We start from the raw sequence: 57671 nt of genomic DNA on the forward strand, positions 1-57671 counted from the left end.
CCTGCCGGTGCCGATCGAAGTCAGCGTTCAGAGCCGTTCTGGCACGGTCGGCTTTCAGGCCGGCCTCGATCTGACGTCGCGGGGACTGATCGCCGCCAACGACGGTCTGATCACCGGCGTGCTGGTCGGCTATATCTCGAACCATTTGACTCTCAACACCGTTGGAACGTCGTCCAATCCAACCATCGTCGGCAACAGCACGAGCCGTCTCACGGCGAGCCTGTCGGGGCCCTCGCTCGGCGTGTACGGCACTTACTTTTCGGGCGCCTTCTCGGCCGACGTCATGGCCAAGTTCGATATCCTCGGCCTCGATCAGGCCTCCACCCAAAACATGGCTTTCGCCGGTCCCTTCGGTCCGTTCTCTTTCGGCTATTCCGGCTCCGGTTCAACCAGCGTCCTCGACTCGACCGTCGCCGCAAATCTGAACTACCGCTTTGATCTTTATCCGAATTTCTGGATTGAGCCGACCGTCGGAGCGCAATTCACGGCTCTGGGCTACGGCGGCGGCGCCGCGGATCTCGGCCTCCAAAACGGCACGCAGGTGATGGTCCAGGGCGGCGCCCGCGTCGGAACGAGCTCCGTTTTCAGCAACAACATTCTGATGACGACGACCTTGACCGGGCTCGCCTATGACGACGTGGTCGTCAACGGGGGGTTCATTCCGGGCGCAGCCTACCAGGGTAATAATATTCTCGCGAACGCCGACCGCGGTCAGGTGCGCGGTCGCGGCATTCTCGCCTTCAATTTCGAGTTCGGCCAGGGCCTCTCCTCCTTCGTGCTGGGCGACGTGCATGGTGGTCAGGGCCTTTTCGGCGCCGGCGGCAAGGCGGGGATTCGCTACCAGTGGTGAGCCGCGGATGGCCGGCCGTCGGCGGGAGCAGGGCTGCCGTTTCGGCCTCGCGTTTCGCCGCCGCGCAGTCCTGATCGCCGCGCTCCTCTTCGCCTCGACGCCAAGCCAAGGCAGCGCTCCATGCAAGGGGCGCGATCTCTTTCCGATGATCGAAGCGGAGGAGCCGGCGGCCTTCGCCGCGATCGAAGCGGAAAGGGCCGCGACGCCCTTTCCGCATGGAACCTTGTTCCGGCTTTCGCGCGACGGCCAAACCTCCTACGTCTTCGGCACGCTTCATCTCGACGATCCACGCGTCGCCTCGTTCCGACCAAGCGTCATCGCGGCGCTGAGCAGCTCGAAAACGCTCGCGCTGGAATCGGTGGAGACGGGCGCGCGGCTGCTCCGGTCGATCCGAAAAGACCCCGCCGCGATGCGCGCGGCCCTTCTGGCGCCGCAGGATCAGCGTCCCGACGTTTTGCTGGACGCGGCCGACTTCGCCGCGTTGCAAACCCTCGTCGCGGAGGCTGGCCTTGCCGCCTCATCCGCTGGCGCCCTGAAGCCGGCCGTGCTCGCGCTGCTGCTTGATCTGCCGGCCTGCGCGCGGAAAAACGGCGTGAAGCCCTACGCCGACGAAGCGATTGCGGAATTGGCCAAGGCGCAGGGGGCGCGTGTTGTCGGCCTCGAGACGATGATCGAGCAGATCGACATTCTCGACGGCTTCTCGCCAGAGGTCGGGCGCGCGCTGCTGGTCGCAACTCTGCGCCAGGCCGGTCACGCCGAGGATGTCGTCGAGACGACGATCGCGCGTTATGCCTTGCAAGATCTCGGCGGTCTGCTCGCCTGGATGAAATCGCCGGAACTGATCCCCGGCGTCGCCGGCGCGCAAACGCCGCCGGACTTTCTCGACCGGCTGATCACGCGCCGCAACCAGCGTATGCGCGACCGCGCCGTTCCGCTTCTTGAGAAGGGGGGCGTCTTCATCGCTGTCGGCGCCGCGCATTTGCCCGGCGAGCGGGGCCTTCTCAATTTGCTGGAGCTGGAGGGCTTCAGGGTCGAGGCCGTCGAATAGCGGCTAATCCGCGAGAGCGCGAAAGCGGCGCGGTTCGTAGCCGCGTTCGAGAAGCGCCGCCAGCGGATAGACGTTGCGGCAGACACGGCCGTTGCACGCGCCGGGCGAGGCTTCGAGAACCTCGGCCTTGCGGTCCGGCGTAAAGCCCATGAACAGCATGACATGTGATCCCGGCTTGTTCAGCGCATCGCCCGGTTTAAGGTCCCACGGATTTTGAACCAGCGACGCGATCGAAGGGATGGCGGCCGTGGTGAAATGCGTCGAGAGCCCCCAGGCCGCGCTGACGAAGGAAGAGCAATCGACCCCGATGACGTCATAGCGGGGCGTATTGCGCGTGCAGACATTGCCGGCGAGTGCGCCGCGCGAAACCTTGCCGGCGAACTGATACAATGAACCCTGGCAACCCCAGCAATAAGGCACGCCGCGCACATTCTGCCCCGCGTGCCCGATGAGATAGCCAGGGCGCCGGATGCGGTTGAAGCCGTTGCATTGATTATCGGGATCGGCGCCATAGGAGCTTGGCGTCAGGCGCCATGTAAAGCTCTCGAAAGCGCGGCCCGTCTGCACGATGCTTTCGCGCGTCAGCGGCCGCACTGCGGCGATCGCGCCCTTGCCGCCTTTGGCGAGAGCGGCATAGTCCGGCTGGGGTCCGCGAACATCGATCACCTGCCCGTTCTTCATCGGCCGGAAACCGACGCCGATGACGTCGACGACGCCTTTGCGCGTGCGCAGGAAATATACGTCGCCATCCGCCGACACGGTGACGAAGCGCCGCGACAGGGCGACATTCGGCGTCAGCGGCAACTCGTAGACGCCCTCGAATGCGCCGCCCGGACCAAAGCGCGCGATGAAAGTGGAAGCGCCGCCTGCGACATAAGCGGGGATGTTTTCAGCCAGAACGTACATGCGGCCGGAATGATCGATTTCGAGAAATTCGATCGAGCCGAGCTTGTCGCGCACTTTCAGCTGCAACTTTGCAAACGCCGTCGAAGCGCCCTGCTGGCTGACGTCGATCCGAGCCGAAGTTCCGCCTTTATCAGGCGTTACCTCGACCGCGACGGGCCCTTTTCCGCGAGAGGCGACAAGCTGGCGCGTGCGCCCTGTCGAAGGAGAAACGGAGCGCGTTCCGGCGCCGCCTTCCGGCGTCTCCTCCGATCCCATCTGCGCGAACATGGATTGTGTTGTCTCATCGATCGCGGCCCCGTCCGGCGCGAGGCTCCGCGTCAGTCCGCCCTCGCGCGATTCGAGCGCGATCGGCTTGCCGTCCCAAACATAGATGTTGCCTTTGGCGACGATGAGGTCCGTCGGATCGACGCCCTCCGGCAGCGCCAGCGAGCGCGTGCGCTCGGCCGGCTCCCTGGCGTCGAAGCCGATGACGCGGCTGTTGACCTGATCGAGCAGGAAGATCTCGCCATTGTCGCCCGCATAGATGGCCTGCGGGCCAGCGATCTCCGTGTCCTCGCTCGCGTCAACGACGCCGACCGAATTTGGCCCGAAGCCCGCGCTGAATTCTTTCACGACGCCGTCCTGCGCAAGCAGCGGGGATGGCGCGGCGAACGCCAATCCGATCATGATGCGAAAGATGACGCTCCTGAATTTCATTGCGGCCACACACGAGATTTCAAACGGACTTACGGCCCTCGCCGACATTTCAATCGCCAAGCAGGTTGACGCCTTACAAGACCGCGCCGTCTATCTTGACCTTCGCATCTTTTCCCTGCGGGCCCAGCGGGAACTTCTTTTCTTCGAACGACGCCTTCTCCAGAAAGAACACCCGTCCGTCTATTTCGGTGTCGGTCGGGGAAGGCTTCCAATCCTGCTGCATGCCGAAGGGAAAAGTGACAGTCTCTCCGGCCTTGGTCTTCAGCCTGGCGATGCGGCAGCCCATCAGACGCGATGTTTTGGTCGCCTCTATGCTGAGGGTGGCGAAGGTTCCCTTGGGGCTGGCCAATTCGTCGATTGCGATTTTTTTCTTGAAGGTATGCGGAATGAGCCGCCCAATGTCGTCGCGGTGAGCAAATTGGTCGGTGATGAGAACGTCCGTCGTCTCACATTCCTTCTGCCCTTTCGCGTCGGCCTTCGACGCGAAGAGATACCATCCGATCGACGTCTTATCCTCGTCGATCATTGCGAACACGACTCGAAGCTTCTTGTGAGCGCCACAATCCATTTCGTAGCCGGCCTGGCCGGTAAACCAATATTTCACTTCGCCGCTCATGACGCGTCTCCTTTCTGGCGACGAGCAGACCCCGGGCTTCAACAGCGCGGAGTCTTCGGCCGCATAGAGCCTCAGTCTGAACCAGGCGGCCGCGCGGGGCGGTGCGCGCCGGCACGCGTCAATATTTTCCGATCAGCAATATCTTCAGATCTTGCGTCGGCGTGAAATTCTCGAGCCTCGCCTCGAATGCGGTTGGCGAAATCTTTTTCACATTATCGAAACAAAAGCTGACAAGCCGATCGGGCTTGCCCTTATCGACGACGAGACGAAAATTCTTGATGGGACCGGCCCAGTTTGCGCCGGTCTTCAACACATAGGAGATGCGGCGCTCTTGCACCTTGGCCGTATTGGCTGGATCGGAGCCAGCCAGTTTGTCGAGGCCCTTGAAGAAATCATCAGGCAGGCAGTAATCCTTGCGATAGCGCTCCACTGTCGCGCCCATGCCGTCGCTGTTGCGCAACCCTTTGCGAAGCACTGTGTCGAGGCTGGCGCCAAGACTCGTCTTGTAGCGATGCTCGACGCTGACGGCTTGTCCTGGCGGAAACACCTGTTTGCGCGTGAAGGTCGTCGTCACACGCCACGCTGGCCCGTAAAGCTGATCGCCTTTTTCGTCTGAACCGACCGGAATGAGGAGGCCGCCCTCGATCAGGCTCGCGCGGGCCTCCGGCGTCAAGGCGGTGATATGCTGCTGTGTGTCGGCGCCGATCAGAGCAATCGGAAGCCCGGCGGCGCGAATGGCGGCGGTGACGTCCTTGCCGCCGAGCCGGGCGCGCTGAACGACGTCGAATTTGATGGGCTTGGCATCTATCTTCGTTTTGAAATCAACGAAATTGACGGGATCGCTGCCGGGAATGGCGTAGAGCACATCCTGATCGGCGAGGTCGATGTCGGGCAGCGGAAAGCCGACGGTCAAGGTCACCGGAAGCGTTGCCTGGTTGAGGAAACGGTAAAGGACGGTCACCGTATCGGGCGTGATCGTGAGGACTTCCTCCTCCATGGAGACGTCCGGCGATTGCGTGAAGGTGACGCCTCCGACGGCCATTTCGACGGAGCTGTCATTCGCCGACGCGGGAACGGCGCACGCCAGCGCGAGGCTGGCGGCGGCGAGGAAAATGCCCGTCGTGCGAATTCTTGTTTCGCCTGTGTCGCCTGTGCCGGTCATTTTCAATCCTTCGGCCCTTCGACGCCCCTGCCATTTAATCCTTGCCGCGCGCGCCACGGCGCCGTCAGCCGCCGATGATCACGGTTGGCAACCCGGTCACGATGACGCCGCCATGGGCTGTCAGGTCGCCGATGCGCGCCGCCATCAGGCCGCCGATGAACACTGATGTCGAGCCCATCACGATCATATCGGGGGGGCCGGCGCAGGTCGCGATATCGGTGACGCGCGCGGCCGGCAGGCCACCGATCAGAACCAGCGGACAGCCCGGCGAAACAATCGGGCCGCCGACGTGAGGCACGACTCCGGTCACTGCCGGACACGTATGCATATCTGTCAGGCGGGCGGCTGGCGGCATGCGGCTTCATCTCCGGTCGCGGCGTGAAATCCTGTGGCAATTCGCTTCGCTTCGCAAGCGTCTGCTCAACGCCTGCGATCTATCGCCGGTTCGCGCTGGCGCCGCTGTGTGGGCGCGCACGGCGCTGGCGGCGAAATTGGCGTTGGGTTAAGATAGTAAGGCCCGTTCAATGCGTCGCGGTCTTATTACAGACCGGATTTTACGGATTGATCGTCATGACCAAGCTTTGGATGCATCGTGGTCGGCGGATATGCGCGAAAGTGCTGTGGCGAGGCGCCGCCGCTTGCGCCGTTTTTATTGCAGTGATCCCGTCAGCAACCGTGCCCTCCTTCGCCGACGCCTGTTCGTCGCGCATAGACGCCTTCAATCGCGCCGTCGACACCGCGCCGGATCAGGCGGCGCAAGCGCAGGTCGAGGCCATCGTCAGCGATCCGAATTGCAGCGGTTATGTCATTCCGGCGCAGCGCCGGCTGGCCGCCTCCCGCCTTGCCGCGGCGCAAAAACTGATGGCGCAGAACGCGCCCCTCGACGATTATCTGACGCTGATCATAGAAGCTGATCGCCCGGCTGTTCTCTGGCAGGCGGCGGCGACGCTGGCGGAAATCCGCTTCGGTCAGCGCCAATTCGTCGAGGCGGCGCATGGATTCGACCGCGCCATAGACGTGGTGGACAATGATACATTGACGCCGCATGATCCCGGGCGCGCCGCCATCGAAGGCTTGCTGCAGCGCGCCGCCGCGGCTCGGCTGCTCGCCGCCAACGCCGGGACAGGCAAGGAAGGCTTTGTGGTGACCGCGACCCGTGGCGGCCGGCTTGGCGGCATATTCGCGCCGCGCGTGCGAGGGGTCGTTCCGCGCGCCGTGCCAGTGCCGATCACCTTCGAATATCGCTCCGCGGCCTTGACTGAACAGGGGCGCCAGGCCGCGATGGAGCTGGCCCGCGCCATAAAGGAGCAGCAGCCTGGGAACGTTCGCCTCGTCGGCCACACCGATGTGCGTGGCGGTCCCCAATACAACAAAAAATTATCCGTCGCGCGCGCCGAGGCGGTAGCCGCATTCCTGAAGGACAACGAAGTCGAGGTTCCGGTTGAGCCGGAGGGCGTCGGCGCTGATGAGCCGCTGCAATTGGCCGACACGCACGCGCTCACCCAGGAAGACATTTACGCCCTCAACCGACGCGTCGAATGGCGGCGCGAATAGGCGCATTCAAACTCAAGGGCAAACATGTCGCTCCTTTCACGCTTTTCCATGCTGTTGCGGCATTGCCTCGTTGCAAGCCTCATCGGCGTCCCCGCGGCCTTCGCAGCGTCGCCTGCCGTCGTGGTCGAGAACCCCAAAGAGGTCCATGCGATCGTCGTTGGCGTCGATCAGTATCAGCATCTCGCGCGCCTTAAAGGGGCCGCAGCCGATGCTCGCGACATTGAAACTTCGCTGCGCGCCATGGGCGTGCAGGATGTCACCGCGCTCTATGACGACAAGGCGGACCGCGACTCAATTCTGAAAAACGTCGATGATCTCAGCGCCCGCATTCGTCCGGGCGATCTCGTGATCCTGTCGATCGCGGGGCATGGCGCACAGGAGCCGGAGCGAGTCAAAGGATCGGAAGCCGATGGTAAGGATGCAGTGTTTCTGCTCGCGGGTTTCGACACGGCGGGCGCCGGCACGCGCCAGCGCATCCTCGACAAGGAATTCAACCACCTCATCAAAGCGTTTGAATCGCGCGGCGCGCGTGTGCTGTTCGTCGCCGACACCTGCTCCGGCGGCGGCCTCGCGCGCGAGGTCGATCCGCGCGGATCTGAAATGATCTATCGCTCCGTGCCCACCTATGCGATTTCGGACGATGAATTGAAGCCTGTTTCGACGCCGTCGGACGCTTTCGCCACTGAGCTTGATTTCACCCGGACCATCTTTCTCGCGGCTGTCGACAAGAACAGCAAGGCCCCGGAAATCAAGGTTCCCGGCGTCGACGGCTATCGCGGCGCCCTCAGCTATGCTCTTGCGCGCGCCCTTGAGGGCGCGGCGGACGCCAACGGCGATGGCAAAATCACGATCGAGGAACTTTTCGCCTATGTGCGCCAGGTGACTTATCAGCTCTCCGATCAGCGCCAGACGATCGTGTCTGCGAGCGCGCCTAGGCTCGACGTCAATACTGAACCGGTCGTCGAATTATCCCGCTCCGTCACTTTCGTCACGCCGCCGGGCTCAGCGCCGTCAGCCGTCGCAGCCAATATCGCTCTCGGCGGCGCTGCGCGCGCTACGCCGGCAGGCAGCCTGCCGCCATTTCCTCCGCAACGTCCCCTGCGCGTCGCCGTTCTCGATGGCTCCAGCGCGCAACTTGCTGACGTGACCCCGCTCGAATCGAGGTTCGAGGCCGTTGCGCCAAACCAGAACCCTGAACTGATCTGGGACCCGAAATCCGGCGACGTGATTTCGGGCGGCGATGTGATCGCGCGGGAAGTCGGCAAGGATGAGCTGCCGGGCGTCATAGATCGAGCCGCCGCCGTGCGCGCCCTGAAGCAGATGGCGGCGCGATCCGTCCAGCCGATTCTGCTGCTGCCGGACAATAAGGTGCATCATCTTGGCAGCCAGGTCGAGGTCGCGATCGACCAATTGAGCAATCGCTCGCTGCTCCTCTTCAATCTCGCCGGCGACGGCACGGTTCAACTGCTTTATCCGCAAAATGAGTCGGAAGCTGAGCTGATGAACAAGCCGGAATACAGGCTGCCGATCAAGGTTCGCGGACCGTTCGGCGCTGATCAGATCGTCGCCATAACTGCGCCCGAGCGCATGCCCCAACTCGAACAGGCTTTGGGCAAGTTGAACGCGCGCCGCACCGCGGGCCAGCTCGTCAGGATCTTGTCGCAATACGCCGACGCCGGAATGAGGCTCGGATCGGTTGGCGTCTTCACGGCGCCGTAAAAGGCGATTCATGGCCAGCAGTCCTTCTAACAGAGACAGGAACGGGCAATGGGTTCGGGATCAATGAAGAAGGCAGTGGCGTTCGCAGCCGTTCTGGGCCTTTGCAGCGCGGGGGCGTTCGCTCAGGGCGTGACGCGCAACGTCACGGTGGTCAATCCGTCGAGCCTCAGTGAAGTCAACGCCGACAATGCCGCCGGCGTTGCGATCGACATTTTGCCCTCCGATCAATTCGCCATCGGCGCCAAGGTGGTGTTTCGCGTGACGACGAAAAAGCCCGGCTATCTGATCCTCGTCGACGTCGACGCATCCGGCAAAGTCACACAGCGCTACCCCAACCTCTACTCTATGGCGCTGCCGGCGGGCGCGAGCGAGAACGCCAATCTCGTTCAACCGGGAAAGCCCGTCGCCATTCCCGATCTTTCAAATCCCTTCGCGCATTTCGAATACATCGCCGAGGCGCCGGCGGGGCAAGGGTTGATCCTCGCGCTGCTCAGCCCGAAGCCGGTGCATGTGGTCGATCTCCCCGATGTGCCGCAGGAGATGATCGGCACAAACGCGGCGGCGAATTTTCTCTATGACGCCGCGCGGCGTCTGCGCATAGCGGGCCGGGACGCCGGCGCGCCGCTGGCCGATCCGCAATGGTCCTTCGCCGTCAAATCATATTCGATCACCCCTTAGGTTAGCGGGCGCGGACCGAAGCCTGCGGAGGCGCGCGAGTGATGAATCCCTACGATCTCGTCCGCTACCCGAACTGGCCCGTTTCCGAGACGCACCCGACCAGTCTCGGCGCGTTCGCGACGCTTTTTGGGCGCGCCGCCGCGCCTTTCTCCGCCTGCCGCGTGTTGGAAGTCGGCTGCGGCGAGGGCGTCAATCTGATGAGCATGGCGCTTGGCGCCCCAAACTCGGAGTTCGTCGGCCTTGATCTGGCTGAAGCGCCGATCGCGGCTGGCCGCGACATGGCCCGCTCCGCGGGGATTGCCAATGTCAGCCTTGTTCAGCGCGATATCACGCAGGCGCATCTGGGGCTCGGAGAATTCGACTATGTCATCGCGCATGGAGTCTATGCCTGGGTTCCGCCCGCCGTGCGGGAGGCGTTGATGCGGCTCGCAGCGAGCTGTCTGCGGCCAAGCGGTCTTTTCTATGTCAGCTATAATGTTCGTCCCGGCTGCCGCTTGCGGCAGGCGCTGCGCGATTTGCTGCGCGATGCGACGCGGCATATCGAAGACCCCGTTCTCCAGCTCGACGCAGCGCGAAGGGCTCTTGCGCGCTATATCGATTTGTGGTCGCAGGATGATCCGTTTCAAAATGCATTGATTGAGGAAGCGCGTGACGCGCTGAAACGTCCTCCGGCGGTATTATATCATGACGAACTCGGCGATATTTACGCGCCGCAGCTCCTCGTTGACGTCGCGGCGGCGGCGCGCGCCGAAGGTCTCGAATATCTTTGCGACGCAAAGCCAAGCCTCAGCGCCGAAGCTCTGTTTCCATCCAAGAAATTTCTGAGCGAGTCCAAAGAGGATTGGGCGCGCTTCGAGCAACTGCTGGACTTTGCCGACATGCGGCGCTTCCGTCGGTCGATCTTTTGCCGGGCGGGGAAAATCGATCGGCAACCGCGGCATGAACATCTGCGCGGCCTTTGGGCGAGCGCTGATCTAACCCCGCTCGGCGCAAGCGCCGATGAGACGGGAAGCTTTGCGTTCCGCGCTCATAATGGCGCTGAAATCGTCACTCAAGATCGGCGCTTCGCTACCGTCCTTGCGAACCTCGGCGAAACTTTTCCCCAATGTGTTCCGCTTGACGCGATTGCGTCGGAGCCGACGCTCACCGAGCCATTGCTCCGGCTTTTCGTCAGCCGGATCGTCGCGCTTCAAACGGAGCCGATGCGCTTCACGGCGGCGCCCGGCGAGCGCCCGATCGCCAGTCCGCTCGCCCGCGCGCAGGCCGCGCAAGGCGAGAGCTTCCTCGCCTCGTTGCGCCACAAGCCCGTTCAGATGGAGGACGCGGCTGTGCGCGCCTTCGTGACGTTGATGGACGGGACGCGAACGCGCGATGATCTTGCCCATGAAATGGAAAGGCGCACCGGCATGACGCCCGCCGCCGCGACCGCGCGCACGGCGGCGGCGGTCGATGGGTTGGCGCGGCTCGGGCTGATGATGGCGTGATCCGAAGGCTACCCCCACGCATAGGCAAAGGCGCCGTTCTCCATCGTTACGCGCGCTTCCTTTAGTTCTTCCTTTGCCAGAGAGCGCTTCAGGAACTCGCGCGAGAGCGCCGGCAACAGCGTATTGGTGATGATGTTGTCGATGATGCGGCCGCCCGAATCCGGATCGTTGCAGAGCGACACGATATGATCGACCACCGCGTCGTCGTAGGTAAAGCTTGCGTTATGGTTGTCGCGAATGCGTTTGCCGATGCGGCCCAACTGAAGACGAACGATGCCGGAGAGCATCGCCGGAGACAGGGGATAATAGGGGATCGTCACGAGCCGGCCGAGAAGGGCGGCCGGAAACACCTGCAGGAGATCGGGGCGCAGCGCGGCCCCAAGCGCCTCCGCGTCATCGGCGTAGGCCGGATCTTTTGACAATTCCATGATGACGTCGGTTCCGACATTCGACGTCAAAATGATGAGCGTATTCTTGAAGTCGATCCGCCGGCCGGTTCCATCCTCCATGACGCCTTTGTCGAAGACCTGGAAGAACAGCTCATGCACGTCGCGATGGGCTTTCTCGATTTCATCGAGCAGCACGACGCTGTAGGGTTTACGCCGCACGGCTTCCGTCAGCCGCCCGCCTTCGCCATAGCCGACATAGCCCGGCGGCGCGCCCTTCAGGGAGGACACGGTGTGCGCCTCCTGAAACTCTGACATGTTGATCGTAATCATGTTCTGTTCGCCGCCATAAAGCGCTTCGGCGAGCGCCAGCGCCGTTTCCGTTTTGCCGACGCCCGACGGTCCGCAGAGCATGAAGACGCCAATCGGTTTTGAAGGGTTGTCGAGCCTTGCGCGATTGGTTTCGATGCGCTTGGCGATCATGCCAAGCCCATGTGATTGGCCGACCACGCGCTTGTTCAAGATCTCAGGCAGGCGCAGCACATTTTCGATCTCGTCCTTGACCATCCGCCCGACGGGAATGCCGGTCCAGTCGGATACGACGGCCGCGACGGACTGCTCATCGACATGCGCGTAGATCTTGCGCTTTTCAGGGTTGACGCCTTCAAGCGCCGCGATTTTCTGCTTCAGTTCTTCCCGTCTGTCGCGGTCGTCCTCCTGCGCGTCGCTCGCGCCTTGGCGCAGCTTGACGATTTCGTCGATAAGCTTTTGCTCCTCGCTCCACTCGGCCTCAAGGGTCGAGATTGTCTCCTTGAGTTCGGCGAGTTCGGCGTCAATCTCACTCACGCGCTCCTCATCCATGGCGCCGAGATCGGCGTCGGCGATCAGGGCGGCCTTTTCGGCTTCGAGCGCGGCCAAAGCGACGCGCGCGTCCTCGACCGCGGCTGGCGTCGCATTCTGGCTGATCGCAACTCTGGCGCATGTGGTGTCGAGAAGGCTCACCGCCTTGTCGGGCAATTGCCGGGCCGGGATGTAGCGGTGCGAGAGATTGACGGCGGCGACGATCGCCGCGTCGGATATACGCACCTTGTGGTGTTTTTCCATGGGGCCCAGAATGCCGCGCAACATCGTGCAGCACTTCGCAACGTCGGGTTCGTCGATCTGCACGGGCTGGAATCTGCGCGTCAGCGCGGGATCTTTTTCGAAATACTGCCGGTATTCGGCCCATGTCGTCGCCGCGATCGTGCGCAGCGTTCCGCGCGCGAGAGCGGGCTTTAAGATGTTGGCGGCGTCGCCCGTGCCAGCCGCGCCGCCCGCGCCGATCAGCGTATGCGCCTCGTCGATAAAGAGGATGACCGGCGTTGGCGAGGCTTGCACTTCATCGATTACCGAGCGCAGCCGCTGCTCGAATTCGCCCTTCATCGAGGCGCCCGCCTGCATAAGCGTAATGTCGAGCGCGAGAAGCTTGACGCCGCGCAAAGCAGGAGGCACATCGCCCGCCGCGATTCTTTGTGCGAGCCCTTCGACGACGGCGGTCTTGCCGACGCCGGCCTCTCCCGTCAAAATCGGATTGTTCTGGCGCCGACGCATCAACACATCGATGATCTGGCGGATTTCATCATCGCGCCCGAGGATCGGGTCCATCTCGCCGGTCGCGGCCTTTGCGGTGAGGTCTTGCGAGAAGCGGTCGAGCGCGGTCGTTCCCTTGGCGCCTTGCGCTTCGGCGGCGCCGGGCGTGCCGGCCGCGCTGAGGCCGGAGCCGTCCATTGGCTGAAGATTTTCCTCGTCCGATCCGGCCCAGAGCGCGCGATGCTCATTGGTCGGCGCGTCGGCCGGGATCTTTGCAAATTCTTGCGAGATCGAGGTGAAGGCGCGCCGGAGCTCCAGCGACTTCATGGCGCCGGCGAGAATATGGCCGGTGCGAATCTGTGTTTCGCCAAAGAACAGCGTCGCATAATGCCAGCCGCGATCGAGGAGATCGATCACGGTGTTGGAGACGCCCGGCATTTCGGTTTCGTTGCGGCGAAACCCGTCGATAGCGCTCGCGATGTCGCTTGCGAGCCTGGCGCGATCGAGCTTGAAATGGTCGGCGGTGAGGGCGAGATCGGAGCGCTCCTTCTGCAGGATATGGGCGAGCCAATGCGCCAGTTCGACATTGCGGTTGCCGCTGCTTTTCGCATGGCGAAGCGCCTGAATGAAGGTCTCGTATCCGACCCTGTTCAGCTTGCCGGTCACCGCCTCGAGACTGATGTCAGCCATGATTTGCCCCCGCCTTGCCTTGCGATGCCTTGGCGCGCTTTTCGCGCATTCTTTCGGCCGGATGGAAGCGCGCATCGCGCCGATAGGCCTCCGCCGCGCTCCAATCTGGCGCCAGCCAGCTCGTCCAGCCAAGATCGCCGGAACGCCCGAGCCTGACGGGCTGAACCGATTTCGCCGGGATCGCAAGCTCGAGATCCCAATCGAGCTCCTCGCCGACATAGAAGAAAACCATATCGGCAAGCGGCTCGCAGAATTCGCCTTCCGGCAGGAAGCGGCGATAGGCCTCCATGTCAGGCACATAGATGCGGATGCGTATCTTGTCCTGCACGCTGTAAAAGCTCGCGCCGATAAGTGTGTCGACGCCGAGCGAGGCCGAGCCGAGCCTTGAGCGGTCCGCTTCGTCGAGCGTGAGGCGCGAGCCCACGAACTCGACGATCTCCGCCTCGACATGAAAATGGCCCCGGATAAAGCCGCGTAGACGCGATGCGGATTTCGCCTGCGCTCCAAGCAGTCCTGCAAAGCTCAGCTTGGCGCGGTCCTCGACGCTATCGAGGTTGCGGAACACCGGTGAGCCAAGGCCAGCCGCGGCGCCGACATAGGTCTCGAAACGGTCCTGGTCCGGCCGGTCATGCTGTGCGATCGGCCGCGCGTCCGCCCAGGCGCGAAAGAACAATTGCAGGAAGCGATGGTTGATGATGTCGAGGAAACGCGGAAAAGCGTCGTCCTGCGCCAGCAGCCAGCCATAGGCTTCCTCGGTCGCCGCCAGCGGCAACGCGCCCTGTGGGCCGAGAAAGCCGAGGAATTTCGTCAATATGCGCGCGCTTTGATCGTCGAGCCGCTCGAATTTGCTCAGCGTCGAGGCGGGAAAATCCATGTAAGGATCTTGGCCCAGCCGGGCGTAATCCTCGCGCAGCGCGCCGGCGTCGCCAATGCGCGGCAAGTCCGGATGGCGGCGTTCGAGCGCGCGCAGCACGGCGAAGAAATCGAAGCGCCAGGGTTCCTCCTCGATGCCGGAAAAGCTCATAGCGGCCTCCGCAATCCGGCGCGCACCGGCCAGCGCATCACCTCGCCGCGATCGACGCTCAAGATCACGGTCTGGGTGAAATGATTGAAGCCGGCATATTCGCAATAGAAACGATCGAGGATCGCGCCGATGAGGAAAATGCCATTGCCCTCGAAGGCTTTCTCGTCGATCGTCACGCTGACTTCGACGCCGCGTGCGACGCCGACGCCGCCCGCCTGGCGGATGCGGCGCACGATGGGCCGGCTGTCGACGCTGCGCAGCCCGCGAATGCGCCTCTCCGTGGCGCTGTCAGACAGATCGGCGAACATTGAGACGGTTTCGCGCAGCGCCTGCGCATTGCGGCCTGCCCCGCGTTCGGCGAGGCCGAGATGATTGAGGCTCAAGAGATTGATGAGACGCCAGGTAACTTTGCCGGCATAAGCCGATTCGCCGCGGCTGCGCAATTGCGCGACGATCGGCTCACGCGGACGCGTTGGTCCGGCGACGCAATGAAGATCGATCGCGGTATTGTCAATGAGACGGAAATCCGCGCCGCCTTGCCCGACGGGCAATTGCTCGGTGAGGTGCCGATTGGAGCAAAGCGCGGTGACGCTGAGTTCGGCGACCGGCCGCTCTTCGCCGGGGGGCGCGACCAGCGCGATGAACATGTCGGTGCCAATATAATCCGAAGACAGTCCATATTTGTTTTCGCGCGCCGTGCGCCGCCGGGGCATGCGGCGGATCGCATAAGAGAGCCTGTCGTGGCCGCCCGCTTCGGCCTCCGCCGAATAGAGCGGGCGAACGGGAGCCGCGTCCGCGCCGCCGCGGTAATGGGCGACGACGCTGAGCAGCCGATGCGGCTCGTAGTCGAGATAGCGGCTGCGATCTGGAACGATATGATATTCGTGCTGGTTGGATTTGACCTGAACGCGGTCGGTGGTTTTTTCAAAGAGATTGATCGCCGGCGCGGCGTAAAGGGCGAAGATTCTGGGCGTTACCGCGATCTGCAGGCGCGGGTTGATTTCCTTGAAGCTGATGATGATGTCGATGTTGCGCGCGGCCAGCCGCGCGAAGATCTGGCGTAGCCCAGTCAGGCGAAAGCCGAGGAATTTGCGTGGAAAAATGAAATATTCACGAAGCCATTCAAAGCCCGCGAAGATGCGATCATTTTTTGGAAAAAGCGCTTCGTCGTCGCGAAAGCCGAGCTGCTCGATCAGCTCTGGACCGGCCGGGATGACGATCGGATCGCCAAACGAATCAAGGCAGCGGAAATAGACGCCCTTGGCGCTGGCGAAAATCTGTTCGTAAAGCGCGATCGCATCCTGCTCGGGTCCCAGAAAATGAAACGGAAGCTCATTGACGCGGCAGCCGTCGAACCAGAGATCCGGGCGTTCGGCCGCCTCGGCGTCGCCTGGCTCATCTTCGATACGGTTCGCGCTGCGGTGGGTCAGCGAGATCTTGAGGCCGGCGAGCACGTCGGCGCCTACCGGAACGCCGAGCGCCTGCAATGGCGCGGGGGAGCCGAAATATTCGGCGCTGGTGATTTCAAAGGGCAGCAATGTAATTTTCGAGGTCAGGCGGAAGCGGCAGGCGACCTGTCGGTCCTGTTCGCGATAGACGGCCTCGAGATAGGAGCCGCGCGCAATTGGCTGTCCATCGCGCAGCGCCGCATCCTCGAAGGGGGGCTGCGCGCGCACGAGGATAACGGACGGCGTCGGGGCGAGATAATCGGGAACGAGCTGCTCGAGAAGATTGTTGGTGAATTCCGGAAACTCATGTTTGAGCTTCAGCTGCACGCGGGCGGCGAGAAAGGCCGCGCCTTCGAGAAGGCCGCCGATCATCGGGTCCATACGTTCATCGAGAAGGCCGCCGAGCCTTTCGGCGACGCCCGGATAATCCTCGGCGAATTCACGCGCCTGTTCGTGCAGCAGCTTCAGTTCGCGATCATAGTGATCGAGGAATTCACGGTTCATGCGCTCAGGCTTTCTTGACGACGACGCCGCCGCCGTCGAGTTCGACGTCGGCGATGAATTCCACCGGGACGTTGACGGGATTGCACAACAGATCGGCGCGCACCAGAAAGCGCACTTTGAGCTCGTCCTTGTCGACAGAGGCGTCGCGCGACACTTCAATGGTGCCAGCCACAAGGCGGGGCTCATAGCTTTGCAAAGCGGCGGTGATCTCGCCCTCAATATGATCGACGCCGGCTTCGTCGATGCTGCGATGAATGAGGTCCGGCAAACCATAGTTCAGGATGGATTTGCGGACCTCTTCGAACTCGGCGAGATCTTGCGTTGACTGAAGGGCCACTGTGTTGACGAGAGCTTCGAGGTCTCTTGCGACTTCACGGCGCAAATTTGGTTCGCTGATGGTCGTCCGGACGGCGGCGCGGCGCGCGGCGATGACGCGATCTCCGGCCTCGTCGCGAAGATCCAGCTTTTCGCGCGCATCCTTCTTGTCGAAGGCGCTGCGAAAGGCGTGCATGAACGGCGGACTGAGCCGGTTTTTTCGCGGTGTCATGGACATCCGACGACAATCCTGTGCGGTGGAGCGAGCCGGACGCCGGCGGTTGAAAAAGCTCCGGCGCTCCGGTTGTGATGCCGGAGCGCCGGCCATACCCATTTAGACTTTCTTGTTTTCCTTGATGTTCCAGCCGGTGGTGACCGCGCCGCCAAGGGTTCCGTCGGGCTTTTGCGGCTTATATTCCGTCTCGATCTTGGCGTAAGCGAGCGAGATGCTTTCATGCGCCAGATCGCCGCCCGCGGCGTGGTCCTGAAACGAGATCGACGACACCATGACGTCGGTGAGCGTGATCTTCAGATATTCCTGCTGTTCCTTGCCGGACTTGCGGAAGGTCAGGATCGCCGATTTGATGTGCTCGCCGTTGGCGCAGGCGAGAAACAGTTTCGGGCTGCCCTTGTCGACTTTCTTGGTCAGATGGATGTCCTGCAGATGGGCCTTGCCGACGCCGCCGCCGCCGCCATGAGAGAAGGATGTGGCGTTGGAGACGCCCCACGATATGGTCTCGACCTGCATCTCGTTCTTGTGCTTTGAATCTTCGCTTTCGCCTTCGATGCCGTCGAGCTTTAGAAAAAGGTCACCAGACATAATTTATCCCCTTCATTGAATTGAGCGTCTATTGATGCTGTCCAAAAACTGCATCCAAAGTAAATCTAGCTATTATTCCGTTCAAAAGAGGTGCTAGATCACACAATACTTGCTGGGGTTATTTTTGCACTGCGGGCAGGCGCGAGACGAGGCTGAGCCCGATATCCATCGCCTCGAGCTGATAATGCGGGCGCAAATAGAACCGCGCCGCATAGTAGCCGGGGTTTTCCTCATCGGGGAAAATGTCGACGCGCGCGTCCGCCAGGGGCTTCCTTGCTTTCACGGATTCCGATGAGCCGATGGGATCGCCGTCGACATATTGCGTGATCCATTCCTGCAGCCAGATGCGCAGCTCTTCGGTTTCCTTGGTCGCGCCGATCTTGTCGCGCACCATGCACTTCAGGTAATGCGCAAAACGCGACACCGCGAACATATAGGGCAGGCGGGCTTTCAGATTGTCAGAAGCTGTCGCCTCGACGCCGTTCTTGCCTTCATATTTTTTCGGCTTGTAGACCGACTGCGCGCCAATGAACGCGGCCTTGTCGGTGTTCTTGCGGTGGATCAGCGGGATCAGACCCGACTTGGCAAGCTCATGCTCGCGGCGATCGCTGATCGCAATTTCCGTCGGGCATTTGAGGTCGACGCCGCCGTCGTCGGTTGGGAAGGTGTGGGTCGGCAGATTGATGACTTCGCCGCCCGATTGCACGCCGCGGATGCGCGTGCACCAGCCATATTCCTTGAAGGCGCGATTGATGTTGACGGCCATCGCGTAAGCCGCATTCATCCAGGCGTATTTCTCGCCCTTGTGGCCGTCCGTGTCTTCCTCGAAAGCGAATTCCTCGACGGGCTCCGATTTCGCGCCGTAAGGCACGCGAGAAAGAACGCGGGGCATGCAGAGGCCGATATATTTTGAGTCCTCGGCGTCGCGCAGGCCTTTCCAGGCCGCATATTCCGGCGTGTCGAAAAGCTTCGAGAGATCGCGCGGATTCATGAGCTCGGTCCAGCTGTCCATGCCCATCAATGTCGGATCGGCGGCAGCGAAGAAGGGCGCATGCGCTGCTCCCGCGATCTTGCTGAGGTCGCGCATCAGCTGGACGTCGGCCGGCAGATGGCTGAACTCATAGTCGCCGATCATGCAGCCATAGGGCTGGCCGCCGAGCTGGCCGAATTCCGCCTCATAGATGCGTTTGAACAGCGGGCTCTGATCCCAGCGCGCGCCCGGATAGTTGCGCAAATTCTTGTAGAGCTCGGTCTTCGACACGTTCATCACGTGGATTTTCAGCTGCGCGTCGGTCTCCGAGTTGAAGACGAGGTAATGCAGCCCGCGCCAGGTGCTTTCCATCTGCTGGAAGGCCGGCGCGTGCAGAATTTCATTCATCTGCGCGGTGAGCTTTTCATCAAGCCGGGCGATCATGGATTCGATCGTATCCAGCACATCCGTCTTGATGACGCTCTGGTCGGCGAGCGCCTGTTGCACGAGCGTTGAAACCGCGTTCTCGACTTCCGCCTCGGCGCGCTCGGTGCGCGGCTTGAAGCTCTGTTTCAGAAGCGTTGCGAACTCATCGACGTCGCGCGTTTCGACGCCGGGCTGAGGTTGGGAGGATTGCCCCGCAAGATTGGTGTCGACTGCCATTTTCCCCTCCTAAAAATCAAGCGGCGCCTTCGGCGTTTTCCGCGGCGTCAGGCTCCGCCTCTTTCGAAGCGATGGCGCGATTTCTGAGCGCCGCCATTAATTCAGGATCGCTCAGCAGCTTTTTGAGCCGGGTCTCGGCGTCGACCTTGCCGTCCATGTAGCGCAGGAGATTGGCGAGCTGATCGCGCGCCTCCAGCAATTTCGCCAAGGCGGGGACCTGCCGCGCGACCGCGGCCGGGCTGAAGTCTTCCATCTTTTTGAACCGCAGGCTGACGGAAAGCCTGGCGTCGCTATCCTCGCCGAGCCGGTCCGGAACGGTAAAAGACGTGCCGGGCTCTATCGCGCCCATGCGATTGTCGAAATTGTCCATGTCGATATCGACGAAGCCGCGGTCGGCGACCTCCGGCTTCTCGACGCCCGGATTTGGACCAGAGAGATCGGAGAGCACGCCCATGACAAAGGGAAGCTCGATCTTGCGCTCCGCGTCATAGGGATCTTCATAGGCGATCTGCACCCGCGGCGGACGGTTGCGTCCAATAAATCTCTGCCCACTGTCACCTGCCATCTTACTCATCCTTCAATTTTCGGGTTGGTGCGACATGGCTCAAGCTGCGTTATTCATTATATCAGGTTGAGCGCGAAAATGGACCAGGTCAATTGCGTATTGACCCAATCGAGTTCCCTGAGGAGTCATGTCACGGAAACGCCAATTCAAACGCTGGTAGACTATGGCTGAACTACGAGGTTGCGAATGTGTGGTTGGTCACAACAAGCGCTCGCTTAAAATTCATAGGCGCGCGCCACGATTGGAAATACAACTTTTAAGCATTTCAGCATCACTGTGAAGCCATATTAATGACAAAAATAAGATGTATAATTGCCATTGTAATACCGGAGAGACGGAACTCTCTTCATTGGCGCGCTCCGGCGGGAAATCCACCCGATGGCTCTGCGCCTTGCTCCATCCTGGGCGAAAAGTCGCGTCTGCATCGCGACCGAGGCGGTCTTGACCATCGCAGGATTGAAAATTTGGCTGCGTGCGCGGCGGCACAGAAGGAAGGGACGGCGACGCCGATCGTCGGGCGCTTATAGCCGCTGAGTTCGCTTATTTTCCCGTATCGAGAGATTTCAGCGTATCCGGCGGAAGCATATCTTTGAGGAGTCCAAGAAAATCGCGCCCCGTCAGCGTGCGCGCGCGCTCGACCAAAAAGGAGATCGGACTAGAAGGCTCAGCCTGGTGATAAAACGCACTGATTCTCGCAAGCAATTGCAGTGCACTATCCCTCGTTGTTACTTCAAATGTCTTGGAAATGGGATCGTCGGACGAATCTAGCTCTTCGACGGTGGCAAAATCTGATAATCGTTCGATCGGAAGGTTAAAAACGTGCGCGCGCCCAATCTGAACAGCGGTTTCTTCGACATGAGCCGGGATCAGCACCCGGATGACGTCGAGAAAGGATTTTCCGATCAGCTGCTCGGCCTGGCGCACCAGAAGCAGCGCCGGATTGGATGGCTCAAAGCGCATATAATAGGCGCCGACGGCATTGAGGGCCGCGGCCGCGTCCTTGAAATTCGCGACATCGCCGCTGCTGGCGGGCGCTGCGGCCTCTTCGCCGCTCTCCGCCGCCGCGGGAGCTGGAGCTGCGTCGCCGGCGGAGGGATCGCGCAGAACGACATAGGCATCGAGCAGGGCGCGCATGTTCTCGACCAGCGGCGCGAGCTTTGGGAACGCGACGGCGTTGACGAGACCGACATGCTCGACGAAGGCCGACTTGATGCGCGCCAGCGCGAGCCCGAGCGCTTTGAACTCGTCGCGGCGTTCGATCAGCGCAGCGACGTCGACCTCCTCGAAGGCGCGCTTGATGGAGCTGGAATCGAGCTTGTCCTCATCGCCGCGCGGCGCCGCGTCGCCCGCCGCGAGCAGATGCATGCGATAGGTGAGAAAACCGAATCGCTTGTGTTCGAAAAGCGGCGCGTAGTGCAACGGCAGAATGACTGGCGCCATATCGTCGAGCGATTGCACGGCGACCATGCGCAGGACAAAATCGCCGTCTTCCCCCTGCGGATGCACAGCCTCCCAGCGTTCTTCCAAAAGCGTTGCGATCGCCTCGACCGCCGCGACGAAGCCAGGAAGATCCTTGTCGAGGATGCGGAATTTCGCGAGCAGCACGAGAAGGCGAAGATCGCGGCTGCGATTGTTCAGACCGGCGATCTTGGCGAACTCGCCAGCAAAATCCACCTGTGTCCGATCGAAGGGGGCGCCGTCGCGCTCCGAGTAGAAAGTCGCAGGCAGCAGGCCTTCGCCCGCCGCCATGAAGTTCATGTAGTCGGCGTCGCCAGCGAGATCGAGATCCGGGCCGCAAGGCTCCGCCTCAGACAGCGGCGCTGTCATCGCCTCGAACGAAAGTGCGGCGTCGCGCGGAGCAATGGCCAAGGGCTCACATGCCTCTTCCTGCGGGAGGGGATATCCATTGAGACTTTACGGACAGGGCGAACGGGAACAACCTGCGGCGGTCTTGCGATATACAGTCTATTTCTTGGCGTTGCCGCCCGTACTGCCTCCAGAATGCAATAAATCACTCGTTTTTAATCGCTCGACTGTGCCCCCATAGTTGGGTATCGTCAAGCAAAACTGGGCAAGACCCCGAGGTTCGCATGGCTTCCGAGCTTACCCAAGACAGCCGCATCGCATCCCTCGAAACGCCTCTCGGCAAGGATGCGCTGGTCGCGGTTCGCTTCGACGGCTCCGAAGGCCTCAGCGAACTTTTCGAGTTCCGCGTCGAAGCTTTAGGCGAGCAGTCGAATGTCGATTTCGACAAGGCGATCGGCAATAATTGCTCGATGACCTTCAAATCCTATGCCGAACCCGATCGCATCTTCAACGGCGTGCTGGTGGAGGCGCAAGGCCTTGGTGCGCAAGCGGGTCTTTATCTTTACCGGCTGACGCTGCGGCCCTGGCTGTGGCTTTTGTCGCGCACGAGCGATTGCCGCATCTTTGAAAATCAGACGGCGATCGACATCATCAAGAAAGTCTTCAGCGACCGCGGCTTTTCCGATTATCGCGTGGCGACCACCGGCAATTTTCCGAAACTCGAATATTGCGTCCAGTATCGCGAGACCGATCTCGCCTTCGTCTGCCGCTTGATGGAGCAGCATGGCGTCTATTATTTCTTCGAATATCAAAAAGACAAGCACACGCTGGTGCTGGCGGACGCGAAATCCTCCCATAAGCCGGCGCCGGGCCACGCCAAAATTCCCTTCATCGCCGATGAAAGGCAGACGCGGCGCGACCAGGAGCACATCTTCAAATGGACGCCGGAGCGCCGTTTCCGGAGCGGCAAGTTCGAACTCAATGATTATGATTATCTGCAGCCGAACGCCGACCTCAAAAGCGACGCGCAGGGCTCTGCGTCCTACACGAAATCGAAGATGGAAATTTACGATTATCCAGGCAAATTCCAAAAGAAGAACGATGGCGAGACCTACGCGAAAATAAGACTGCAGGCGGAGCAGGCGATGGACAAGCGCCGTTACGGCGAAGGCGACGCGATCAGCCTCTTTCCGGGCGCGCTGGTCACTCTTGAAAAATATCCGGAAGGTTCGGAGAACAAGGAATATCTGATCCTTCGCGCCATGCATTCCTATGCGATGCAATCCTATCGGTCGGGCGCCTCCGCCGGCTCGCAGCCCTATTCGGGCAACTATGAGTTCCTGCCGAGCGACATCAATTTTCGCGCGCCGCTGACGACGCCGCGGCCGATCGTCCACGGTCCGCAAACGGCGAAAGTCGTCGGCAAGGACGGCGAGGAGATCGACGTCGACGAGCATGGCCGCATCCTTGTGCGCTTCTATTGGGACCGTAAGAACAAGCAGTCGTGCCGCGCGCGCGTCGCGCAGGTGTGGGCCGGCAAGAGCTGGGGCGGCCAGGCCATCCCGCGCATCGGGCAGGAAGTCGTCGTCGAGTTTCTGGAAGGCGATCCGGACCGCCCGCTGGTCACTGGCGCCGTCTACAACGCCGACAATAAATTTCCCTATGAGATGCCGGCCAACAAGACGCAGTCGGGGCTTAAGTCCGATTCGTCGAAAGGTCACGGCGGCTACAATGAATTCATGTTCGAGGACAAAAAGGGCTCCGAGAAAATCAGGATGCACGGCGAGCGCGATCATGAGGTGGTCATTCGCCGCGCGCAGAGCGTCGAGATCGGCGAGATTTTTTCGGGCCGGGATGACCCCTCGCGCGAGACGACGCTGAAGAACGGCAGCGACAATCTCTCGATCGAGGCGGGCAATCAGAAGGTCGACATTCAGGGCAAGCAGGATGTCAGCGTGCTCGAGACAATCAGCATCGAGGCGATGCAGAAAATCACGCTGACCGTCGGGGCCAGCACGATCACCATGGAGCCGCAGCAGATCACCATCAACTCGCCGATGATCTCGCTCCAGTCCGCGATGAAGACCGAGGTCAGCGGCGGCATGATGATCAATCTGACCGCTGCGATGATCAAGATCAACTGAGCGCGACTTGGGAGGCGTCATGCCGCGACTGCGTTTTGAAACCGCACAGGATCTTTACGAGACCTATCCGACCGCTCGCGGCGATGTCGGCGTCGCCGCGAGCGAACAGGGCAGCCTCGATTTTCTACGCTCGCTGTCGGACGCCAATGCGATGAAGGCGGCGCTTTCTTTTTGCGCCTATCTGCTCGCCCGGCGCGAGGCTGTGGCGTGGGGCTGCGAGTGTCTGCGCCAAAGCGAAGCTTCGCGGCCGGCGGATGAGATCCGCATCGCCGCGGCCGAGGCCTGGGTCAATGAACCGGAGGAGCGCAACCGTCTGCGCGCGCTCGATCTTGCAACCCGCTCGGACCCAAGAGAGGCGGCGACCTGGACGGCGTTCGCGGCGGGATGGGCCGGCGGGACGGTGCCGATCGACGGCAAGCATTCCGCGCCGTCGCCGCAGCATGCGACGGCTCAGGCGATCCGCGTCGCGCTGATTCTCGGGGGGAACGCGCTGCCCGCCGCAAGCCGCGCCGATGTTCAGCGCAGCTGGCTCGAAGGGGGCATGCGATTCGCTCTCGCGTAGCCTCCCTCCAGAGATGACGCGATGTGGGAAAACAAACACGAGGATGGGCGGGATCGATGTAACTGGAAGCGATCATGCTCAAGTCCGCTGAGTAGGACCGCGGTGACGAAGGCGAACGCATATGGCGCTGAAGCTCGCAATCGAGAATGTCACAAACCTGCCTGACGGCGGTCCGGTCAGCATTGTCGTGTCGGGGCGGCGCGGCATCGACATCGGCCGAGACTCGCATCTCGACTGGACGCTGCCGGATCCGAACCGCTTCATTTCGGGCAAGCATTGCGAAATCCGCTATACGGACGGCGCCTATGTTCTCACGGACGTCTCGTCGAACGGCACGTTCCTGAACGACGCGCCGGCGCGCATGCGCGAACCGCACCGGTTGCGCAATGGCGACCGCGTTCTGATTGGCCAATATATCATCTCTGTCTCTCTCGATGGCGATGAAGAGGCGGCGAGCGAGGCCGCAAGGGCGCCGGCGCGGCCCGTCGCCGCCGATTTGTGGGAGAGCGAGGGGCCGTCGCCGGCGCCGATTGATCCGCGCTTCCTCAAACCTGTCCCGGATCGCCCCAACGCCCCTGATTTTCTCGACTGGGCGATGGATGTCTTTGATCCGTTGCGCGATGCGCCGAACGCGACGGCCGCGTCCGCCAGCGCAAAAGAAGACGCGAGCTGGCTGCCGCCGCCCCCTGCGCCGGCCAAGCCCGAAGCGCCGCCGCCCGTTCCCAGTCCGCGCCGTCCGATCTGGACGAGCGAGGAAGAGAACCTAGCAGCGCCAGAGCCTGCAGCTGCTCCGCCCTCCGCGCCCTCCGTGTCCCCCGCGCACGCTCGAACAGAGCCGGGCGACGCAGCCGGAGCGCGATTCCTGCGCCGCTTCGCCGAGGCCGCCGACCTGCCGGTCGAGGCGATCGCGCAACAGGACCCCGAGGAGCTCGCAGCTCTGCTTGGCGGCCTGATGAAGATCGTCGCCGGGGACGTCAAACAGCTGCTGCAAGCGAGGCTCGAAGCCAAACGCCTGGCGCGTAGCGCCAACCAGACGACGATCCAGGCCGCGGACAATAATCCATTGAAATTTTCGCCGACTGCGCCCGATGCGCTGCGCCTGATGTTCGGGCCGCCGACACGCAGCTATCTCGCCGCCGCCCCGGCGCTGCGGCAAAGTTTCGACGATCTCAAGCGCCATCAGCTCGACACGCTGGCCGGAATGCAGGGCGCCGTCAAAATGCTGATCGAGGATCTCGATCCGGAGGATATCGAAAAGACCCTCGAACCTGATCGCGGCCTGTCGGCGCTTATCGCTTCACGGAAGGCGAAGCTCTGGGACGCCTATGTCGCGCGCTGGCGCGCCAAGGCGCATCGGCACGACGATGGCCTCATTGGCGCGTTCATGTTCTACTTTCCACAATGTTATGATCGAAACGGAAAATCTTAAAAGTTGTTGACGAAAACTTCTCAACTGGCGCGCGGCTCTGCCGAAGGAAACGGGGTTATGGATGTCCTGGTACAGTAAAGTCCTTTGGTCGGAAGGACTTTTCCTTCGTCCGCATCATCTGCAGCAGGCCGATCGCTACCTCGAACATCTGGTGGAGGGCAGGACGCGCCATGCCTCGCCCTATCCGTGGGGCTTTTCACATATAGAAATCGACCGCGACCTCGCGCAGCAGAGCAAATTCGCGGTCCGCCGCGCCGCCGGGATCATGCCCGACGGCACTCCCTTCGACATTCCAAACGACAGCCCGGCGCCGGCTCCGATCGACGTGCCGGAGGGCGCGGCGCAACAGCTGCTCTGGCTTACCATGCCGTCGGCGGCGGCGAACAGCCGCGAGGTCGACGCTTTGGACGCAAATAGCGCCAGCCGCTTCGTCATCGGCGCCGAAACCTTCATCGATTCGACATCCTCGCTGCGCATCGAGGAGGAGATCGACGTCGCCTATCCAAGGCTGACTTTCGACCTGCGCAAGACCGCCAAGCCCGGCTTTCAGGGGCTCGCCATCGCGCGCGTCGTCGAGGTGCGCGACAAATCGATCGTCTTCGACGAAAAATTCGCGCCAACCGTTCTCGTCTGTCACGCCTATCCGACGATTGAAGGGTGGATCGACCGCGTGATTGGCTGGATCGACGCCAAGCTCGGCGAACTCGCCCGCTACGCCGCCGACCCAACAGCTGGCGGCGGCTTGCAGAGCGTCGATTATCTCGTGCTGCAGGTGCTGAATCGCCACATTACCGTACTGCAGCATTTGCGCGGATCGCGCTACGTGCATCCCGAAAGGCTCTATGTCGAGTTGCTCCGTCTTGTTGGCGAACTCGCGACTTTTGCGACGCCCGAGCGGCGCGCGCGGACCTATCCGCTCTACGACCACGACAATCTTGAAGGCTCATTCGCGCCGGTTCTGCGCGATCTCCAGGATTTTCTCAGCGCCCGGCTTGGACGGCGCGCGATCCGCCTCGACATTATCGCGCGGGCGGAAAACGCGTTCATCTCGCCGATCAGGGATCGCAGCCTGTTCCGCGTCGCGAGCCTCGTGCTGGAAGTGTCCGCGCGCCGCTCTTTGACGGAAATCCAGACCAGCTTTCCCCATCTCTTCAAGGTCGGCCCTGGCTCGAAGATGAATGAGATCGTTCACGCCCATCTGCCGGGCGTTCCGCTCGTCCATCTGCCGACGCCGCCGCCGCAGATCCGCGCGATCACCGACCACGTCTATTTTTTGCTCGACCGTAACTCGCCGCTCTGGCCGGAATTTTCGACGGCGAGTTCGATCGGCATGCATTTTTCAGGCGATTGGCCAGAGCTCAACCTTGAGCTCTGGGCTGTTCTGGAAGATCGACAATGAGCGAAAAGGACCCGCCGGACAGCCTCGGGCGCCGCGACAACAGGACGATCATCGTCCCTAATCCGGGCGGACGCCGGCCCGAAGCGCCCGCGCCTGTCGCGCCGGCGGCGCCGACGCCAGCGTGGCGCGCCAGCCCGGCCGGCGCGCCGGAGGCCTCGCCGGGCGAAGAGTGGATCAAGGGCGCCGCCGCCGCGCCGCCCGCGCCGAGCATGCAACGCCGGGAAATTCCGATCGAGGATCTTCTCGTTCCCAACGAGAATCCGCTTCTGCAAGCCGCCGGTCCACTGCTGTTGCTGTTAGGGCGCCTGCGCGTCGCTCAACTACAGGCGTCTCCCGCCAGTCTGATGGGGCAGGTCGCCGAAGCTGTGGCGTTTTTTGACAAACAGGTCCGCGCGGCGGGCGTCGCCCCGGAGCAGGCGAACGCCGCGAAATATATCCTCTGCGCGACGGCAGACGACATCGTTCAAAATATTCCGACCGAAGACCGGCATGTGTGGACGCAATACAGCATGCTGAGCCGTTTCTTTGGCGAGCGTATCGGGGGCGTCAGATTCTTCGCCGAGCTCGATCAGGCGAAGATGGACCCGCTCAACAATTATTCGCTTCTGGAGCTGATCTACACCTGCCTCGCGCTCGGCTTTCAGGGCGTGCATCGCAGCTCGCCGTCCGGCGCCGCGACCCTCCAGCATATTCAGCGCAATCTTTACGAGCTGTTGCGAAAAGTCCGTCCGCGCGTCGACCGCGAGCTGTCGCCGCATTGGCGCGGCCAGGATCTTCCGCGCCAGGTTCTTCGCACGCGCGTGCCGTTCTGGACCGTCGGCGTCGTGGCGGCCTTGGCCCTGTTCGCACTGTTCATCACGCTGCGCGCGCTTCTAACCGGCGGGGCGGATCTCGCCGCCGCGGACCTCAACGCGCTCAACGGCCGCGGCGAGTTGAAACTCGTGCGGCACATGTTTGCGCCGCCGCCAAAGCCGCCCGCGCCGCCGCCGGGGCGGCTCACCCAATTGCAGCGCATCCGGCTTGCGCTCGCGCCCGAAATCGCCGCCAAAAAGGTCGACGCCACGCAGACCGACACCAAGATCAGGATCATCGTCGGCGATCTCGTGCTGTTCGCCTCGGGTCAGGCGAGCGTCAAGCCGCAATTTCAGCCGATCGCCAAACGCATCGCAGAAACGCTGGAGAAGGAGCCGGGCGCGATCACCATTGTCGGGCATACCGACAACGTCAAATTGCAGCCGACATCGCCCTTCGCATCCAATTGGGCCCTGTCGATGGCGCGCGCCAAGGCGGTCGCGGCCGTTTTGAAGCCGGGCCTTAGCGACGTCAGCCGGATCGAGGTCGACGGCAAGGCGGACGAGCAGCCCATCGCGTCGAACGCGACGCCGCAGGGGCGCGCGCAGAACCGCCGCGTCGAAATCATGCTCGCCCGTTCGGATTGAGGATCACGACCGACATGCTGAGCAAAGACATCATTCGCATCATCGCCTACGGGGTCGGTCTCTCGTCGCTGGCGGCGCTCGTCTATATGGCGGGGCCCTTCGTCGCCTTCGGCGATTGGCGCCCGCTCGAAAATCCGATCGTCCGCGAGATCGTCATCGTGTTGCTCGTCGCGGCGGCGGCGGCCGTCGCGGGCTTCGCCTTCTGGCGCCGCAAGTCACAGAGCGCGGCGATCGAGAAAGGCATGGAGGAGACGGGCCCTGACTCCGACGCCGAAGTTCTGGGCGAGCGGATGAAGGACGCGCTCGCGACATTGAAGAGCGCCGGCAAAGGCAAGCGCGGTTATCTCTATGATCTGCCCTGGTACATTTTGATTGGTCCGCCCGGCGCAGGCAAAACGACGGCGCTCGCCAATTCGGGGCTCAAATTTCCGCTGAGCCGGGGCGGCAGCCCGTCGTCGATCGCGGGCGTCGGCGGCACGCGCTATTGCGACTGGTGGTTTACCGACGACGCCGTGCTGATCGATACGGCGGGGCGCTATACGACGCAGGATTCCGACGCCAAAGCGGACCCGAAGAGCTGGCTCTCTTTCCTCGATCTTCTGAAGAAGAACCGCCCGCGCCAGCCGATCAATGGCGTCATCGTCGCCATCGCGCTCGACGACATCATGACCGAGCCGGCGGCGACGATCGCGGCTCACGCAGCGGCGATCCGCGCGCGGCTGCTCGAGCTTCACAGACAGCTGAAGATTGATTTTCCCGTCTATGTCCTTTTCACCAAGGCCGATCTGATCGCCGGCTTTCGCGAATTTTTCGGCAATCTCAACGAGAATGCGAGGGCTCAGGTCTGGGGCGCGACCTTCCAGACGGGCGACAAGAAGCGCAATATGGTGGGCGAGATTCCGGCCGAATTCGACGCGCTGATCGCCCGGCTCAATGATCTCACCACCGACCGGCTGCAGGACGAGCCTGTGCCCTCGACGCGGGCGTCGCTGTTCGGCTTTCCCGCGCAGGTCGCGACGCTGAAAAGGCCGATCCATGATTTCCTCAATCAGATTTTCGAGCCGACGCGCTATCAGGCCAATGCGACGCTGCGCGGTTTTTATTTCACCTCCGGCACGCAGGAAGGCACGCCGGTCGATCAGCTGATCGGCGCGCTGTCCAGAAGTTTTGGCGCACGCGAAGTCGCGGCCAACGCTTATTCGGGTCGAGGCCAGAGCTATTTCCTCAAAAATCTCATCGGCAGGCTCATCATCGGCGAAGCCGCCTGGGTCTCGACCGATCGCCGCGCGGTTTTTCGCGCAAGGCTCATCAAGACAGTGGCGTTGCTCGCCCTCGCCATTGTCTGCGCGGGCGCTTCCCTCGCATGGTGGGGCAGCTATTTGCGCAACAAGGATCTCATCGCGCGCACGCAGGCCGCGGCGGCTGATTACCGCGGGGCCGCCGGAGGGCTTGCAACGGAGACCGAAATCTCAGATCGCGATCTCGCCAAAATCTTGCCGCTCCTCAACAAGCTGCGCTATCTGCCCGCCGGATATGAGACGAAGGGAGCGCAGCCGCCGCTTGCGGCGACCTTCGGCCTCAGTCAGCTCGATCGTCTGCGCTCGGCCTCAGACAGCGCCTATGGCGTCGCGCTGGAGCGTCTCTTGCGGCCCCGGCTCATCTACCGCCTGGAAGAGCAGATGGAAGCCAACCGCACAGATCCTACTTTTCTCTATGAGGCGCTGAAAGTCTATCTGATGCTGGGGGGGCTGCACCCGGCCAATAAGGATCTCGTCCTTAATTATCTGCGCCGCGACTGGGCCGACAATCTTTATCCCGGCGCCGCCAACGCGGACGGCCGCAGACTGCTCGAGGCGCATGTCAAAGCCATGCTCGATATGCCGGGCGGCGACATTCTCATCAGCCTCAATGGGCCGCTCGTGAGCGAGGCGCAAGGCTTGCTCGCCCGCCTCAGCGTTTCGCAGCAGGCCTATGAGCTGTTGCGCTCGCAGGCGGCGGCGTCCGAGATCGCCGACTGGAACGCCGCGCGCGCGGGCGGCCCCGATTCCGGCCTCGTGTTCGAGGCGACGCAGGGCGCGTCGCTCGATTCTGTCAAAGTGCCGGCCTTCTACACCTATGCGGGTTTCCGCCGTCTCTTCATCGATCGTCTGCCAGGAATCGCCGACCGGCTGAAAGGCGACCGCTGGGCGCTTGGCGCGGCGGGCGAGCAGAGCGCCGTCGAGGACCAGTATAAATCGCTGAGCGATGATCTCCTTGCGCTCTACAGCAAGGATTTCATCGCCGCCTGGCAGGACGCCTTGCGCCGGCTGAAGCTCCGGCGCCTGCTCGCGGACAAGCCGAAATATGTAACGCTCGCCGCCGCCTCCGCCCCGACATCGCCGATCAAGCAGCTGATCGTCTCCGTGCGCGACGAGACCGCGCTGACGCGGGAACGGCCGGGCTTTGGCAAAAAGGACGACAAGGACGCCAATGCGACGCTGTTCCAGAATCGCGCCGCCCCTGGCGCCGACATCGAGCAGGCGTTCAAGGCTTACGCCGTCCTCGTCGAGGGGGAGCCGACGCGCCAGCCGATCGACCTCATCATCAGCAATCTCGCCGACATTTATCAGAGTCTTCTCCTGATGGGCAATCCGGCGCAGGCCGCGCTCGCGACCTCGCAGCTGCAGACACAGGTGGCGGCGCTCCGCGCCAACGCCAACAGGCTGCCGCCGCCCTTCGCCGGAATGCTGCAGACCGCCGCGACCGACGTCGACGGCGATCTCACCAACAGCTTCCGCTCGCAGCTCAACCGATCCTTGCGGGATTCCGTGACGGGCGTTTGCCAGCAGATCGTTGCGAACCGCTATCCGTTTGCGCGCACGGATCGCGAGGTTTCGCTCGTCGATTTCGGGCGCCTGTTCGGACCGCAAGGCATTATCGACAAATTCTTCACGGGCCAGCTCGCGCAATATGTCGACACGTCGAAGCAGAACTGGAGCTGGCGCCAGGATAATGGCGTCGCGCGCGCTTTGAGTTCGGCTGGCGCCGCGCTGAAGGATTTTCAGCGCGCGGCGCAAATCCGCGACACGTTTTTCGCCAGCGGCGGGCTCGTCCCCTCGATGACCCTGACGGTGACGCCGCCGCCGGTTCCCGTCGTTTCGCCCCCCGAGACGATCCCTGGCGTGGCGCAAGCGGCGACTCCAGCCCCCGCGCCAACGTCTCCCTCGATCGGCATCAAGATGGACCTGAACGGAACGCCGATCATCAGCCCTGTCGGAGCCAGCGCCCCCGTCGTCGCGCAATGGCCGGGCGCGAACGCCAATCGCAGCGCGATCACCGTGACTTCGGACGCGCCGGGCGCGCAGCCGTCGACGATCCAGCGGACCGGGCCGTGGTCGCTGTTCCGCCTCATCGAAGCCGGCGCCCCGGTCGTTCGCGGCGACAAGATTATCGTCAGCTACATCGTTGGCGGGCGGGAAATTCAATATCAGATCAGCGCGGGCTCGACGCAAAATCCGTTCACGCTTCCGGCGCTGCGCGAGTTCCACTGTCCAAGCGACCTCTGATCCGATGCGCCGCGGCCTGATCGGAAAGATCGCCTCGAAGCCCGATTATGTCGCGATCGAAGCGCGGGGCGGTCTGTTGCCGGTCCTTGAGCCGTGGCTGCACGCCGCCGTCTCATCCAGCCGCCAGCGGCTTGGGGACGCGTGGCGCGGCGCCTTTCTCGCCGCGCCGATCTGGCGTTTCTGGCTCGGCTCCGAGATTTGCGGCGAGACTATTCTTGGCGCGCTGACGCCCTCGATCGATTCCGCAGGGCGATATTTCCCGCTCGTCGTGTTCGCGGCGCCGCCCCCTGGCGTCGCTATCCCGCCGCCGGAATTTGAGGACAATGAAGTCTGGTTCAGAGCGGCCGAGGCGCTGCTGCTGTCCACCCTTGCGCCCGGCGCTTTGTTTGATGAGGCTCTCACCGCGCTGGAGGGGCTGCCAGCGCCCGCCGTCGCCCCGCCTGTGGCGGCGCGCGCGCCGATGCTCGCCCTGAAGGGCGGCGTCCTGGCGCCTCTCGATGACAAGCCGCCCGGCCAAGTCTTCGCATGGCTGCGCCGCGCCGATTGGGCGAGAGCCTATGGCGCGCGCAGCTTCTGGCAGACCGCGGGCGGCGCCGATTTCCGGCCGCTGGCCCTGAGTTTTCGGCTGATGCCCGACCCGGCGCTATTCGCCGCCATGCTGACCGGGCATTTTTCCGGCGACGCGGCGGGCGAGGTGAGCTAAGCCGCTTCCTGCCGGCGCCAGCGCCGGTTTCCAGAGAGCAAGAGGTCCCATGTCCCCGAAACACTCTTTCGTCGCCGCGCTTCTTGTCACCCTGACCGCGGCGCCGCTGATGAGCAGCATCGCCAACGCCGCGAGCGAGGTTACGAGCCCGACCGGTCTGCGCACCATTGATACCGAGCCCGGCAATGGGGCGCCCCCGAAGCCAGGGCAGACCGTCACCGTCCACTACACCGGCTGGCTTTTCGTCGACGGCAAGAAGGGCGCAAAATTCGATAGTTCTGTCGACCGCGGCCAACCCTTCTCCTTCACGCTCGGCCAGGGCCAGGTCATCAAAGGCTGGGATGAAGGCGTCGCCGGCATGCGGGTCGGCGGCAAGCGCACGCTGATCATCCCGCCGGAACTCGGCTATGGCGCGCGCGGCGCCGGCGGCGTCATTCCGCCGAATGCGACCCTGATCTTCGACGTCGAGCTTTTGGGCGCGAAGTAGCAGCTTGCGTCCGGTCGGCGCCGCGGCCCACAATAAAAAGTTGCAGTGAATTGCTGGACCATGGGAGTTCTATCGGCCAGCCCTCATCGCGGATCGACCGACGTGACCTCGAAAGACGACATCGGCCAGACCAAATCCTTCGGCGGAACTCCGCCGGCGGGGTCGGCCGGCGTCAATCCGCCCCTCGGCGCCGAGTTTCTCGGCGTCGAATCGCTGCGGGCGGGCATGCAGCTGAACGGGGTCTATGAAATCGACGCCCTGCTCGCCCGGGGCGGCATGGGCGAGGTCTATAAGGGCCACTCCATCCAGACCGGCGATGACGTCGCGATCAAGGTGATCCGCGCCGATCTTGCCGAAAACGAAGTCGCCATCGCGCTGTTTCGCAACGAGGCCTCAAAACTTCATCGCCTGCATCACGAGGCGATCATCCGCTATTTCGTGTTCTCGGTCGATCCGCTGCTGCAGCGGACCTATCTCGCGATGGAATTCGTCGAGGGCGAGCCATTGTCGCAAATGTTGCGGCGCGGACCATTGCCGGCCGGGGCGGCGCAGCGTCTCGCCCAGCGCGTCGCGCTCGGCCTCAACGCCGCGCATAAGCGCGACATCATTCATCGCGACGTGTCGTCCGACAATATCATTATTCAGAACGGCGATGTGGATGAGGCGAAGATCATCGACTTCGGCATCGCGCGCTCGACGGCGGTGGGCACGACTTTCATCGACGTCGGCTTCGCCGGCAAACTGAATTACGTGTCGCCGGAGCAGCTCGGCCTCTATGGCGGCGAGGTCGGCGCGCGATCAGACATCTACAGCCTCGGTCTCGTGCTGGCCGAAGCCCTGCGCGGCGCTCCGCTCGACATGGGCGGCACGCAGGTCGAGGTGATCGAAAAACGCAAGAGCGTTCCGGATCTCGCCGGCGTCGATCCGCGCATCGCGCCGATCCTCGCAAAAATGCTGCAGCCGAACCCCGATGACAGACCGCAATCCATGCAGGCGGTCGCCGATGATTTCGCGCGATTGACGATCGAGCCGCCGGAAAGGGCCCGTCCTTCCCCCGCGCGCAGAGCTGAGCGCCGCTCCGATGAGGCGGGCCGCCTGCTCAAGATCGGAGCGGCGGCGGGCGGCGCGCTGGCCCTCGTTACGCTCGCCGCGGGCGCTTATCTGTGGCTGGGGGCGCCGGTGAAGAGACCCGGGCCGCCGCCCGAGGTCACGCTGCAGCCAGCGCCCGAACGTCCGGCGGTGGCGCCGCCCCCCGCCGCGATCCCGCCCGCCGTGGCGCCCGAGTCGGCGCCGGTTCAAGCTCCCGCGCAAAACAGCACTCTCGTCACGCGGGACAGCATCCTTGATTTCGTCGAGCGGAGCGCCGCCGCGCCCTGTTTCTCGGTCGTTTCCGTCGCGGCGACAGATTCATCGGCGAAAATCGAAGCCATCGGCGCCTCGCGCGAACCATTTGACGAACTTAACGCCGCCTTCAACAAGGCGATCGGCTTTGAGGCTGACATCCGGGCGATCATTATTCCGGCCACGGAATGCGCGGCGCTCGATTTTTACAACTCGGCCCGGAAAAACGCGAAGCTGGCGCCTGTCGTGCAGCTCGATGCTCCCTTCCTGCGCGGCGGGCAGGCTCTTGCGGGATCGATTTCGGCGCCGAAGGATCGCAGGATCGAGGCCTTGCTCATCGGCGATGACGGACTTGCGCAGAATGTGACGAGCGCCCTTTCGACCGGACATCCACGCACTTTTAGCATCAACGTCGCGCGGCCGAAGGTCGCCGCTGCGCCGCAGCTCTTGATGATAATCTCCAGCACGCAGCCTCTGTCGTCGCTGAAGCTCGCAAAGCCCGTTAAAACGGCGCAGGCGTTGTCGGCCACCGAGGCGGAGGCCGGCGAAAAGCAGGAAGATCTCGGCGTCTCACTGAACTATTTTTACGTGACCGAGTGATCGCGTTCGGCCGTGGCGGGACGCCGCCCGGCGCCTCAATGTCCCTTGTTCTCGACGCCAGCGCTGACGCGGTCGGCAATCGCCAGAATGAGCATCGTCACGGCGAAAGCGAGCAATATGCCGACGACCCAGGCGAGCTTTTGGGTCTCGGCGTGGCTTTCAATGTCCATGAACCATTCCAGCACATGCACGGCGGTGATCGCCACGATCGAGCCGAGAAGTTTCTGCTTGAGGCCCGAAAAGCCGATCCTGATCAGGCCGTCAGGCCACTCCGGGTGGTCCGCTATGTTGATCGGCCGCACAAAGTTTTCATAGCTGGAGCAGATCACGATGAGGATGAGATTGGCGGTCAGCGAAAGATCGATCAGGCTGAGGATGCCGACGATCACCTCGGATTCGGGAGCTGTCTTCAACAACAATATGAAATCGAAAAGTTTCGCGCCGAATTTGTAGAGAAGCCCGACAAGGCCGACGACGAGGCCGACGAGAAACGGCGCCATCAGCCAACGGCTGCTGAAGAATAATCCCTCGATGCCCCGCTCGAACCGATTCATGGCGCCCTCCGATGTTCCGTGATGCCACGGATCAAGCGTGCGGCGCAACAAGGGCGGGCGTCGGGGGCTCCATCGGCAAGTTACAACATGATGTCGCCGCCGGCATGAGAAAGCGCCGCGCCGCCGCTGGCGCGCCAGCATGGTTCGCTGTCGTAAGCGGGCGCGTCGGAAAACAGAGTATAGCGAATGCCGACCATGCCGAGCAGCGCCGTGCGTCTGTGCCTGCTCGGCGGCGCTGACGCGATGGCGCGCAGGGCCTCGTCGATTTGCCGAAGCAGGGCGGGCGTCGAGGCCTCGCGCCCGGCGCGGAAATGTTGCGCCAAAGCGCCCAGTGTGGCGTCGACGAGGGTCGCGGCCTGCGCAGGCAGGCCATGCCGGGCAGCGCGCAGTTCGATAATGTTCAGGCCGACCCGCAATTCGGCAAGCACGTCGACGGCTGGAAGTCTTGTGCTCGGCGACGCCAGAAAGGGTGCGAGAAGCCCGAGCCGGTCGAGCATGAGCGCTGCGAATTGCGCGCGATCGCGCCTGCCGTGATGCGTCGCCGCCGCGGCCAGCGCCGCTCTGCTCGCGTTAAGCAAACGGCTGAGGCTCCATTCAGCTCCGGTCGCGCGGGCGAGCTGGAAGACAAGGGTCGGGAACCAGACGCCAATGAGAAGAGCGATCCCGGAATTGGCTACGGCGGCGAAATCAGCGCTGTAATTATCCTGCAGCGCCAGCAGCGTCGCGGTCCAGAGCGATAAAGCAAGGCTCGGGAAGGCGGTTTGCTGCCTCGTCGCGAGCAGGCCAAACAAGATGAAAGCCGGGCTTAGCGCAAGAACGAGAAGTTCGAAGTTCTGGATGCGCGGCAGGATGCCGAAAAGATAGACGATGGTCACGATCACGGAGACCGCCGACCAGCGCGTGAAGGAGCGCATCAGGGGAACCGGATCATCCTGCGCGGCAAAGAGACAGCAGATGACCGCTGCGATCATGGCCGCCGTGCCGCCGTCCGGCCAGCTTGTCGCAATCCAGAACAGGCAGAGGCCGCCGATGCAGACGATGGCCGTTAAGGCCGCGAAGGCGGCGCCGGCGTTGTCTCGATGGCGCGCCTCGACGACACCGGCCGGTGTCTGGAACGAAAGCGGCTCCCTGAGCTTCGCGGCGCCCGATTCGATCTGCCCCTGCAAAAGCCGGCAATCGCCGCGGATGTCCACGAGGTCTTTCAGCCGCAGCAGCAGGCTGCTCGTGATGATGTCGCGCGCGCTGGAGCGCGCATCGAGATGCCGGTCATGCGCGGCGATGAAAGCGTCCAAACGATCGGGGATCTCCGGTCCGATATCGGCCCCCTCGCGCAGCGCGGCGCGAATCTCGTCGATCAAGGGCTGCAGCCCGGGCGGCAGGGGCTGGCCGCTTAAGGCGCTCATCCTTTCGCCGAGAGAAGAAAGAATTGGCAGAAGCATCAACAGTCGCAGCCGCAGCATGCGCATGGCGCGCGCGGCGTAACGCTGGACCGAGGTGTCGAAGGCGAGGTGAATGGATAGCGCGTCGAGCTGCGCCGCGTCGGCGGCGAGCCGCAGGCGGCGTCTGCGCAGAAGCTCGTCCTCCTTGCGCCCTTTGAGGGCGTCGCACCCCCAAAGATCGGCGTCCCCCAGCCAGGCCTGGAGACGTTCGGCGACGAGTGGGCCGACCGGACGGGGAAACAGCACGCCCGAAAAGATGCTGGCGCAGACGATCCCCAAAGTGATCTCCTCGACGCGCGCTATGGCGGTGTCGAAGATTCCCTCTGGCGCGTCGACGCTCGGAAAGCCGATCAGCGCCGCCGTGTAGCCCGCGAGCATGAAGACGTAGCCGCGTGGGGTCCGATCGAGGAGGGAGAAATAAAGACAGCAGGCAATCCAAAGCGAGATGGCAAGGCTCAATATCTCTGGCGAATTGGCTAGATTGGGCACGAGGGCTATGCTCATGCTGGCGCCGAGGATCGTGCCGCAAACCCGATAGAACGCCTTGGATCGCGTCGCGCCCGCCAGCGGCTGGGAGCATATATAGACGGTCGCGACCGCCCAATAGGGGCGCGGCAGCTGCAGCCAGAAGCACACATAAAGCGCGAGGGCGGCAGCTGCGAAGGTCTTGAGGGAAAACACCCAGTCGCGAAGGGAATAAACGCTCATCGCTTCGCTCGACGATTCCTGCAAGTTGGCGTCCGAAGATCGGATGCATGGCGCGCCACAGCTTTGGACACGCTCTTTTCGGGGCCGCGCGGCGCAGGGCGTCCTCTGTCACGATGTCGCTACGGCGCGCCTTCGGCCGGTCTTGAAGTGGAATAAGGCTGCCGCCCCCGCGCCCTCTGACAAGGGCGCGCAGGCGAAACTCCTCGCCTCAGCGAAGCTGCGGTCCGCCGTGGCAACGCGCCTCGTCCTGCGATCCGTTCCGATCGCCCGTTTGCCGCCAGTTCTGCGCTTCGCGAACCTGCTCCTGAAACGTCGGGAGGGCGCAAGCATGGACCGGGGCGGCTTGCTTTGCGGTGGCGACGTTAGCCGCAGCGGCGGCGAGCGCAAACACAGCTATGGAAAGTTTCCTAGCGTTCATTTTCGTTGTCCATATGGAGAAGGCGCCAAATACGCCAGCTACCTATCAGTGTATATGCGTTCTATTTCCTGATATACCATACTGAAAATAGCAATTCATAGTTTCACTGCGGCGATCGAGCTGACAAAATTATTCGAAAGCTTGGCATAAATTCTTAACCTAGCAAAAAAATCAAAGCGTAATCTCATGCAGAAACGATTTTGATTCCAACATCTAATAATGACGATTATTTTCCTTCACTGCCGTGTATTTTTGTTTCCTGACCTTGGCTGGATCTGATTTCCATCCAATCCGGACTATGCAGAATTGATGGCCGCAAGGCTTAGTCTTTGAAGTTGGCCAATGGTTCGGGCGCGCGCGGAAAGCGCGATCGCAGCGGATTTTTTCCCGGGATCTTCCAATATCGCGAGAGGTTTTCGTCCGGAGATCAGAGCTGACAGATAGCACCGAGTGGGCACTGCGATAATGAGCCGCCGTTGCATTTCATAATGCAGCGGCCGGCAATAATTCACCTTGCGTGAGTGACGCTGGAGCATATTCCGATCAGATCGGTTCGATCTGATCGGCAAGGATATGCTCAAGTTTTTGAATCTGGAGCGATTTCTGATCGATCGAATGACTCCGTTCGATCGGAAAGCGCTCTGGCGCGCGAATGCCGCGCATCAGCGCAGGATCAAAGCAGCTGGCGCGACGTCCCGCTGAGAAAATCAACAAACATCCGTATCTTTGGATCATTCGTGGCGCGGCGCGAGAAGATCAGCGAGGCTTGCAGATCGTCGGAGCTATGCCATTCGGGCAGGACGACTTTCAGCGTCCCATCATTGAGATGCGGCCTCACATAGAGTTCGGCCAGGATGGCGAAGCCTTCGCCGCGTAAAGCATGATTGAGCGCGACCGACGGTTCGTTGGAGGCTATGCGCGGAACGAGCGTGACCTGCTTGTCCTCGCGCCCATTGTTGAACGTATAGGAGCTTCCCGATCCGTTCGGGTCGATATTGGCGGCGAGAAACACATGCTTCTCGAGGTCCTCGACCTTTTTGATGGGTTCGCTCGCCTTGAGATAGTCCGGCGAGGCGACGATCCGCCGTTCCCCATTCAGGAGATGGCGGACCACATAAGCCGAGTTCTTCAGCGCGCCGATGCGAAGCGCGACGTCAAACCCATGTTCGATCAAATCCAGATGTTCGTTGTTCAGGGTTAACTGGATCTGAACGTCGGGACAGAGCTTTTGAAAGTCGGACAGCATCCGGTCGATGATGAGGCCGCCGAGTGCGTAAGGCGCGAGAACGCGCAAAACGCCGGACGGTTTGTTGGTGAGATTTTTCGCCGCGAGTTCGGCCTCGTCGATCAGCGTCAGGCCTTGCGAGGCGCGATCATACACCTCGCGCCCGGCGTCGGTGACGACAAGCCGGCGCGTCGTGCGGCGAAGAAGCGTCGCGCCGAGGCGATGTTCGAGGTCCTGCACCTTCCGGCTTGCCGTGGCCGGAGGGATGCCGAGCTGCCGGGCGGCGGCGATGAAACTGCCGCGTTCGACGACGCGGACAAATGTAATAAGGTCATCAAGCTTTTGCATTTTTATTGTAGCGTCTTTCAGTTTCCGCCTTCGGTTCGCTTTGCGATCGAGGGGCGGCTCGCGATCAGCCTATCTTACTTCGTCGTAAAAACACTCGATGGGGCGAGAGCTTGGCGGCCAGGGTTTGCGGAGCCTTCAGGCGGCATCCGATCTTGCGCTCCAGCCTCTATGGCGCGCCCTCATCATCAAACGTCATTCTTGTTCCAAAAATGGCGCGGATTCAATCGACTGAGTAATTGCAGCGCGCTCGCCCACCGCGATGGCGGGGCGGCCGACTGAACGGCGACCGTCGCGGTGCGGCCGGGGAGCAGCCGGACGCTGTCCGGGACGGCGTTGAGCGTGATGCGCACAGGCACGCGCTGAGCAAGCCTGACCCAGCTGAATGTCGGATTGACGTTGGCGACAAGGGTCGCCCCCGCGCTGCGCTCACGGTCCTCGATGGCGCCGGCGATGCTTTCGACATGCCCGGTCAAGGTCGTCCGCTCGCCCATGAGCTGGACGACGACCTCATCGCCGACGTGGATGCGCGGCAGCTTGGTCTCTTCGAAATAACCTTCAACATGCAGGCTGTCGCTATCGACCAGAGCAAAAACGCCCTTTCCCGCGGTGACGTAGACGCCGGGCCTCAGGTCGAAATTGGTGATCGAGCCGTTCACCGAGGCGCGGACCTCGCTGCGTTCGAGATTGAGTTTGGCTACGTCGCGCTCCGCCCGCGCCTGCTTATAGGAAGCGTCGGCCAGCTGCTGCGTCGCCAGCACCTGTTCGTATTTCTGCTTCGACACGACATTGTCGCTCAGCTGGCTATAGCGCGCGAGATCGCTGTTCGCCTGGTCAAGCGTCGCGCGGCGGCCCTCGACCACCGCCTCCGCCTGCTGCAAAGCCAAAACAAATCGATCCCGGTCAATCTTGAACAGGACATCGCCTTTCTTGACGCTCTGATTGTCGCGCACGAGGACGTCGGTGACGAGGCCCGAGACGTCGGGAGCGACGGCGACGACGTCGGCGCGCACGCGTCCGTCGCGGGTCCAGGGGTCGTCGACATAATATCCCCAGAGCTCCCAGCCTGCGAGGCCGGCGACAATGAGCATGATGGCGGTGACAGCGAAGCGGAGGAACAGGGAAAAAACACTCGTCATGGCGCTATGCCGGGTAAAATAAATACGACGCAGCCGAGGCTCGCGACAAAAAGGCTGAGGTCGAACAGCGGGGGGTGCCAGATTAATTTGTAAAAGCCGAGGGCCGCGAAAAGGCGGCGCAAAGAGGCGCTGAGCGCAAAGGCGCAGGCCATCCAAACGAGCAGGGCCGGGATGAAGACCCCGTAAACATCGATTTCCTGTGTCATGGAAAGATCGCCTTCAAAGCTCCAGCCGCCGCCGCGCCTTCGGGAAGATCACCTGTGCGGGCACAAAAGTCGGGCCGTGGCTCTTCGCAAATGCATTCGGGGATATGTCACGTCCCCGCCTTGAACGGTAGATGGACCGCCCTCGCCGCGCTGACTAGCAGCTTAAAAGCAAACTCATTATTGCGTTTGTGACAATAATATAAAACGCCGCCTGGCGGGGCGGCAATAGCGAGCGGAGGGAAGATGCGCCCGAGGGATGCGCTCAGGCGGCTCTCAGCTGGGCCACGCGGAGCGGCGCCGGCGGATGCGAATAATAGAAAAGAGCGTAAAGCCGGTCCGGCGTCAGCGTCGCCAGATTATCGCGCGAGAGCCGCGTCAGCGCGCTGATCATGGCGTCTTTGCCGACCATCGTCCGCGCGAAATCATCGGCCTGAAATTCCGCGCGTCGCGACAACCAGTTGGTCAGCGGGGCTGCGAGGTGCAGAATCGGTCCCATCGCCGTCAGCACAATAATGAGGACGACGCCCGGATCATTCGGCAGGCCAAACTGGCTTGCAAGGCCCCCGGCGGAGAACGCCCAGTGCAGCACGAGGAAGATCACAAACGTGAAGGCCGCGGATTGCGCCAGACGCTGACCGATATGCCCGAGTTTGAAGTGGCCGAGCTCATGCGCGAGAATTGAAAGGATCTCATCGTCTGTGTGCTTTTCAAGAAGCGTGTCGAAGAAGACGATGCGTTTGGCTTTGCCGAAGCCGGAAAAATAGGCGTTGCCGTGACTGGAGCGCTTGGAAGCGTCCATCACGAAGAGCCCTTTCGATTCGAAGCCGCATCTGGCGAGCAGGGCCTCGATCCGGGTCTTTATCGGTCCGTCCGGCAATGGCTTGAATTGATTGAAGAGCGGCGCGATCCAAGTGGGATAGGCCACGCTCAGGCCGATGGTGATCAGCACCGAAGCGGCCCAGCCGGCAAGCCACCAGAAACGCGGCATAGCGGCGAGCAGCCAGAAAAGACCGTAGAGAAGCGGAACGGCGAAGATCAATTGCAGCGCGAGGCCCTTGATCCGGTCGAGCGCGAAGACGCCTGGCGTCGCTCGGTTGAAGCCGAATTTCGCCTCGAGCCAAAAAGTCCTGGCGATCGAGAAAGGAAGGCCGAGAACGGCGCCGACCGCGCCGATCGCGACAAGCAGGGCGACGCTGCGCGAAAGGCCGGGCGGCAAAATCCCGGCGATCAGCGCGGCCAGGGGCGCGAGCAGCGCCGTCAGCCAGAGCACGGCCATAATGGCGTCGAAGGCAGTCTGTATGGCTCCGAGGCGGATATTGGCCAATGTATAGTCCGCCGCCTTCTGATGCTCCTCGATCGTGACGACCGCCTTGAAGTCGCTTGGGACGGCCGCGCGGTTTGCGGCGATGCAGGCCGCCTGCCGCCATTTCAGATAGAGGTCGAGCGCGCCTGAAAGGACGATGGCGGCGATGATGGCGCAGGCGAGGAGGCTCAACGAGGCGGCTCCGAAAAGGGGCGGATGGCGGGCGGCCTCCGCGCGTTCGGCATAGGTGGGACATCTGGCGTTGTGCCGCAAGCCCCGCCTGGCGGCGCTTCCGCCGGCTCCGCCGCGCGCGGCTTTAATCCGCGTCGAGGGGATCGATCTTGCGGCGGGCCGGCTGGTTCAAGCCCTTTGGCCGCAGTCTGACGACGATGTCGATCTTGGCGATCTCATACCCTTCGGGCGGCTCGACGCCGTCCGCAAGCTTCACGCAATCCGGCCCGATATCGCAAACCGCGCCGGTATCCTCGAAATAGAAATGGGAATGGTCGCTCGTATTCGTATCAAAAACGGTCTTGCCGCCCTCAATCGCGAGGCTGCGGACGAGGCCGACCTGCGCGAAAAGATTAAGCACATTGTAGACAGTCGCGAGTGAGGCGGGCATACGCGCGGCCTGCGCCTCGGAGGCGAGCGCGTCGGCCGTCAAATGCCGGTCGCCCTTGCCGAACAGAAGCCTGGCGAGTCCGAGCCGTTGCCGGGTCGCGCGCAACCCATACCGTTCCAAGAGGGTGCGCCCCTGAAAGCCCGATGGGCCTCGAGTCCGGGAATAATCACTCCCCTGCGAACCAAACATCACGCGCCACACTTTCCACAGCCCTTCTGTGACGTCAGTTAAATGAATTTTTGCGCGATAGACAATCAAAAAGCTCAACCTTAGAGCATTTCTAATTGAGTAATTCTAATTTTGATGTCTTGGCGCCGGCGCGCGCGCAGAATCGGCCGCGCGTCCAATACTCCGGCAGCGTTGGATCGGCTAATTTCGCTTTACGCCAAGCTCGTCTTTCCGGGCCGCCGGCGATCGCTCAATTCATGACGGGACCGGGGCCGCTGATCTTCAGCGAGTCGCCGCGCTTACGCTCGTTCGATCCGCTTTTGCTTGCGGATGTGTCCATCGAGTTCAATGTGAAGCTCAAACTCCTCACCCTTGGCGTCGCGGGCGCGCAGCTCGAAATGTTTCGGCTTGCGATGCGGTTCGCCGACGGCCGTAAAACCCGCGTCATCCGCGGCGCGCAGCGCGATATAAGGATCGGCGTGCTCATGATGGGGAGGATGTCCATCGGGATGATGGAGGACGATCGCCGCCTCGCCGTCGCGGGCGATCGAAAACACCTTGACCTCGGACGGTTTTTGTTCCCCGGCGATCTGCACCTTTTCGCCTTTTTGCAGTCGAAACTGCTCTGCGCCCCTGGGGCCGAGGTCGGCGAGAATATGTCCCTCCGGCGTCGCCAGCACGAACCGGTGCGCGAAGACGTCCGTGACGGAGCCGGAATAATTGACGGTGTGGCGAGGCGGCATTTTGGAGTCCTTGAGGCTGGTCCCCTTGCGGGACACGGAGGGTCCGGCAACGGTTCAGAACGGCGATTGTTCCAGGGGGCTTTCAGGAGTGGTTGGGCGTGTCCCCGACGAGCTTTGGCTTGGCGCGGTAGAAATTCGGAAAAAGCAGCTTCAGATTTTCGACCTTCGGCCTGTCGTTGATCATGATGTAGAGGCTGCCCGGATGCATCACGAAATAATCCTGGTGGTAGGATTCAGCGGGATAGAAGCCGCTCAGCGGCTCGACACGCGTCGTTATCGGCTGATTGAACGTTCCCGCGCGCTCGAGCTGTTCGATGTAGTTTTTCGCCAGCGCCATCTGCTTGTCGCCGGTGGTAAAAATTGCAGAACGATATTGCGTGCCCGAGTCCGGCCCCTGGCGGTCGCGTTGCGTCGGATCATGAACGACCGAGAAGAAGATGCGCAGCAAATCGCCCGCCCTCACCACATGCGGGTCAAAAGTGATCTTCACCGATTCCGCGTGGCCGGTGCGCCCGGAGCTGACGGCTTCATAATGAGCCGTGTCCGGCGCGCCGCCGGCATATCCCGAAACGGCTGATTCAACCCCCTTCACATGCTGGTAGACCGCCTGCACGCCCCAGAAGCAGCCGCCTGAGACGACGATCGTCTGAGGCCCCGACACGTCGGCGCCGGACGTCGGATCCCCGGCGGGCGGCGGAACGAGCCTGCCCGCCCCGGCGGCGGCGGAGCCGAGCGGAAGCAATGCGGCGCACAAGACCAGAATGCCGCCGCCCGCGATCTGACGACGGTTGCAATGCGCGCCGCCGGGAGGCCCACGAAAAGGAAGATCGGACGCAGCCATTTCAGAACTCCTTTCGACGATTGGATTACGCTCCAGCGCTCGCGACAAAGCGCAATGCGGCGGAGTTCATGCAGTATCGCAAACCCGTCGGCTTTGGGCCGTCGTCGAACACATGGCCAAGATGTGCGTCGCAGCGGCGGCAGGAAACGGCGGTGCGGGTAAAGCCGAAGCTATGGTCGGCGCTTTCAACGACATTGGTTTTGGCGATCGGTTGCCAAAAGCTCGGCCAACCCGTTCCGGACTCGAATTTCGTTGCTGAATCAAAAAGCGCCGCATCGCAACAAATGCAGCGGTAAAGGCCGCGGCCATGCTGGTTCCAATAGGCGCCTGTAAAGGCCCGTTCGGTCCCCGCCCGCCGTGTGACTTCATAGGATTCCGGCGCCAATTGCATTCGCCACTCGGCTGCGCTCTTGACGATTTTCGGCACGAGCTTCGTCCCAACACTTTCCCCGGCGGGATTGAATTCTTCGATCAGCACTTTGTCTTCAGACGCCGCGGCGGTCCTTGTCGCAGCGAAGAGAAACAACGCCGGCGCGCTCCCCAGGATGAAAAGACGCCGCAGAGCGTCGACACGGGTCTCAGTTGCTGCTTTAAGCGGATCGAGCTTCCTCATCAGCGCCTCCTTTCGCACGTTTGGGCGGCGCAAAGCGCCGCTGCTCCAGCTTGTTGTGCTATGTTGGTTGGCTGGCGCTAACCGACGCCCGCCGCGCCCCGGCGTCCGCCTCAAAGATAGCGCAAGACATTGTTCGCGAGTCTGCACGTTTTCGGGATTGGCGCTCGATCGGCGCCCGCGCCTCATCGACGCCGCGGGGAGCATCCAGCCGAGCCCTTCTGCTCAACAGTGTTACGTCGCAGGGCCGGCGGGCGTTACATGGTCACGGATTGTTGAAGCTCCGTGGCGCGCGGGCCGCGCGGGCGGCCAATAAAGGCGCCGCCATGCCTCGCTGGACAGCCGGCCGCGCGCTCAACTTTTCAAGCCAGTCACGGACGCGCGGCGCGGCGTTCAAATGCTCGCGCACAAGCACGCCCGCGCCCGCCGCCCAAGGATAGGCGGCGATATCGGCGATCGAATAATGCTCGCCGGCGAGGTAAGGCGCCTCCGCGAGGCGGCGATCCAAAACGCGAAGAAGACGGTCCGCCTCCGCGCTCAAGCGGTCGATCGCGACTGGAGTTTTCCGTTTTGCAAAGATTGCGAAATGACCGAATTCCGCGAGCGTCGGAGCCAGTCCGGCGGTCGCCCAAAACAGCCATTCGAATGCTTTGGCCCGGTCGGCGCCCGAGCGCGGCAGCAGGCGGCCGCTCTTTTCCGTGAGATAGAGCAGTATGGCGCCGCTCTCGAAGATCGCGAGCGGGCCGTCCGCCGCGCCGTCATCGATGATGGCGGGAATTTTGGCGTTTGGCGATACGGCGAGAAATGTGGGGTGGAATTGCTCGCGTTTGCTGATGTTCACGGTTCGCACGTCATAGGGCGTCCCGATTTCTTCGAGCATGATCGAGACGATATGGCCGCTCGGCGTCGCCCAGCTGTAAAGCGTGATCAAGGAACTGCTGTCGCCTGGGCGCGCAAAGGCGCCGGTTCCGGCCCAACTCAAAGGCGTCGCCGCGGTTTGAGCGACGGCTAATCGGCTCCCACACGATCGGCGCGGGCGACGCCAGGCAAAAATGAAGCGCGGCAAAACCGCGCCCCAAAAGCTTTATGGGTCCCAATCGGCTGTTTCGTCCGAATGCGCATCGCCCGTTTTTTCCGTCGGGGAGCGCATTTGCATTTCTTTCACCACATCCGCCGGATCGTAGAGAATGCCAGAATCCGCAAGCTTTCCGCGAACCGTCGATCGCTCATGCGGATTACTTTTTGGCGACCGCGTTAAACGCGGTCTGAGCCGATTCGCTCAGCTCTTTTGCTTGCGTCTGGATCGCCTGAAGCTGGTTCTTCGCATATTCGGTCTGAAGGGCGAAAACCTCTTGAACGTCCTTGGCGTGGAGCAGCTTCTGCGCCAGATCGAAGGCGGCGTTGACGTTTGTCTCCGCGAAGGACATGGCCTTGGTCACCGCTTCCTTGGCGCTGGACGGAAGCGCTTCGGCCGAGCCGGTGGCTTTCTGGGCCGCGCCAATGAAACCCAAGAAAGCCTCTCGCGCCTGCTCGAAATTCTTCTCGGCAAGCTCGCGGATTTGCGCGGGGATCTGTTGCGGAATTTCGATCATCGGTGTTCTCCTGCAGTTGAGCGTTTCGTTGAGCCCGTTCAAGGCCGACGAAAGGCCTTTGGGATGTAAAGCGTAAGGGATATTGTCGCTCTTTTCAGGCCAAGCGGGTCGGTTGACGTTGCGATGCGCATACAGGCCTTATCTCAACCGGCTTAGATCAGAGCTCCGAGGCGGAGCGCATGCATATTCACAGAATTCGGCGATCGGCGCCACCGTTTTTCATCACTTTACTGATCTGTTACAATAATTTGCTGTTTTAGCCGCTATGACCCGTCGAGAGCCAAAGACGGCCGGCGCCCATCACGCTTCGCGCCCATCGCATCGAATGGTCGGCCGACGATGGGCCGGCCAGCTTTATGGCGGCGCGCGAGGCCGCCACGTTCCAGACCTTGCGGTCTGACTGTGGCCGCTCATGGCGCCTCGCTTTCAGGCGCATGGCGCGCTATGCCATCAACCCATCCGCTGATTCGGAAGGAAACCCGCCATGTTGTTCGTCGTATCGGTGCTGAAGGGATTTGCCGTCGCGGCCAGCGACGGCAAGATCGGAACGGTCAATGACTTCCTCTTCGACGATCAAAGCTGGAAGATCAGGTGGCTGGTCGTGGATACGGGCGCATGGCTTCCAGGCCGCAAGGTCCTGGTCCACGCATCCGCTCTCGGAGAGCCGGACCCGGCGCGCCGGGAGCTGCCGGTGAAGCTGACCAAAGCGCAAGTCGGGGGCGGCCCTGACCTCGGCGAACATGAGCCTCTCTCGCGTCAATTGGAATCTCACCTCTATGATTACTATGGATGGGATCCGACCTGGGGCGTCAGCTATTTCGGAGTCGGGGCGATGGCGCAGCCGCTGTCGCTGCCGCCATTGGCGGGCGAGCCCGACGTGGAGGAAGCCGCCGAAGCCGAGGCGCTTGCGAACCAGCAAGATCCACATCTTCGCAGCGTGGAAGAGGTGACCGGCTATCATATACAGGCGAGCGATGGCGAAATCGGCCACCTTGAGAGTTTTGTCGTTGATCACGCCAATTGGGATGTCCGCTACCTCGGCGTCGACACGAGCAATTGGTGGGGCGGCCAGCATGTCCTCATCGCGCCATTCGCCGTGCGGGAGATCGATTGGGCCGACCGGCACATTCTGATCAACATCACGCGCGATCAGGTCAAGACCAGCCCGCCGTGCGATTCGATCGAAATGGTCGATGAAGCCTATGAACGGATGCTGCACGGCCATTACGGCTGGCCGGGCTATTGGTACTATCCAAAATAAGGCTGACGCGCCCACCGCCGAGCCTGCGCGCGGCGGCCGCGAATATGAAAAGGAGCGCCGCGTCTGGCGCTCCTTTTTTGTATGGCCGCCCGGGCGATCGGAGCTCGCCGCGGATCGTCGTCATGCGTCGTCCCGGGTCTGCCCAGCCTCTGTAGCAGAGGGATAGAATAGCCTCCCCTCACTGCGCTGCGGCCCGACGGTTTCCCGCCCTCAATCTGTAAATACTCATTCCTTTTGTGCACCGCCGAAGGAATAGTTGCGCAAATGTCGCACCTCTGAATGCTTTGACTTGAAAGGGCCGGAGCGCGTTGACAGCTCAAGGTTCCAAATGTACCCATGATCATGCACTTATACGTATAGAGCCAATTGTTATACGCATATCAAATTGGTTCGTGCGCAACTAAGAGTTGCCTGCCTGTAAACAGTAAGTAGAGCGCGTCTTTGAGCCCGCTTCTGTTGCTTGCGAATCGGTGAATAAGAAGAAGAGGCGATTCTTCAGAGTGACTAATAACCAACGGATGGGGAGAGTAATGGCTAACCGCATTGGAAGATCCAGGAGTCGCCGACGCGGCGCCTATATGGCTATGGCAGGAGTCATGGCTACGGTTCTCATGGGCGTCAGCGCAGCGCGCGCCGACGTGACGGACGAGCTGCTCGATCAGCTCAAGTCCAAGGGCGTCCTGACGAAAGCCGAATACGCCAAGCTGAAACAGCGCCACGCGGCCGAAGTCGCGGCAAAACACGCGCCTGGCCCGACCGGTCCCACCGGCGGCAACGGCCGCTACGTGACCAGCCTTGACAAAGGCATCGGCTTCCATATTCCCGGCACGTCGGTTGTCACGAAGGATAATGGCGTCGTCACTGTCGGCGATGTTGACGTCAAGCTGACCGGCGCTCTCGTCTTCTTCGGCGCGGAGGCCTTCAAAACGTCCTATACGGGCACCGCGGGGATCGCGACCGGGCCGTTCGTTCCAGGCGGCTTCCCCCCTGCGCCGATCGGCGTCGGCGGCGGTGTGGTCGGCGGCAGCCCATACAACAATTCGAACGCGATTCGCGCCGGCCTGCTGCCGAGCAATGTTGTCTTGAGCCTCGCCACCAATCAGATGGGCTGGGATCTTGGCTTCACCGCTGGCGCCTACTTCGGCGGCAACAACGTTTTCCCCGGAGCGGCCAACGCCAACGGCGCCGGTTCGCCGATTGGTCTCGGAACGCCCGGCATCGACCTTCGTCAGGTTTTCGGCACGATCGGCACGCCTGAGTATGGCACGCTCAAAATCGGCCGCGATCTTGGCCTCTTCGGCGGCGACGCGATCTTGAACGACTTCACCCTGTTCGGCGTCGGCACGCCGGCTGGAAACGCCGCCCCCGGCAACACCAGCCTTGGCCGCATCGGCCTTGGCTACGTCTATGCCGACTGGATCCCGCAGATCACCTATACGACGCCGGTCTGGAATGGCTTTACCGCGTCGGTTGGTATGTTCACGCCGCTGGATGCGATCAACACGACCGATACGGCCGCTGTTGGGTTTGCGCTCCCTGGGTATGGCCCGTCTGTCGGGTTCAGCTCCGGAACGATGACGGCGCATGACCAGCCGCAATTCCAGGGCAAGATCAAATATGTCGGCCAGTTCACGCCTGACGTGAAACTGACCGCCTGGGCGGACGGCATCACCCAGCTCCAGCGCGTCGAAGCTGGCGATGCTGTGGTCGGCGGCTTCGTTCCCGGATTTGGCTATACCTCGGCGAGCCCGGGGCAGAGCGTCAGATCGGTCGGCGTCGACGGCGGCGTGCGAGTCGATTGGGGCGGGTTTAGCGCGGTCGGCTACGGCTACTGGGGCTCAGCGCTCGGCACGACCGGGTTGTTCTATGCCGCTGTCAGCCCCAATGGGCAGGCGCGCAAGTCCTCGGGCTTCTATGGCGAAGCCGAATATACCTTCTGGGATCGGTGGACCCTCGGCGGCAGCTTTGGCGCCAGCTATCTGGAAGCCAACAGCTTCGATTACACGCAGTCCTATGTTCCCTGGATGGTGCGTTCGAACCAGTCGTGGATCGGATTTACCCGCTACAAGCTGACGGACTGGGTGGCTTTCCAGGCCGAGTTCATACAGTCGCGTTCGATCAGCCAGTCGGCTGGATCTGCAAAGTCCAACGCGATCGTCGGCGGAACAACCTTCTTCTTCTGAGCGTCTCGCCCAGAACAACTCTTGATATGATGACTGATGACGCCGCCCCGTCTTTGACGCGGGCGGCGTTTTCGTTTGCGGCGCGATCAGGGCAATCTATAGCGCTTTCCGATCGAATGGAGTCATTCGATCGATCAAAAATCGCTCCATATTCAAAAGCTTGAGCATATTCTTCTCGATCAGACCGAACCGATCTGATCGGAATATGCTCTATGTCGCCGCGGCGCGCGGCCGCCCGTTGCGCCTTGTTCCATGCGCCTGATCCGGGGACACTCGATCCGTCTCTGAGGCTCGCGCAACCGTCTATCGAGGTCTTCCGGCGCGTGCTAATCAATCTATCAGGGCACAAAAACAGCAACCCGGAGGAAACATGGCGTCTCTCTACTCAGCGGAGCACCGCGCGCTTCAGGAGGAGTTCGGCACAACCAAAATGGCCGAGCTTCTGGATACGAAATGGGTGCAAGACGGGATCGGCGAAAATGAAAAGGCCTTCATTCAATCGCGCGACATGTTTTTTCTATCGACGGTCGATCCAGACGGAAATCCGACAGTCTCGTACAAGGGCGGCCCGACCGGCTTCGTCAAGGTTATCGACGGCAATACGCTGGTTTTTCCCGGCTTCGATGGCAACGGCATGTTCTATTCGATGGGAAATGTCGTTGGCCAGGGCCGGGTCGGATTGCTGTTCATCGACTTCGAGACGCCCCACCGCGTCCGTGTGCAGGGGACGGCCAGGCTCGATCGGGACAGTCCTCTGATGGGGGACTATGCGGAGGCGCAATATCTTGTGCGGGTCGAGGTCGCCAAGGCGTGGGTGAATTGCCCGCGCTATATCCATAAATACAAAAAGCTGGATCAGTCGAAATACGTCCCCGTGGCCGCGAAGCCGACGCCGCTTGCGGCCTGGAAACGAACCGCTTTGGTGCAGGATGCGCTGTCCGCCGGCGACAGCCAAAGGGCGCGCGAGGAAGGGCTGCTCGAGATCTCGGATTATGAGGCCATGGTCGCGCGGGGCGAGGGCTAGAAACCAGCAAGACAAAAAAAGAGCATTTTCGATTCCAAAAAGGTCGAAAATGCTCTGAATATTCGGGTGGCGTTCAGGAGGCTGCGCCGAGAGCTTCTTCTCGACGCAGTTTCCTAAGCGATATGCGCGTCTCAATTCTTCTCGATCAGAAGAAACCGAGAGGCTTGTTGCTGTAGCTGACCAGCATATTCTTGGTCTGCTGGTAGTGATCAAGCATCATCTTGTGATTCTCGCGGCCGATGCCGGATTTCTTGTAGCCGCCAAACGCCGCGTGCGCCGGATAGAGGTGGTAGCAATTGGTCCAGACGCGTCCGGCTTTGATGGCGCGGCCGAAGCGATAGGCGCGCGTGCCGTTGCGGGTCCAGACGCCGGAGCCGAGCCCGTAAAGCGTGTCGTTGGCGATCTCCAGCGCCTCGGCGTCGGTCTTGAAGGTGGTCACCGACAGCACCGGGCCGAAGATTTCCTCCTGGAACACGCGCATCTTGTTGTGGCCTTCGAGGACCGTCGGCTGCACATAGAAGCCGTTGGCGAGCTCCGGCCCGACGTCGGCGCGTGCGCCGCCGGTCAGCACCTTGGCGCCTTCCTGACGGCCGATGTCGAGATAGGACAGGATCTTCTCGAGCTGGTCGTTCGAGGCCTGCGCGCCGATCATGGTCGAGGGATCCAGCGGATTGCCCTGCTTGATCGCCTTCACCCGCTTGATGGCGCGCTCCATGAAGCGCTCATAGATGCTCTCCTGCACCAGCGCGCGGGACGGACAGGTGCAGACCTCGCCCTGGTTCAGCGCGAACATGGCGAAGCCTTCGAGCGCCTTGTCGAAGAAATCATCGTCCTCGTCGGCGACGTCGGCGAAGAAGATGTTCGGCGATTTGCCGCCGAGCTCCAGCGTCACCGGAATGATGTTCTCCGAGGCGTATTGCATGATGAGGCGGCCCGTCGTCGTCTCGCCGGTGAAGGCGACCTTGGCGATGCGCGGGCTCTGCGCCAGCGGCTTGCCGCATTCGACGCCGAAGCCGTTGACGACGTTGAGGACGCCGGGCGGCAGCAGGTCGCCGATGACGTCCATCATGACCATGATGCTCATCGGGGTCTGCTCGGCGGGCTTCAGGACGATGCAATTGCCCGCTGCCAGCGCCGGAGCGATCTTCCACACCGCCATCAGCAGCGGGAAATTCCACGGGATGATCTGCGCGACGACGCCGAGCGGCTCATGGAAATGATAGGCGATGGTGTCGTGGTCGATTTCGCTGATGCCGCCCTCCTGGGCGCGCAGGACGCCGGCGAAATAGCGGAAATGGTCGACGGCGAGCGGCAGGTCGGCGGCCTTGGTCTCGCGGATCGGCTTGCCATTGTCGATCGTCTCGACCATCGCCAGCACGTCAAGCTTTTGCTCGATCCGGTCGGCGATGCGCAAAAGGACCAGCGAGCGCTCGGCCGGCGAGGCGGCGCCCCAGGCGTCTTTCGCCGCATGGGCGGCGTCGAGCGCCAGTTCGACGTCCTCAGCCGTCGAGCGGGCTATGGTGCAAACCACATTGCCGTCGATCGGCGAGATGTTCTGGAACGTCTGACCTTTAACCGGGGGCACCCATTTGCCGCCGATGTAATTATCGTAGTGCGGACGAATGGCGATCTCGTCCTTAAGATCCGCCAAAAGCTTCTCAACCATAGCATTCCTCCACTTCTCAGTGACTCTTATCTACGCTCAGTTTTGCTGCACGCTGTGCAGATAGGCGAGAATCTTGCTGAAGTCGTCTTCACTAAAAGCGCCGGTCCAGTTTGGCATTCCCTTGTCGGGACGTCCATGGGTAACCGTGTAATGAAAGACTTCATCCATTTTGTCGTTGTAACGCTGGCTGAGCAGACGCAGATTGATGCGGCGCTGGCCTACGATGGCGTCCGGCCCGTGGCAATGCGAGCAGGTGCCGTTGAAGATTTCACGGCCCGCGGCAATGGCCGCCGGATCGGCCGCGCTCGCGGGTGTTGCCGCGGCCGCCGGCGTTTCGGTCAAGGCGGTTGAACCTGGCGCAGGCGCCGCCGCCTCGGGAGCCGTGGCCGGCGCGGTTTCGCTCGCCGGCTTTTCCTGTGAAGCGAGCATGATGCTTGGCTTCGATCCACCGGCGCTGCTGGCGGCGGTCAAGGAGATCGGCTCGGCCTGCGGGAAGCCATATTTCGCGGCGAGCGCGGCGACCGCTTCGGCCTTCTCGTCGATAACCCGGTCGATCTTGTCCCTGAGATCGCCGCTCGCTCGCGCGAAGCCGACCGAAACCGGCCATTGCATCCCCTCGCCGCTTACCGGGCGAACGCTATAGGCGTCCTGGTAAAGCGTCTTATTGAGATAGCCGGCGCTCGGACCCCAGATGATCGCGGCGTCCGCCCTGCCGGCCGCCAGCGCTTTCATCGCCGCCTCCGGATCGAGCACGGTCACCGGCTGGATGTCGCCGTGATCGGCGAGCAACAGCTCCGGCGAGGTGCCAAATTGCACCGCGACGCGCTTGCCCGCCAGGTCGGCGAGGGACGAGGCCCCCTGCGCCTTGGGCGAAACGAGAGCATAGCCAATGCGCAGGAACGGTTTGGAAAAGATGAGTTTTGGCCCCATGAAATTTTTGGAGTCCGGCAAACCGATATAGGCGTCGCATTTTCCTGACAGCAAGGTTTCGCGAATGGCGCGCTTGCCGAAATAGGTCTGCGACCAGACCGTTTTGAGCGGGCGCCCGAGAGCGTTTGCGATCTCGGCTCCGAGCTCGATATAGATGCCCTTCGCATCGCCGGCTTGAGCGCTGAAGGGCAGATCGTCGGGGTCCGCGCAGATGGTTAGCGCGTCCCCTCCGGCGGCGCCGTCGGAGGGAAGCGCGGAGGCGGCGGGGCCTGCCGCGATGAACAGCGCCGCCGCCAGAGCCGGGAGGACGCTGGCCTTGCGCGGTTCGATGGCGAGCGGGGCCAGCCGCCGCTTGTTCGATGTCACTTCCTCTTACTCCGAGAACACAAAAAGAGTGCCGCCTTCCGGCGTCGCATTGGTGATTTTTGTGCCGATGTCGCCGAAGAAGGCGGCGGTCGAAACGGTGCGGCCCGCGACGACGGCAATGTACTGCTTGCCGTCGACCGAGAAGCTGATCGGCCCGGCGCCGACGCCGGACCCGACGCCGATCTTCCACAGCTCCGCTCCGGTTTTCGCATCAACCGCTTTGAAGTCTCCGGTGATCGTTCCGTAGAAGACGAGGCCGCCGCCGGTGGCGAGCGTGCCGCCGTTGAAGGGAAGCTCTTCCTTGATCTCCCAAGCCGCCTTCTGTTTCACGGGATCCCAGGCGAGGATCTTGCCAAGAAAGCCGCCGGGACCGGGAACAGCGGAAAATTCCTTGCCGAGGTAGAACACGCCCTTGCGGTAATTGACTTCGCCTTCGCTCATATCCTGGCAGACGTTGTTCGACGGAATATAGACGAGGCCCGTGTCGGGGCTATAGGACATTGGCTGCCAGTTCTTCGCGCCGATGAGATGCGGGCAGATGTCCTTCGCGGGATGACCCGGCCCCGGACGCTTGTCGGGATCTTCGACGGGGCGCGCCGTGGCGAGATCGATCTTGCTCGCCCAGTTCACCGGGACAAATTTTTCGGCCGACACAAGCTTGCCCGTCTCGCGGTTGACGACATAGAAGAAGCCGTTGCGGTCGGCCTTCATATAGGCCGGCAGGGCGCCGCTTGCGGTCTTGAGATCAGCGAGCACCAATTCGTTGACGCCGTCGTAATCCCAGGCGTCGGCCGGCGTGCCCTGCACATGCCATTTGATCTTGCCGGTCGCCGGGTCGATCGCCAGCGTGCTCGCGGTGTAGAGATTGGTCAGCGGGCCGTAGTCGCCGTTGCCTGTCGAGCGGACCTTGGTCGCCCATGGGCTCGGATTGCTGGTGCCCCAAAACACCGTGTCGGTCTTGGGGTCATAGGAGCCGACGAGCCAGCCGACGCCGCCGCCGTGCTGCCAGCTGTCGCCCTTCCAGCTTGTGGTTCCATCGGCGTCGGTCGCGGACACCGTGTAGGTTTTCCACACTTCCTTGCCGGTGTTGACGTCATAGGCCTGCAAGCTGCCCCGCGCGCCATATTCGCCGCCGCCGAAGCCGGTGATGACAAGATTGCGCACGACGAGCGGCGGCGAGGTAATGACCGAACCCTGCTTGTAATCGACGACGTCGGCGATCCAGTCTTCGGCGCCCGTGCTGGCGTCGAGCGCGATCAGCTTGCCATTGAGCGTGCCGACGAAGATCTTGCCGTCGGCATAGGTGACGCCGCGGCTGTTCACATCGCAACATGCGTATTGCAGCACGTCGTCCGGGATGTCCGGTTCATACTTCCATTTGATCTTGCCGCTTTTCGCGTCGAGGGCGTAAACATATTTCGGGCCCCAGGAGCTCGACACGTAGAGGGTGTCGCCGACGACGATCGGGGTCGCCTCGTTGGAGCGCAGCGAGCCGAGCGAAAATGCGTAGGCGAGCTTCAGCTTGCCAACATTTTGTGTGTTGATTTCTTTGAGGGGGCTGAATCTGGTGTTCTGCTGATCGTGACCGTATTGCGTCCAGCTGTTCGCATCTGCTAGGGATGCCGCTTTGGCGTCTTTGGACGTCGCGTTCTCCGCCTGCGCTTCACTGATCCCGACGGCGCCCGTCAAGCTCGCCGCCAATGCGACGCGGGCCCATACGTTTCCGAGCAGCCAATCGCGCAAATTCTTCAAAGTCGCCTCCCCGTTATACAGTTTTGTAGAGTTGCCTGGGCAGAATTGATTATCGGACCCGTCTTCGCGGGCGTTAATGTCCTCGTTAAAGGATCATCGGAGGGCACCTTAATGAAGCGCGGCCCGGCAATGCTATACTCAATAGGTCGCAAACCCCGGCGCGGCGCGGCCGGGGAAACCGCGAGGGATTCGCGTTCGCGCGGAGCCGGCGCGTGCGGGACGCGGCAATAAGCCAAGATCAGGAGAGGGCGCGAAATCCGATGTCGAAGATATTGATTGCTGACGATCATCCGGTTTTGCGCCGCGCCCTTTGCGAGGTGATGAGTTCCCTGCTGCCGCCAGACGACCTCATCTGCCTTGAGGCGGCCGACCGGGCGCAATTATTCGGCGTGCTGGAAAATGAAGAGGTCGATTTGATCCTGCTCGATCTCTGCATGCCAGGCATGACCGGCTTGCCGGAGCTTGTCGGGATTCGAAATCTTGCGCCCGCCACCCCTGTCGTCGTCATCTCCGCGCTTTTCGATGACGGCATCGTGGCGCAGGCCCTGAACTGCGGCGCCGCCGGCTTTATTCCGAAATCCTCATCCCTCGAGGCCCTCGCCGCGGCGCTGAAGACGGTTCTTGATGGCGGCGTTTATGTGCCGGGGGGAAGCCTCAGTGATGAAAAATGCGCGCAAAAGCGCGGCGCATCGGCTGATATCGATCCGTTGACGCCGCGCCAGCTCGCCGTGCTGGGCCTCCTCGCGGAGGGCAAATCGAACAAGGAGATCGCGCGGGAGCTATCGATCAGCGATCTCACCGTGAAGGTTCACATCACGACGATTTTCCGCAAGCTTGGCGTTGCGACGCGCACTCAGGCGATCGTCGCATTCCAGCGCGAGCGCTCCCTGCTTCCGCATCACCTCAGCTGATCCCGCCGCGCCGCCAGAGCGGAGAGCATGGCGCGAAGCTTCATCGGAGCCGTCGGCTTGGCGAGAAAGCTGAGCCCTTTTTCTTTCAGACCGCGCTTCAGCTCCTCGCGCACGTCGCTCGAAATGATGAGCGCCCCGGCGTCCTCGCCAAATTCGGCGCGAAGGGCAGCGACCGCGTCGGTTCCGAGAGCGTCGCCGTCGAGATGATAGTCGGCGATAATGATGTGCGGGATTTTTCGCGCCGCGCGCAGAGCTTCGCTCGCGTCGGCGGCCGAGCGGGCCGTGATCGTCACGCATTGCCATGACCGCAGCAGCGATCCCAGCGCGTTGCGCACTTGCATGTCATTGTCGATCAGGACGACGCAGCGGCCGGCCAGCGCCGCCGGATCGATCTGGCGCTTTTCATCCTCCGCGACAGCGGGGCCGGCTCCGGCCTTGGCGGAAATCGTGAAAGCCGAGCCGCGTCCGGGCGTAGACGCAACCGCTATCTTCGCGTCGATCAGGCGCGCGATGCGCTGACTGATGGCAAGACCGAGGCCAAGG

The 57671-nt window shown here is 62.2% G+C and carries 49 protein-coding genes (2 of these 49 cut by a window edge); 20 read left to right on the plus strand and 29 right to left on the minus strand.

Annotation, left to right across the window (positions count from 1 at the left end; translation table 11 throughout):
• Both MPC4_RS00465 and MPC4_RS00470 read left to right on the plus strand, forming a co-directional pair.
• Window positions 1–850 carry the 3' portion of an autotransporter outer membrane beta-barrel domain-containing protein gene (locus MPC4_RS00465; protein WP_174510795.1) on the plus strand. 677 nt of this gene lie to the left of the window's left edge, so 850 of the gene's 1527 nt are visible here — the last part of the coding sequence; its start codon lies off the left edge, out of view; its stop codon occupies window positions 848–850.
• Window positions 851–857: 7 nt separating this feature from the next.
• Window positions 858–1898 (plus strand): TraB/GumN family protein, encoded by a 1041-nt coding sequence (locus MPC4_RS00470; protein ID WP_174510796.1) that lies wholly within the window; start codon window positions 858–860, stop codon window positions 1896–1898.
• Window positions 1899–1901: 3 nt separating this feature from the next.
• Here MPC4_RS00470 and MPC4_RS00475 read toward each other — a convergent pair whose 3' ends face one another.
• The 4 genes from MPC4_RS00475 to MPC4_RS00490 all read right to left on the minus strand — a co-directional run bounded on the left by MPC4_RS00475 (window position 1902) and on the right by MPC4_RS00490 (window position 5633).
• Window positions 1902–3500 carry a hypothetical protein gene (locus tag MPC4_RS00475; RefSeq protein WP_174510797.1) on the minus strand — a complete coding sequence of 533 codons (1599 nt, stop codon included), beginning with the start codon at window positions 3498–3500 and terminating at the stop codon, window positions 1902–1904.
• Window positions 3501–3573: 73 nt separating this feature from the next.
• Entirely contained in the window at window positions 3574–4116 is a 543-nt protein-coding gene (locus tag MPC4_RS00480) for a hypothetical protein (RefSeq protein ID WP_174510798.1), read from the minus strand.
• 118 nt (window positions 4117–4234) lie between these two features.
• Window positions 4235–5278 (minus strand): DUF4424 domain-containing protein, encoded by a 1044-nt coding sequence (locus MPC4_RS00485; protein WP_174510799.1) that lies wholly within the window; start codon window positions 5276–5278, stop codon window positions 4235–4237.
• A gap of 64 nt (window positions 5279–5342) precedes the next feature.
• Window positions 5343–5633 carry a PAAR domain-containing protein gene (locus tag MPC4_RS00490; protein ID WP_174510800.1) on the minus strand — a complete coding sequence of 97 codons (291 nt, stop codon included), beginning with the start codon at window positions 5631–5633 and terminating at the stop codon, window positions 5343–5345.
• Here MPC4_RS00490 and MPC4_RS00495 point away from each other — a divergent pair.
• From MPC4_RS00495 to MPC4_RS00515, 5 genes are all read left to right on the plus strand, one after another.
• Window positions 5632–5784, plus strand: coding sequence for a hypothetical protein (locus tag MPC4_RS00495; RefSeq protein ID WP_174510801.1), 153 nt, complete (start codon window positions 5632–5634; stop codon window positions 5782–5784). The genes MPC4_RS00490 and MPC4_RS00495 overlap by 2 nt on opposite strands.
• A gap of 64 nt (window positions 5785–5848) precedes the next feature.
• Window positions 5849–6832, plus strand: coding sequence for an OmpA family protein (locus MPC4_RS00500; protein WP_174510802.1), 984 nt, complete (start codon window positions 5849–5851; stop codon window positions 6830–6832).
• A gap of 24 nt (window positions 6833–6856) precedes the next feature.
• On the plus strand, window positions 6857–8551 hold the full coding sequence (locus MPC4_RS00505; RefSeq protein WP_174510803.1) for a caspase family protein: 1695 nt from the start codon (window positions 6857–6859) through the stop codon (window positions 8549–8551).
• A 48-nt stretch (window positions 8552–8599) separates the two neighbouring features.
• Entirely contained in the window at window positions 8600–9229 is a 630-nt protein-coding gene (locus MPC4_RS00510; RefSeq protein WP_174510804.1) for a DUF4384 domain-containing protein, read from the plus strand.
• A 41-nt stretch (window positions 9230–9270) separates the two neighbouring features.
• Window positions 9271–10713: a class I SAM-dependent methyltransferase gene (locus MPC4_RS00515; RefSeq protein WP_174510805.1), complete on the plus strand. Its 1443-nt coding sequence runs from the start codon at window positions 9271–9273 to the stop codon at window positions 10711–10713.
• An 8-nt stretch (window positions 10714–10721) separates the two neighbouring features.
• Here the strand turns inward: MPC4_RS00515 and tssH are convergent, their stop codons facing one another.
• From tssH to MPC4_RS00555, 8 genes are all read right to left on the minus strand, one after another.
• Window positions 10722–13358, minus strand: coding sequence for a type VI secretion system ATPase TssH (tssH, locus tag MPC4_RS00520; protein WP_174510806.1), 2637 nt, complete (start codon window positions 13356–13358; stop codon window positions 10722–10724).
• Complete coding sequence (gene tssG / locus MPC4_RS00525) at window positions 13351–14382, minus strand: type VI secretion system baseplate subunit TssG (RefSeq protein WP_174510807.1); 1032 nt, start codon at window positions 14380–14382, stop codon at window positions 13351–13353. Before tssG ends, tssH begins: the two co-directional genes overlap by 8 nt.
• On the minus strand, window positions 14379–16334 hold the full coding sequence (gene tssF, locus MPC4_RS00530; RefSeq protein WP_174510808.1) for a type VI secretion system baseplate subunit TssF: 1956 nt from the start codon (window positions 16332–16334) through the stop codon (window positions 14379–14381). Before tssF ends, tssG begins: the two co-directional genes overlap by 4 nt.
• A gap of 4 nt (window positions 16335–16338) precedes the next feature.
• Entirely contained in the window at window positions 16339–16887 is a 549-nt protein-coding gene (tssE, locus tag MPC4_RS00535; protein WP_134490002.1) for a type VI secretion system baseplate subunit TssE, read from the minus strand.
• Window positions 16888–16983: 96 nt separating this feature from the next.
• Complete coding sequence (locus MPC4_RS00540; RefSeq protein ID WP_174510809.1) at window positions 16984–17469, minus strand: Hcp family type VI secretion system effector; 486 nt, start codon at window positions 17467–17469, stop codon at window positions 16984–16986.
• 118 nt (window positions 17470–17587) lie between these two features.
• Window positions 17588–19102, minus strand: a complete 1515-nt coding sequence (tssC, locus tag MPC4_RS00545; protein ID WP_174510810.1) for a type VI secretion system contractile sheath large subunit — start codon at window positions 19100–19102, stop codon at window positions 17588–17590.
• A gap of 16 nt (window positions 19103–19118) precedes the next feature.
• Window positions 19119–19667: a type VI secretion system contractile sheath small subunit gene (gene tssB, locus MPC4_RS00550; protein WP_174510811.1), complete on the minus strand. Its 549-nt coding sequence runs from the start codon at window positions 19665–19667 to the stop codon at window positions 19119–19121.
• Between the two features lie 540 nt (window positions 19668–20207).
• Window positions 20208–21536: a type VI secretion system protein TssA gene (locus MPC4_RS00555; RefSeq protein WP_174510812.1), complete on the minus strand. Its 1329-nt coding sequence runs from the start codon at window positions 21534–21536 to the stop codon at window positions 20208–20210.
• A 221-nt stretch (window positions 21537–21757) separates the two neighbouring features.
• Between MPC4_RS00555 and MPC4_RS00560 the strand changes: the two genes are divergently transcribed.
• The 9 genes from MPC4_RS00560 to MPC4_RS00600 all read left to right on the plus strand — a co-directional run bounded on the left by MPC4_RS00560 (window position 21758) and on the right by MPC4_RS00600 (window position 35122).
• Complete coding sequence (locus MPC4_RS00560; protein ID WP_174510813.1) at window positions 21758–23617, plus strand: type VI secretion system Vgr family protein; 1860 nt, start codon at window positions 21758–21760, stop codon at window positions 23615–23617.
• Between the two features lie 19 nt (window positions 23618–23636).
• Window positions 23637–24179 (plus strand): DUF6931 family protein, encoded by a 543-nt coding sequence (locus tag MPC4_RS00565; RefSeq protein WP_174510814.1) that lies wholly within the window; start codon window positions 23637–23639, stop codon window positions 24177–24179.
• A gap of 121 nt (window positions 24180–24300) precedes the next feature.
• Window positions 24301–25608, plus strand: coding sequence for a type VI secretion system-associated FHA domain protein TagH (tagH, locus tag MPC4_RS00570; RefSeq protein ID WP_174510815.1), 1308 nt, complete (start codon window positions 24301–24303; stop codon window positions 25606–25608).
• A 61-nt stretch (window positions 25609–25669) separates the two neighbouring features.
• Entirely contained in the window at window positions 25670–27007 is a 1338-nt protein-coding gene (gene tssK, locus MPC4_RS00575) for a type VI secretion system baseplate subunit TssK (protein WP_174510816.1), read from the plus strand.
• Window positions 27004–28446 carry a type VI secretion system protein TssL, long form gene (tssL, locus tag MPC4_RS00580; RefSeq protein ID WP_174510817.1) on the plus strand — a complete coding sequence of 481 codons (1443 nt, stop codon included), beginning with the start codon at window positions 27004–27006 and terminating at the stop codon, window positions 28444–28446. Before tssK ends, tssL begins: the two co-directional genes overlap by 4 nt.
• Window positions 28447–28460: 14 nt before the next feature.
• A complete protein-coding gene (tssM, locus tag MPC4_RS00585; RefSeq protein WP_174510818.1) occupies window positions 28461–31991 on the plus strand; it encodes a type VI secretion system membrane subunit TssM in 3531 nt (1176 codons plus the stop codon).
• Between the two features lie 4 nt (window positions 31992–31995).
• Window positions 31996–32694 carry a type VI secretion system-associated protein TagF gene (tagF, locus tag MPC4_RS00590; protein WP_174510819.1) on the plus strand — a complete coding sequence of 233 codons (699 nt, stop codon included), beginning with the start codon at window positions 31996–31998 and terminating at the stop codon, window positions 32692–32694.
• Between the two features lie 109 nt (window positions 32695–32803).
• Window positions 32804–33181 (plus strand): FKBP-type peptidyl-prolyl cis-trans isomerase, encoded by a 378-nt coding sequence (locus MPC4_RS00595; RefSeq protein ID WP_244628792.1) that lies wholly within the window; start codon window positions 32804–32806, stop codon window positions 33179–33181.
• A gap of 102 nt (window positions 33182–33283) precedes the next feature.
• Window positions 33284–35122 (plus strand): serine/threonine-protein kinase, encoded by a 1839-nt coding sequence (locus MPC4_RS00600; RefSeq protein WP_174510821.1) that lies wholly within the window; start codon window positions 33284–33286, stop codon window positions 35120–35122.
• 35 nt (window positions 35123–35157) lie between these two features.
• Here MPC4_RS00600 and MPC4_RS00605 read toward each other — a convergent pair whose 3' ends face one another.
• From MPC4_RS00605 to MPC4_RS00665, 13 genes are all read right to left on the minus strand, one after another.
• On the minus strand, window positions 35158–35676 hold the full coding sequence (locus MPC4_RS00605; RefSeq protein ID WP_174510822.1) for a YqhA family protein: 519 nt from the start codon (window positions 35674–35676) through the stop codon (window positions 35158–35160).
• Window positions 35677–35756: 80 nt separating this feature from the next.
• Window positions 35757–37823, minus strand: coding sequence for an FUSC family protein (locus MPC4_RS00610; RefSeq protein ID WP_174510823.1), 2067 nt, complete (start codon window positions 37821–37823; stop codon window positions 35757–35759).
• Window positions 37824–38031: 208 nt separating this feature from the next.
• Window positions 38032–38241, minus strand: a complete 210-nt coding sequence (locus MPC4_RS00615) for a hypothetical protein (RefSeq protein WP_174510824.1) — start codon at window positions 38239–38241, stop codon at window positions 38032–38034.
• A gap of 673 nt (window positions 38242–38914) precedes the next feature.
• Window positions 38915–39814, minus strand: coding sequence for a LysR family transcriptional regulator (locus tag MPC4_RS00620; protein ID WP_134489972.1), 900 nt, complete (start codon window positions 39812–39814; stop codon window positions 38915–38917).
• Between the two features lie 185 nt (window positions 39815–39999).
• Window positions 40000–40950, minus strand: coding sequence for an efflux RND transporter periplasmic adaptor subunit (locus tag MPC4_RS00625; protein WP_174510825.1), 951 nt, complete (start codon window positions 40948–40950; stop codon window positions 40000–40002).
• Window positions 40947–41156 (minus strand): DUF1656 domain-containing protein, encoded by a 210-nt coding sequence (locus tag MPC4_RS00630; RefSeq protein WP_134489968.1) that lies wholly within the window; start codon window positions 41154–41156, stop codon window positions 40947–40949. Before MPC4_RS00630 ends, MPC4_RS00625 begins: the two co-directional genes overlap by 4 nt.
• Before the next feature lie 262 nt (window positions 41157–41418).
• On the minus strand, window positions 41419–42651 hold the full coding sequence (locus tag MPC4_RS00635; protein WP_174510826.1) for a M48 family metallopeptidase: 1233 nt from the start codon (window positions 42649–42651) through the stop codon (window positions 41419–41421).
• 124 nt (window positions 42652–42775) lie between these two features.
• Window positions 42776–43270, minus strand: a complete 495-nt coding sequence (irrA, locus tag MPC4_RS00640) for an iron response transcriptional regulator IrrA (protein ID WP_174511078.1) — start codon at window positions 43268–43270, stop codon at window positions 42776–42778.
• A gap of 278 nt (window positions 43271–43548) precedes the next feature.
• Window positions 43549–43992 (minus strand): hypothetical protein, encoded by a 444-nt coding sequence (locus MPC4_RS00645; RefSeq protein ID WP_174510827.1) that lies wholly within the window; start codon window positions 43990–43992, stop codon window positions 43549–43551.
• An 82-nt stretch (window positions 43993–44074) separates the two neighbouring features.
• The gene (gene msrA, locus MPC4_RS00650) at window positions 44075–44833 is read right to left on the minus strand and encodes a peptide-methionine (S)-S-oxide reductase MsrA (protein ID WP_174510828.1); all 759 of its coding nucleotides are present in this window, start codon (window positions 44831–44833) and stop codon (window positions 44075–44077) included.
• 25 nt (window positions 44834–44858) lie between these two features.
• The gene (msrB, locus tag MPC4_RS21045; RefSeq protein WP_174510829.1) at window positions 44859–45446 is read right to left on the minus strand and encodes a peptide-methionine (R)-S-oxide reductase MsrB; all 588 of its coding nucleotides are present in this window, start codon (window positions 45444–45446) and stop codon (window positions 44859–44861) included.
• Between the two features lie 262 nt (window positions 45447–45708).
• Complete coding sequence (locus MPC4_RS00660; protein ID WP_174510830.1) at window positions 45709–46374, minus strand: glutathione binding-like protein; 666 nt, start codon at window positions 46372–46374, stop codon at window positions 45709–45711.
• A gap of 304 nt (window positions 46375–46678) precedes the next feature.
• Window positions 46679–47035, minus strand: a complete 357-nt coding sequence (locus MPC4_RS00665; RefSeq protein ID WP_134489958.1) for a phasin — start codon at window positions 47033–47035, stop codon at window positions 46679–46681.
• 484 nt (window positions 47036–47519) lie between these two features.
• On the opposite strand from MPC4_RS00665, the gene MPC4_RS00670 reads away from it, so the two are divergent.
• From MPC4_RS00670 to MPC4_RS00680, 3 genes are all read left to right on the plus strand, one after another.
• Window positions 47520–48296: a PRC-barrel domain-containing protein gene (locus MPC4_RS00670; RefSeq protein WP_174510831.1), complete on the plus strand. Its 777-nt coding sequence runs from the start codon at window positions 47520–47522 to the stop codon at window positions 48294–48296.
• A 596-nt stretch (window positions 48297–48892) separates the two neighbouring features.
• Window positions 48893–50479, plus strand: coding sequence for a porin family protein (locus tag MPC4_RS00675; RefSeq protein WP_244628765.1), 1587 nt, complete (start codon window positions 48893–48895; stop codon window positions 50477–50479).
• A 370-nt stretch (window positions 50480–50849) separates the two neighbouring features.
• On the plus strand, window positions 50850–51503 hold the full coding sequence (locus tag MPC4_RS00680; protein WP_174510833.1) for a pyridoxamine 5'-phosphate oxidase family protein: 654 nt from the start codon (window positions 50850–50852) through the stop codon (window positions 51501–51503).
• Window positions 51504–51648: 145 nt separating this feature from the next.
• Here the strand turns inward: MPC4_RS00680 and adh are convergent, their stop codons facing one another.
• From adh to MPC4_RS00695, 3 genes are read right to left on the minus strand one after another with little or no spacing between them, the layout of a single operon-like run.
• Window positions 51649–53169, minus strand: a complete 1521-nt coding sequence (gene adh, locus MPC4_RS00685) for an aldehyde dehydrogenase (protein ID WP_174510834.1) — start codon at window positions 53167–53169, stop codon at window positions 51649–51651.
• Between the two features lie 36 nt (window positions 53170–53205).
• The gene (locus MPC4_RS00690) at window positions 53206–54465 is read right to left on the minus strand and encodes a c-type cytochrome (protein WP_174510835.1); all 1260 of its coding nucleotides are present in this window, start codon (window positions 54463–54465) and stop codon (window positions 53206–53208) included.
• A 6-nt stretch (window positions 54466–54471) separates the two neighbouring features.
• Entirely contained in the window at window positions 54472–56217 is a 1746-nt protein-coding gene (locus MPC4_RS00695; RefSeq protein ID WP_244628766.1) for a PQQ-dependent dehydrogenase, methanol/ethanol family, read from the minus strand.
• A 260-nt stretch (window positions 56218–56477) separates the two neighbouring features.
• Between MPC4_RS00695 and MPC4_RS00700 the strand changes: the two genes are divergently transcribed.
• On the plus strand, window positions 56478–57128 hold the full coding sequence (locus tag MPC4_RS00700) for a LuxR C-terminal-related transcriptional regulator (RefSeq protein ID WP_134489946.1): 651 nt from the start codon (window positions 56478–56480) through the stop codon (window positions 57126–57128).
• Here MPC4_RS00700 and MPC4_RS00705 read toward each other — a convergent pair.
• A protein-coding gene (locus MPC4_RS00705; RefSeq protein WP_174510836.1) for an ATP-binding response regulator crosses the window boundary here: on the minus strand, window positions 57116–57671 show its end. Its footprint extends 866 nt past the window's final position; only the last 556 of its 1422 coding nucleotides appear in the window; its start codon lies off the right edge, out of view; it ends in the stop codon at window positions 57116–57118. The two genes, MPC4_RS00700 and MPC4_RS00705, sit on opposite strands and share 13 nt — an antisense overlap.

Origin of the sequence: Methylocella tundrae, assembly GCF_901905185.1 — a bacterium.
In the GTDB taxonomy this organism is placed as follows: Bacteria; Pseudomonadota; Alphaproteobacteria; order Rhizobiales; family Beijerinckiaceae; genus Methylocapsa; species Methylocapsa tundrae.

Coding starts and splice junctions, on each gene's coding strand:
- MPC4_RS00510 (WP_174510804.1), top strand. CDS start 8,600: ATGGGTTCGGGATCAATGAAGAAGGCAGTGGCGTTCGCAGCCGTTCTG.
- tssB (WP_174510811.1), bottom strand. CDS start 19,667: ATGGCAGGTGACAGTGGGCAGAGATTTATTGGACGCAACCGTCCGCCG.
- tssG (WP_174510807.1), bottom strand. CDS start 14,382: ATGAGCTTTTCCGGCATCGAGGAGGAACCCTGGCGCTTCGATTTCTTC.
- MPC4_RS00480 (WP_174510798.1), bottom strand. CDS start 4,116: ATGAGCGGCGAAGTGAAATATTGGTTTACCGGCCAGGCCGGCTACGAA.
- MPC4_RS00505 (WP_174510803.1), top strand. CDS start 6,857: ATGTCGCTCCTTTCACGCTTTTCCATGCTGTTGCGGCATTGCCTCGTT.
- MPC4_RS00615 (WP_174510824.1), bottom strand. CDS start 38,241: ATGAACGCTAGGAAACTTTCCATAGCTGTGTTTGCGCTCGCCGCCGCT.
- MPC4_RS00665 (WP_134489958.1), bottom strand. CDS start 47,035: ATGATCGAAATTCCGCAACAGATCCCCGCGCAAATCCGCGAGCTTGCC.
- MPC4_RS00700 (WP_134489946.1), top strand. CDS start 56,478: ATGTCGAAGATATTGATTGCTGACGATCATCCGGTTTTGCGCCGCGCC.
- tssE (WP_134490002.1), bottom strand. CDS start 16,887: ATGTCCATGACACCGCGAAAAAACCGGCTCAGTCCGCCGTTCATGCAC.
- MPC4_RS00540 (WP_174510809.1), bottom strand. CDS start 17,469: ATGTCTGGTGACCTTTTTCTAAAGCTCGACGGCATCGAAGGCGAAAGC.
- MPC4_RS00595 (WP_244628792.1), top strand. CDS start 32,804: ATGAGCAGCATCGCCAACGCCGCGAGCGAGGTTACGAGCCCGACCGGT.
- tagF (WP_174510819.1), top strand. CDS start 31,996: ATGCGCCGCGGCCTGATCGGAAAGATCGCCTCGAAGCCCGATTATGTC.
- MPC4_RS00560 (WP_174510813.1), top strand. CDS start 21,758: ATGGCTTCCGAGCTTACCCAAGACAGCCGCATCGCATCCCTCGAAACG.
- MPC4_RS00475 (WP_174510797.1), bottom strand. CDS start 3,500: ATGAAATTCAGGAGCGTCATCTTTCGCATCATGATCGGATTGGCGTTC.
- MPC4_RS00515 (WP_174510805.1), top strand. CDS start 9,271: ATGAATCCCTACGATCTCGTCCGCTACCCGAACTGGCCCGTTTCCGAG.
- tssH (WP_174510806.1), bottom strand. CDS start 13,358: ATGGCTGACATCAGTCTCGAGGCGGTGACCGGCAAGCTGAACAGGGTC.
- MPC4_RS00610 (WP_174510823.1), bottom strand. CDS start 37,823: ATGAGCGTTTATTCCCTTCGCGACTGGGTGTTTTCCCTCAAGACCTTC.
- MPC4_RS00490 (WP_174510800.1), bottom strand. CDS start 5,633: ATGCCGCCAGCCGCCCGCCTGACAGATATGCATACGTGTCCGGCAGTG.
- tagH (WP_174510815.1), top strand. CDS start 24,301: ATGGCGCTGAAGCTCGCAATCGAGAATGTCACAAACCTGCCTGACGGC.
- msrB (WP_174510829.1), bottom strand. CDS start 45,446: ATGAGGAAGCTCGATCCGCTTAAAGCAGCAACTGAGACCCGTGTCGAC.
- MPC4_RS00680 (WP_174510833.1), top strand. CDS start 50,850: ATGGCGTCTCTCTACTCAGCGGAGCACCGCGCGCTTCAGGAGGAGTTC.
- adh (WP_174510834.1), bottom strand. CDS start 53,169: ATGGTTGAGAAGCTTTTGGCGGATCTTAAGGACGAGATCGCCATTCGT.
- MPC4_RS00625 (WP_174510825.1), bottom strand. CDS start 40,950: ATGACGAGTGTTTTTTCCCTGTTCCTCCGCTTCGCTGTCACCGCCATC.
- MPC4_RS00675 (WP_244628765.1), top strand. CDS start 48,893: ATGGCTACGGTTCTCATGGGCGTCAGCGCAGCGCGCGCCGACGTGACG.
- MPC4_RS00630 (WP_134489968.1), bottom strand. CDS start 41,156: ATGACACAGGAAATCGATGTTTACGGGGTCTTCATCCCGGCCCTGCTC.
- MPC4_RS00470 (WP_174510796.1), top strand. CDS start 858: ATGGCCGGCCGTCGGCGGGAGCAGGGCTGCCGTTTCGGCCTCGCGTTT.
- MPC4_RS00485 (WP_174510799.1), bottom strand. CDS start 5,278: ATGACCGGCACAGGCGACACAGGCGAAACAAGAATTCGCACGACGGGC.
- tssC (WP_174510810.1), bottom strand. CDS start 19,102: ATGGCAGTCGACACCAATCTTGCGGGGCAATCCTCCCAACCTCAGCCC.
- MPC4_RS00645 (WP_174510827.1), bottom strand. CDS start 43,992: ATGCCGCCTCGCCACACCGTCAATTATTCCGGCTCCGTCACGGACGTC.
- MPC4_RS00605 (WP_174510822.1), bottom strand. CDS start 35,676: ATGAATCGGTTCGAGCGGGGCATCGAGGGATTATTCTTCAGCAGCCGT.
- tssL (WP_174510817.1), top strand. CDS start 27,004: ATGAGCGAAAAGGACCCGCCGGACAGCCTCGGGCGCCGCGACAACAGG.
- MPC4_RS00670 (WP_174510831.1), top strand. CDS start 47,520: ATGTTGTTCGTCGTATCGGTGCTGAAGGGATTTGCCGTCGCGGCCAGC.
- MPC4_RS00495 (WP_174510801.1), top strand. CDS start 5,632: ATGCGGCTTCATCTCCGGTCGCGGCGTGAAATCCTGTGGCAATTCGCT.
- MPC4_RS00500 (WP_174510802.1), top strand. CDS start 5,849: ATGACCAAGCTTTGGATGCATCGTGGTCGGCGGATATGCGCGAAAGTG.
- tssF (WP_174510808.1), bottom strand. CDS start 16,334: ATGAACCGTGAATTCCTCGATCACTATGATCGCGAACTGAAGCTGCTG.
- irrA (WP_174511078.1), bottom strand. CDS start 43,270: ATGTTTGGTTCGCAGGGGAGTGATTATTCCCGGACTCGAGGCCCATCG.
- MPC4_RS00620 (WP_134489972.1), bottom strand. CDS start 39,814: ATGCAAAAGCTTGATGACCTTATTACATTTGTCCGCGTCGTCGAACGC.
- tssK (WP_174510816.1), top strand. CDS start 25,670: ATGTCCTGGTACAGTAAAGTCCTTTGGTCGGAAGGACTTTTCCTTCGT.
- MPC4_RS00565 (WP_174510814.1), top strand. CDS start 23,637: ATGCCGCGACTGCGTTTTGAAACCGCACAGGATCTTTACGAGACCTAT.
- msrA (WP_174510828.1), bottom strand. CDS start 44,833: ATGGCTGCGTCCGATCTTCCTTTTCGTGGGCCTCCCGGCGGCGCGCAT.
- tssM (WP_174510818.1), top strand. CDS start 28,461: ATGCTGAGCAAAGACATCATTCGCATCATCGCCTACGGGGTCGGTCTC.